The 57671-nt window shown below is 47.8% G+C and carries 54 protein-coding genes, 1 other RNA gene and 2 pseudogenes (2 of these 57 running past the window's edge); 39 read left to right on the top strand and 18 right to left on the bottom strand.

Translation table 11 applies throughout. The features are described 5' to 3' along the window. Both I4W93_RS14800 and I4W93_RS14795 read right to left on the bottom strand, forming a co-directional pair. A protein-coding gene (locus tag I4W93_RS14800) for a DUF2310 family Zn-ribbon-containing protein (RefSeq protein ID WP_205312338.1) crosses the window boundary here: on the bottom strand, positions 1-21 show its 5' portion. The gene continues 756 nt to the left of window position 1, outside the view; 21 of the gene's 777 nt are visible here — the first part of the coding sequence; it begins with the start codon at positions 19-21; its stop codon lies beyond the left edge, outside the window. A gap of 2 nt (positions 22-23) precedes the next feature. Beyond that, positions 24-314, bottom strand: a complete 291-nt coding sequence (locus I4W93_RS14795) for a hypothetical protein (RefSeq protein ID WP_205312337.1) — start codon at positions 312-314, stop codon at positions 24-26. A gap of 176 nt (positions 315-490) precedes the next feature. Here I4W93_RS14795 and I4W93_RS14790 point away from each other — a divergent pair, with 176 nt between their 5' ends. Continuing rightward, entirely contained in the window at positions 491-850 is a 360-nt protein-coding gene (locus tag I4W93_RS14790) for a DUF3192 domain-containing protein (RefSeq protein ID WP_205312336.1), read from the top strand. A gap of 98 nt (positions 851-948) precedes the next feature. Here I4W93_RS14790 and I4W93_RS14785 read toward each other — a convergent pair whose 3' ends face one another. After that, entirely contained in the window at positions 949-1176 is a 228-nt protein-coding gene (locus tag I4W93_RS14785; RefSeq protein WP_205312335.1) for a DUF2789 domain-containing protein, read from the bottom strand. A gap of 135 nt (positions 1177-1311) precedes the next feature. Here I4W93_RS14785 and I4W93_RS14780 point away from each other — a divergent pair, with 135 nt between their 5' ends. Together I4W93_RS14780 and I4W93_RS14775 are read left to right on the top strand one after the other, a co-directional pair. After that, positions 1312-1962, top strand: coding sequence for a GNAT family N-acetyltransferase (locus I4W93_RS14780; RefSeq protein ID WP_205312334.1), 651 nt, complete (start codon positions 1312-1314; stop codon positions 1960-1962). Positions 1963-1980: 18 nt separating this feature from the next. Continuing rightward, entirely contained in the window at positions 1981-2298 is a 318-nt protein-coding gene (locus I4W93_RS14775) for an Mpo1-like protein (RefSeq protein ID WP_205312333.1), read from the top strand. Here the strand turns inward: I4W93_RS14775 and I4W93_RS14770 are convergent. Next, entirely contained in the window at positions 2295-2591 is a 297-nt protein-coding gene (locus I4W93_RS14770) for a DUF3301 domain-containing protein (protein WP_205312332.1), read from the bottom strand. The two genes, I4W93_RS14775 and I4W93_RS14770, sit on opposite strands and share 4 nt — an antisense overlap. A gap of 127 nt (positions 2592-2718) precedes the next feature. Here I4W93_RS14770 and I4W93_RS14765 point away from each other — a divergent pair, with 127 nt between their 5' ends. The 10 genes and pseudogenes from I4W93_RS14765 to I4W93_RS14720 all read left to right on the top strand — a co-directional run bounded on the left by I4W93_RS14765 (position 2719) and on the right by I4W93_RS14720 (position 11613). After that, entirely contained in the window at positions 2719-3039 is a 321-nt protein-coding gene (locus I4W93_RS14765; RefSeq protein WP_205312331.1) for a YqcC family protein, read from the top strand. Then, the gene (gene truC, locus I4W93_RS14760; RefSeq protein ID WP_205312330.1) at positions 3036-3848 is read left to right on the top strand and encodes a tRNA pseudouridine(65) synthase TruC; all 813 of its coding nucleotides are present in this window, start codon (positions 3036-3038) and stop codon (positions 3846-3848) included. The genes I4W93_RS14765 and truC overlap by 4 nt, the downstream gene beginning before the upstream one ends. Beyond that, positions 3830-4270: a flavodoxin gene (locus I4W93_RS14755; protein WP_205312329.1), complete on the top strand. Its 441-nt coding sequence runs from the start codon at positions 3830-3832 to the stop codon at positions 4268-4270. The genes truC and I4W93_RS14755 overlap by 19 nt, the downstream gene beginning before the upstream one ends. Positions 4271-4527: 257 nt before the next feature. Beyond that, on the top strand, positions 4528-4992 hold the full coding sequence (locus I4W93_RS14750) for an RHS repeat domain-containing protein (protein ID WP_205312328.1): 465 nt from the start codon (positions 4528-4530) through the stop codon (positions 4990-4992). Positions 4993-5037: 45 nt separating this feature from the next. Continuing rightward, positions 5038-8805, top strand: a complete 3768-nt coding sequence (locus I4W93_RS14745; RefSeq protein ID WP_205312327.1) for an RHS repeat domain-containing protein — start codon at positions 5038-5040, stop codon at positions 8803-8805. 15 nt (positions 8806-8820) lie between these two features. Continuing rightward, a pseudogene (locus tag I4W93_RS14740) lies at positions 8821-9423 on the top strand (polymorphic toxin-type HINT domain-containing protein); the annotation flags it as partial. Positions 9424-9427: 4 nt separating this feature from the next. Further along, complete coding sequence (locus tag I4W93_RS14735; RefSeq protein WP_205312326.1) at positions 9428-9856, top strand: hypothetical protein; 429 nt, start codon at positions 9428-9430, stop codon at positions 9854-9856. Between the two features lie 176 nt (positions 9857-10032). Next, positions 10033-10848 (top strand): RHS repeat domain-containing protein, encoded by an 816-nt coding sequence (locus tag I4W93_RS14730; RefSeq protein WP_205312325.1) that lies wholly within the window; start codon positions 10033-10035, stop codon positions 10846-10848. Between the two features lie 2 nt (positions 10849-10850). Then, positions 10851-11315 (top strand): hypothetical protein, encoded by a 465-nt coding sequence (locus I4W93_RS14725; protein WP_205312324.1) that lies wholly within the window; start codon positions 10851-10853, stop codon positions 11313-11315. Positions 11316-11445: 130 nt separating this feature from the next. After that, positions 11446-11613: an NADPH-dependent FMN reductase family protein gene (locus I4W93_RS14720; protein ID WP_224673471.1), complete on the top strand. Its 168-nt coding sequence runs from the start codon at positions 11446-11448 to the stop codon at positions 11611-11613. Between the two features lie 39 nt (positions 11614-11652). On the opposite strand, the gene I4W93_RS14715 is transcribed toward I4W93_RS14720, so the two are convergent. Both I4W93_RS14715 and cysZ read right to left on the bottom strand, forming a co-directional pair. Continuing rightward, positions 11653-12516 carry an ADP-polyphosphate phosphotransferase gene (locus I4W93_RS14715; protein ID WP_205312323.1) on the bottom strand — a complete coding sequence of 288 codons (864 nt, stop codon included), beginning with the start codon at positions 12514-12516 and terminating at the stop codon, positions 11653-11655. 117 nt (positions 12517-12633) lie between these two features. Next, positions 12634-13395, bottom strand: a complete 762-nt coding sequence (gene cysZ, locus I4W93_RS14710; RefSeq protein WP_205312322.1) for a sulfate transporter CysZ — start codon at positions 13393-13395, stop codon at positions 12634-12636. Positions 13396-13611: 216 nt separating this feature from the next. On the opposite strand from cysZ, the gene I4W93_RS14705 reads away from it, so the two are divergent. Next, a complete protein-coding gene (locus I4W93_RS14705; RefSeq protein WP_205312321.1) occupies positions 13612-13806 on the top strand; it encodes a hypothetical protein in 195 nt (64 codons plus the stop codon). Positions 13807-13866: 60 nt separating this feature from the next. On the opposite strand, the gene dapD is transcribed toward I4W93_RS14705, so the two are convergent. From dapD to map, 3 genes are read right to left on the bottom strand one after another with little or no spacing between them, the layout of a single operon-like run. After that, positions 13867-14691: a 2,3,4,5-tetrahydropyridine-2,6-dicarboxylate N-succinyltransferase gene (gene dapD / locus I4W93_RS14700; RefSeq protein WP_205312320.1), complete on the bottom strand. Its 825-nt coding sequence runs from the start codon at positions 14689-14691 to the stop codon at positions 13867-13869. 8 nt (positions 14692-14699) lie between these two features. Beyond that, positions 14700-17324, bottom strand: a complete 2625-nt coding sequence (gene glnD / locus I4W93_RS14695) for a bifunctional uridylyltransferase/uridylyl-removing protein GlnD (protein WP_205312319.1) — start codon at positions 17322-17324, stop codon at positions 14700-14702. A gap of 21 nt (positions 17325-17345) precedes the next feature. Continuing rightward, a complete protein-coding gene (map, locus tag I4W93_RS14690; protein ID WP_205312318.1) occupies positions 17346-18134 on the bottom strand; it encodes a type I methionyl aminopeptidase in 789 nt (262 codons plus the stop codon). A 310-nt stretch (positions 18135-18444) separates the two neighbouring features. On the opposite strand from map, the gene rpsB reads away from it, so the two are divergent. From rpsB to tilS, 18 genes are all read left to right on the top strand, one after another. Next, on the top strand, positions 18445-19173 hold the full coding sequence (rpsB, locus tag I4W93_RS14685; protein WP_205312317.1) for a 30S ribosomal protein S2: 729 nt from the start codon (positions 18445-18447) through the stop codon (positions 19171-19173). 106 nt (positions 19174-19279) lie between these two features. Continuing rightward, positions 19280-20152, top strand: a complete 873-nt coding sequence (tsf, locus tag I4W93_RS14680; RefSeq protein ID WP_205312316.1) for a translation elongation factor Ts — start codon at positions 19280-19282, stop codon at positions 20150-20152. Positions 20153-20272: 120 nt separating this feature from the next. Next, entirely contained in the window at positions 20273-21013 is a 741-nt protein-coding gene (gene pyrH / locus I4W93_RS14675; protein WP_205312315.1) for a UMP kinase, read from the top strand. A 61-nt stretch (positions 21014-21074) separates the two neighbouring features. After that, complete coding sequence (gene frr / locus I4W93_RS14670) at positions 21075-21632, top strand: ribosome recycling factor (RefSeq protein ID WP_205312314.1); 558 nt, start codon at positions 21075-21077, stop codon at positions 21630-21632. A gap of 134 nt (positions 21633-21766) precedes the next feature. Continuing rightward, on the top strand, positions 21767-22531 hold the full coding sequence (gene uppS / locus I4W93_RS14665; protein WP_205312313.1) for a polyprenyl diphosphate synthase: 765 nt from the start codon (positions 21767-21769) through the stop codon (positions 22529-22531). Between the two features lie 5 nt (positions 22532-22536). Beyond that, on the top strand, positions 22537-23400 hold the full coding sequence (locus I4W93_RS14660) for a phosphatidate cytidylyltransferase (protein WP_205312312.1): 864 nt from the start codon (positions 22537-22539) through the stop codon (positions 23398-23400). Further along, positions 23400-24593 (top strand): 1-deoxy-D-xylulose-5-phosphate reductoisomerase, encoded by a 1194-nt coding sequence (ispC, locus tag I4W93_RS14655; protein ID WP_205312311.1) that lies wholly within the window; start codon positions 23400-23402, stop codon positions 24591-24593. The genes I4W93_RS14660 and ispC overlap by 1 nt, the downstream gene beginning before the upstream one ends. Then, positions 24593-25948, top strand: a complete 1356-nt coding sequence (rseP, locus tag I4W93_RS14650) for a sigma E protease regulator RseP (protein WP_205312310.1) — start codon at positions 24593-24595, stop codon at positions 25946-25948. The genes ispC and rseP overlap by 1 nt, the downstream gene beginning before the upstream one ends. 26 nt (positions 25949-25974) lie before the next feature. Continuing rightward, on the top strand, positions 25975-28464 hold the full coding sequence (bamA, locus tag I4W93_RS14645; RefSeq protein WP_224673470.1) for an outer membrane protein assembly factor BamA: 2490 nt from the start codon (positions 25975-25977) through the stop codon (positions 28462-28464). A 44-nt stretch (positions 28465-28508) separates the two neighbouring features. After that, positions 28509-29027: an OmpH/Skp family outer membrane protein gene (locus tag I4W93_RS14640; RefSeq protein ID WP_205312309.1), complete on the top strand. Its 519-nt coding sequence runs from the start codon at positions 28509-28511 to the stop codon at positions 29025-29027. Further along, complete coding sequence (gene lpxD / locus I4W93_RS14635) at positions 29027-30079, top strand: UDP-3-O-(3-hydroxymyristoyl)glucosamine N-acyltransferase (protein WP_205312308.1); 1053 nt, start codon at positions 29027-29029, stop codon at positions 30077-30079. Before I4W93_RS14640 ends, lpxD begins: the two co-directional genes overlap by 1 nt. Before the next feature lie 14 nt (positions 30080-30093). After that, positions 30094-30546, top strand: coding sequence for a 3-hydroxyacyl-ACP dehydratase FabZ (gene fabZ, locus I4W93_RS14630; RefSeq protein WP_205312307.1), 453 nt, complete (start codon positions 30094-30096; stop codon positions 30544-30546). Further along, a complete protein-coding gene (gene lpxA, locus I4W93_RS14625) occupies positions 30527-31318 on the top strand; it encodes an acyl-ACP--UDP-N-acetylglucosamine O-acyltransferase (protein WP_205312306.1) in 792 nt (263 codons plus the stop codon). The genes fabZ and lpxA overlap by 20 nt, the downstream gene beginning before the upstream one ends. Continuing rightward, a complete protein-coding gene (lpxB, locus tag I4W93_RS14620) occupies positions 31318-32487 on the top strand; it encodes a lipid-A-disaccharide synthase (protein WP_205312305.1) in 1170 nt (389 codons plus the stop codon). Before lpxA ends, lpxB begins: the two co-directional genes overlap by 1 nt. After that, positions 32459-33058, top strand: a complete 600-nt coding sequence (gene rnhB, locus I4W93_RS14615) for a ribonuclease HII (RefSeq protein WP_205312304.1) — start codon at positions 32459-32461, stop codon at positions 33056-33058. Before lpxB ends, rnhB begins: the two co-directional genes overlap by 29 nt. Continuing rightward, on the top strand, positions 33055-36525 hold the full coding sequence (gene dnaE, locus I4W93_RS14610; RefSeq protein WP_205312303.1) for a DNA polymerase III subunit alpha: 3471 nt from the start codon (positions 33055-33057) through the stop codon (positions 36523-36525). The genes rnhB and dnaE overlap by 4 nt, the downstream gene beginning before the upstream one ends. 17 nt (positions 36526-36542) lie before the next feature. Continuing rightward, positions 36543-37499, top strand: coding sequence for an acetyl-CoA carboxylase carboxyl transferase subunit alpha (gene accA / locus I4W93_RS14605; RefSeq protein ID WP_205312302.1), 957 nt, complete (start codon positions 36543-36545; stop codon positions 37497-37499). A 97-nt stretch (positions 37500-37596) separates the two neighbouring features. Further along, entirely contained in the window at positions 37597-38892 is a 1296-nt protein-coding gene (gene tilS, locus I4W93_RS14600) for a tRNA lysidine(34) synthetase TilS (protein WP_205312301.1), read from the top strand. 4 nt (positions 38893-38896) lie between these two features. Here the strand turns inward: tilS and I4W93_RS14595 are convergent, their stop codons facing one another. Beyond that, positions 38897-39796 (bottom strand): GGDEF domain-containing protein, encoded by a 900-nt coding sequence (locus I4W93_RS14595; protein WP_205312300.1) that lies wholly within the window; start codon positions 39794-39796, stop codon positions 38897-38899. A 128-nt stretch (positions 39797-39924) separates the two neighbouring features. Continuing rightward, the gene (locus I4W93_RS14590) at positions 39925-41073 is read right to left on the bottom strand and encodes a patatin-like phospholipase family protein (protein WP_205312299.1); all 1149 of its coding nucleotides are present in this window, start codon (positions 41071-41073) and stop codon (positions 39925-39927) included. Positions 41074-41185: 112 nt separating this feature from the next. Here I4W93_RS14590 and I4W93_RS14585 point away from each other — a divergent pair, with 112 nt between their 5' ends. The 3 genes from I4W93_RS14585 to ffs all read left to right on the top strand — a co-directional run bounded on the left by I4W93_RS14585 (position 41186) and on the right by ffs (position 43987). Next, a complete protein-coding gene (locus tag I4W93_RS14585; RefSeq protein WP_205312298.1) occupies positions 41186-42046 on the top strand; it encodes a DUF3014 domain-containing protein in 861 nt (286 codons plus the stop codon). A 139-nt stretch (positions 42047-42185) separates the two neighbouring features. Continuing rightward, positions 42186-43811: a methyl-accepting chemotaxis protein gene (locus I4W93_RS14580; protein WP_205312297.1), complete on the top strand. Its 1626-nt coding sequence runs from the start codon at positions 42186-42188 to the stop codon at positions 43809-43811. Between the two features lie 79 nt (positions 43812-43890). After that, an RNA gene (ffs, locus tag I4W93_RS14575) (signal recognition particle sRNA small type) lies at positions 43891-43987 on the top strand. 29 nt (positions 43988-44016) lie between these two features. On the opposite strand, the pseudogene I4W93_RS14570 reads toward ffs, so the two are convergent. Then, positions 44017-44142, bottom strand: a pseudogene (locus I4W93_RS14570) (DUF2496 domain-containing protein); the annotation flags it as partial. Further along, on the bottom strand, positions 44139-44399 hold the full coding sequence (locus I4W93_RS14565; RefSeq protein ID WP_205312296.1) for a late competence development ComFB family protein: 261 nt from the start codon (positions 44397-44399) through the stop codon (positions 44139-44141). The gene I4W93_RS14565 and the pseudogene I4W93_RS14570, both read right to left, overlap by 4 nt. 126 nt (positions 44400-44525) lie before the next feature. Here I4W93_RS14565 and I4W93_RS14560 point away from each other — a divergent pair, with 126 nt between their 5' ends. Next, positions 44526-45623 carry a tryptophan 2,3-dioxygenase family protein gene (locus tag I4W93_RS14560; protein WP_205312295.1) on the top strand — a complete coding sequence of 366 codons (1098 nt, stop codon included), beginning with the start codon at positions 44526-44528 and terminating at the stop codon, positions 45621-45623. Here the strand turns inward: I4W93_RS14560 and I4W93_RS14555 are convergent. From I4W93_RS14555 to I4W93_RS14540, 4 genes are read right to left on the bottom strand one after another with little or no spacing between them, the layout of a single operon-like run. After that, positions 45594-46532 carry a histone deacetylase family protein gene (locus I4W93_RS14555; RefSeq protein WP_205312294.1) on the bottom strand — a complete coding sequence of 313 codons (939 nt, stop codon included), beginning with the start codon at positions 46530-46532 and terminating at the stop codon, positions 45594-45596. The two genes, I4W93_RS14560 and I4W93_RS14555, sit on opposite strands and share 30 nt — an antisense overlap. Positions 46533-46546: 14 nt before the next feature. Beyond that, on the bottom strand, positions 46547-47083 hold the full coding sequence (gene priC, locus I4W93_RS14550; RefSeq protein ID WP_205312293.1) for a primosomal replication protein PriC: 537 nt from the start codon (positions 47081-47083) through the stop codon (positions 46547-46549). After that, a complete protein-coding gene (locus I4W93_RS14545) occupies positions 47083-47865 on the bottom strand; it encodes a sulfite exporter TauE/SafE family protein (protein ID WP_224673469.1) in 783 nt (260 codons plus the stop codon). The genes priC and I4W93_RS14545 overlap by 1 nt, the downstream gene beginning before the upstream one ends. Positions 47866-47893: 28 nt before the next feature. Further along, positions 47894-48013: a helicase C-terminal domain-containing protein gene (locus I4W93_RS14540; RefSeq protein ID WP_255604959.1), complete on the bottom strand. Its 120-nt coding sequence runs from the start codon at positions 48011-48013 to the stop codon at positions 47894-47896. Between the two features lie 421 nt (positions 48014-48434). Here I4W93_RS14540 and I4W93_RS14535 point away from each other — a divergent pair, with 421 nt between their 5' ends. Beyond that, positions 48435-51392: a TonB-dependent receptor domain-containing protein gene (locus tag I4W93_RS14535; RefSeq protein WP_205312290.1), complete on the top strand. Its 2958-nt coding sequence runs from the start codon at positions 48435-48437 to the stop codon at positions 51390-51392. A 77-nt stretch (positions 51393-51469) separates the two neighbouring features. On the opposite strand, the gene dinG is transcribed toward I4W93_RS14535, so the two are convergent. Further along, positions 51470-53509: an ATP-dependent DNA helicase DinG gene (gene dinG, locus I4W93_RS14530; RefSeq protein ID WP_205312289.1), complete on the bottom strand. Its 2040-nt coding sequence runs from the start codon at positions 53507-53509 to the stop codon at positions 51470-51472. A 480-nt stretch (positions 53510-53989) separates the two neighbouring features. Between dinG and I4W93_RS14525 the strand changes: the two genes are divergently transcribed. Both I4W93_RS14525 and I4W93_RS14520 read left to right on the top strand, forming a co-directional pair. Continuing rightward, positions 53990-56845 (top strand): TonB-dependent receptor domain-containing protein, encoded by a 2856-nt coding sequence (locus I4W93_RS14525; RefSeq protein ID WP_205312288.1) that lies wholly within the window; start codon positions 53990-53992, stop codon positions 56843-56845. 87 nt (positions 56846-56932) lie between these two features. Beyond that, a protein-coding gene (locus I4W93_RS14520) for a tetratricopeptide repeat-containing sulfotransferase family protein (RefSeq protein WP_205312287.1) crosses the window boundary here: on the top strand, positions 56933-57671 show its start. 857 nt of this gene lie beyond the right edge of the window; only the first 739 of its 1596 coding nucleotides appear in the window; its start codon is at positions 56933-56935; its stop codon lies off the right edge, out of view.

Here is a 57671-nt window from a genome sequence, read left to right as displayed (position 1 = left end):
TTTCAGCTCTGCCAAATACACTTTTAGCGCTCCAGCTTACTTAACAGCAAATCCAGCTTGGCTTCAATGCGCGCCAATGTCTGAGCCAGTTGCTGGTCAGGCTCTGGTAAGCTCGCTTTGGCAGCAGTCGACTCACTCACCGAGCCAATATCAGCAACAAGCGGATTGTTGCGCCATTGCTGATAGGCAGCAAATAATTGCTGTGGCGGTAACCTGCCGGCCAGGCGGGCACGAAATAGTGCCAGGCTTGGGCTTTTACCCTCTTGTTGCAGTACCGCAGCGACTTGCTGCAGCAATTGTACGGCATCTGTCATGGTATTTGCCTGTTTGACTAACTAGTGGTGGAATTTACCATTGTTTTGCGTTCAGGAGTAGCGTTGTTTTCGTAACGCATTGTTTTTATTTGGTTTAATGGCTGGCATGCTCTTTGCTTTTATAGCCGTGATGGTGCGGCATTGGCCGATTAATAAAACAACAAAGGAAAATCAATATGTTAGCGAAAGTATTTGTTGCTGCAGCTTTGGCAGTAAGTTTATCTGGATGTGTAGTGGCTGTTGGTGGCGACCATGATTTTGATGATGACAACAACTGGAAAAAGAGCCAGCGTTATAATCAGGAGCAGATTAACAAGCTTACTTTGCAAATGAGCGCAGACGATATTCGTACCCTGTTAGGTACGCCAGATTTCACTGAAGCTTTCAATAAAGACGGTGAAACGGTGCAGGTGTTGTTCTATCGCACCCATCACCATAAAAGCGATGGTAAAACCACTAAGGAAGAATGCACCGCGCTGGTATTTAAACAAAACCGTTTAACCGGCTGGGGTGAAAAAGCTTATCAGTATTTATAATGTTGACCGGCTCAGTGGCACACGCTACTGAGCCGGTAGTATTTGGATACTGGCCGATTTGTCGAAAAGAAGGGTTTGCATAGCAGACTGCATTTTGTTTAATGCAGTAGGGCATTTAATTCATCAATAATTTCACACCATTCAGCATCTTGTTTTAACGATTCACGCAAAAAACTGGCCTGAGATGGGCTCCAAAACGGCGCGTCTTGAATAGCCACATCGGCAACCAGCTTATGTTGACTTATGAACTGTACAATAGCCTTTTCGTTACTTTCCAAGCCAAGTTGGGCAAACAATGTACCTAGTGTATGTGCTGACGTATCCACAAATTCCTCCCAGTTTATTGCTGCTGAGTTTAAAGCATAGCCAGTTTTGCTGATTTTTGCTGTTATCCGCTGCTTGGCAAGCACAAACCTTACTGATATTGTGGATATAAAAACAACAATAATAAAGGGACAACTATGTTAGCGGAACTTAATACCGTTGAGCTGGAACGGCTCAAAGCTATTTTACTCAGTGCAGATGAATTGAAGCTGGCGGCATCTTTGCTATATCAATCTTACTATGACGATCCATTATTTATGGAGATTTTTCGTGCCGACAAATCAGATTACGAGCAACGCTTAAGGGCAGCAATCCGCGAAGAGCTTAATACCTTTTGGCAGGCGAGGCAGCCAATAATTGGTTTGTTCAACGGTGAGCAGTTGCTAGGCGTGGCTTGTGTAATTGCCCCAGACTCTGGTATCGGTGCCAGCCGGTTATGGCACTGGCGTTTAAAAATGCTGTTAACGGCAGGCTACGTTTCGACAAAGCAACTATTAGACAAAGAGCAGAAAATTCATGCTGCTATGCCAGCAGAGCAATACCATATGCTGGCATTTATTGCGGTATCACCGAAGCATCAGCATCTGGGGTTGGGGCATTATCTTATTCATGCTGTCGATTCTATTGTTGATAAAGATCAGCAATCTGCAGGTATTGGTGTGTTTGTTACATTAGATAAGTACAAAGCATTTTTTGCCGATGATCAGTACCAGCCTGTAACTGAACTGGCATTTAACACTGTCAGTGGCACCTTAATGTTTCGTCAACGGCAGCAGCTTGCCGTGTAAGCTAATAAGGTAATGTCGATGCACAAGTTTACGAGTTTCGCCCAGTTTTACCCGTATTATTTAACTGAGCATCGCCATCCGCTATGCCGCGCTTTGCATTATATTGGCAGTGTTTTGGTACTGGCGGTATTGTCGTTTACGTTGTTTACGCAACAATGGCCATTGTTGTGGCTGCTGCCATGCATTGGTTATGGTTTTGCCTGGTTAGGGCATTTGGTTTTTGAACATAACAGGCCCGCAACCTTTACATACCCGTTATACAGCCTTGCTGCTGACTGGGTCATGTTAAAAGACTTTTTAACCGGCCAACTAAAACGCAAACTTCCAGCCAGTTAAATCTTGTAAGCTGGTAAGTTAAATGCTGCCAAACGCATGCCACTTAGTAGCAATTCTGCCTCTGCACGGCTTTCTCCATCGCCGCTAAAATCGACCTGATAATTAGTAATAAAACGTAGGCGGCCATTTATTCTGCGAACACTGTGGCCGCTGCGGCCGCAATCCAGCAATTGTAGTTGCTGTTGTTGGCAAAGTTGACGAGCCACAGCCATGGCACGTTCATCTTGTTTTCGTTGTAGCCAAAACAAGTAACAAATACTGCTTATCGCCAGCAATAGTAATACTGAACCCATTTGGCTCTCCCGACACGAGTGGTGCTTTTGCGTTATGGCCAGATAATGCTGATTAACACCCACTTTTACAAGGGCTGGCTGCAGCTTTTGCTTATGTTAAACTACATCGCTTGAACTTGAGGTAATAATGTCAAAAGTAGTACAACGGCTGTTAGATGAACTTACCGCAGAGCTAAAACAACAGCAGCTATGGTCGGCATTGCCCGCTGATCCTATTGCAATGCAAAGCAGCTTGCCCTTTTGTTATGACACTATGCCGTTACAACAATGGCTGCAATATATTTTTTTGCCCCGTATGCAAGCGTTGCTGGAGGCACAATTAGCCTTACCCAGCCAGATAAGCGTGCTACCGATGGCTGAGCAGGCTTTTGCTACAAGTGGTGGCCGTTTGGGTAAGTTACTTAATATTATTGCCAGCATTGATAGCGTGCTGTCGGAGCAGGCATGAGTGCTGCTGAACCTTTTTTGCTTACCCAGCCACTGCATATTATTTATCAGGACGAGTTTATAGTCGCCATTGATAAACCCAGTGGTATGTTAGTGCATCGCTCGTTTTTAGATAAGCACGAAACGGTGTTTGTTATGCAAACCTTGAGGGATCAAATTGGCCAACATGTATTCCCGGTGCACCGTTTGGACCGGCCTACCTCAGGCGTATTGTTATTTGCCTTGTCAGCTGATGTTGCGCGTTTGCTTGGCCAGCAGATAACCCAGCAGTTATGGCGTAAACATTACCTGGCGGTAGTGCGCGGTTTTATGCCCCAGGGTGGGGAGCTGGATTATCCGTTGAAAGAGCAATTGGATAATATTGCCGATAAGTTTAGCCGCGATGATAAGGCGCCGCAGCAAGCTATAACCCGCTATCAGCCGTTGCAGCAGGTAGAGCTGCCGATACCGGTAAGCAAATATCCGGCCGCGCGGTACAGCTTAGTGGCATTGCAGCCATTAACTGGCCGCAAACATCAACTACGCCGTCATCTGGCCCATTTACGTCAGCCTATAGTAGGTGATACCAGCCATGGTGATGGAAAACACAATGCATTATTTAAGCAGCATTTTAATTGCAAGCGTTTGTTGTTAGTCGCAAAACAACTGCAATTGCCGCATCCAGTTAGCGGCGAACTTTTAACGCTTACTGCCGGTCTGAACGAGCTTGAACTGTTGTTCAGTCAATTTGGCTGGCCGGTAGATGAAGGGTATTACCAGCAACAATTTGCTGAACATTTTACGGAGAGAACATGGCAAAAATCGCAGTAATAGTCGGCAGCGTTTATGGCGCCGCACAATATGTCGCTGAAGAGGCGCTACCGCTATTAAGTACGCAGGGACACGAGGTAACCTTGTTTGAAGAAGCCAAGCTCGACACTGTGCTGGCATTCAACGCCGATAGCTGGCTCATTATAACCTCCACCACGGGGCAGGGCGATATTCCCGATAATCTGCTGCCGTTTTACCTGGACGTGCAAAACCGCTTTCCACTGTTAACCGGTAAACAGTTCGCCGTTATTGCACTGGGTGACAGCAGTTACGATATGTTCTGTGGTGCCGGCGAGGCGCTGCGCGCACTACTGCTGGAGATTCAGGGCACGGAACTGGCACCCATGCTGCGCATCGATGCCGGTGAAACGCTGGAACCCGAGACGATAGCACTGCCGTGGTTACAGCAGCAGTTTTGCTAGGTGCGAAGTGCAGCAATTAGTGCTGCACCGCCTCAACCTTGGCTGATTACCGCGCCATAAATCTTGTTAAACAGCCAGTAATTACACTCCCAACTGCAAAAAAGCATTAACCTGTGTATTTTTCATACAAATCACAGGTTAATGCACCCGGAAAAATCAATAAATTAACTTTAAACACAAAATAAAAACATTTAATGTTGACTTGAAACATTTTTGCTGACTAAATGCGCCCGCACAACAGTAATAGGTAAATCATTATGCAATTAAGACGATTGCAATTCGTGTATGGATTGGCGGGGCTGGCATTAAGCGGCGCAGTTGGCGCGCAAAATTATGTTACGCAATTTAACTACGATGCCCGTGGGCGCCTGGTAAAAGTGGGTGACGACAGTGGCAAAGAAATTGTTTATGCACTGGATGAGGCGGGCAATCGCACAGCGGTCATTGACAGCACAGTAACCCCGGATGTGACGTCTTTTAACGCGCCAACCTCGGTGGCAAAAGGCGCCCTGGCTACGGTAAGCTGGACTTCTGTTAACACCACGCATTGCACCCTGGCTATCTTCGGTGATACCAGCGGTTATGAGTACCTGCCAAGAAGCGGCTCACAAAGCGTGCGGATTTATCAGCCCACAGGGGTTTCCGTTAAGTGCTATGCGGGCGAGCAATTTGACTCTGCCGGCAAAATAATCGGTATCAGTGGCGGCGGCCCAATCGATTAACTTCATTGTTCTTCATCTAAGACTTTCAACAGGATACTGTCGCTAATGTTAACAACATCGCGCTATATAGCCGGCATGGTTGCCGCTCTCTTTTCAACCTTTAGCACGGCTAACGAAATACCTCATATTAAACCGCAGAATGTGGCGCAGGATATTAACAGCGTGGATTTGCTGTCGGGGAAATATTATCCCGACTTTCCGGCGCTGAGCATTCCGGCAGCGCCAAGGTTAACCCTGAAAACCCTGCAGCAATTTGACAGCAAGATTACCGGCACAGAATACACGGCAGCGCAGTGGGACCAGCTTTCTGGCAGCGCAAGGCAAACGAATTCTTTCTCAGTTATCTATATGGGCAAAACGTCCGAACACTTCACCTGTCAGGATGGTGAATGTGCGACTAGCGATAACTACGGCTCCATGCTGTTAGGTGATATGCATGCCAGCAACAGCAACCTGTCTTACCGGCAGGGGCAGACCGGCATAACGGTAGTATACAATTCTAATTCGTCGTACATGACATGGAATGACCCCTATGCCAGCAAAACGGCAGAGGGCACCTGGTATGCCACGCAGTTCGTTTATCCTGATGGCGAAACACTGGCAATTACCTATGACAAAGCCTTTAACGCCAGTGTTAACGCGTTAATTACCTTTCACCGGCCAACGAAGATAGTGTCGAACCTGGGTTACCAGATGGTGTTAACCTACGCCTCGAATGACCTTGCAACCGGCAGCAATGGCTGGGGTAAACTTAGCAGCGCCACCATAGCAAAAACCAGCGCGCCTTCAACACCGCTGGCCAGGCATACTTTTGGCAATGGCACTGTGACAGACTTGGCCGGGCGCGTATGGCGTTACTCGGGCTTTACCAGCGCGATGGGGGCCGCAGAAACAGCAAAAAGCTATACGCTGCGCTTGCCGTCAGATAACGCTAACATCCTGTCCGTAACCTCTGCGACAAAAAATTATGGCGGAGTAAGCCATAACAATTTTGTGTCGTCGGTTAACAGCCAGGGGCAAGCCTATAGCTATACCTATACCCCTTCTACCGGCACCAGCTTTGACCCCCGTAGCCAGTTTTCACGCGTGGTGGTAACGGGCCCGTCCAACTATAAAAGAACCGTTGACCTTAAAGTAACCGGTGGCGCGAATAAGCGCTCGATGATTACGGCTGACACCGATAGCCTTGGCAATAAAACCCAATATAGTTACATTGGCAATCGTGTTCACACCGTCACCCATCCGCAAGGCAATAAAGAAATCTACACTTATGATGCGCTTGGCAACATTACGACTAAAACCCTAACAGCCAAACCGGGTTCGGGCCAGAATGACATTGTGCAAAGTGCGGTGTATGACATCTATAACTGCACCAAGCTGCAATGTTTCCGCCCCACGTCCATGACGGATGCCAATGGTAAAACAACGGATTACACCTTTGCACCACACGGTGGCATGTTAACCAAGCTAGAGCCGCAGGATGATAAAGGCCGCAGACGCCTTACCACCAACACCTGGGTTAAAATTAACGGCCATGACCGGCTGCAAAGCACGTCTGTATGCGACCAGGCCATTTGCGGCGGCGGTAGCACAGAAGAGCAAGTGACAAACTACACCTACTGGGGAAACACATCGTTACCTGCCACCGTTACCAAAACCAACGCTGCCAACACCCTATCTCAAGTTACCAGCTACACCTACGACAACGCCGGCAGGGTAACCATTGAAAATGGCCCCTTGGCGGGCAGTGACGATGCTATTTATTCCCGTTATGACAGTGCCGGGCGTAAAACCTGGGACATTGGTGCTAAAAACCAGGCCGGCTACCGGGTGGCCAAACGCTACGCCTACCGTGCTCAGGATGCACAGGTGTACCAAACCGACATTGGCACACTCACCTCGCCCACCAGTACCAGCTTAAGTGTGTTTCAGACGGCAACAACCACCTACAACGCTGTGGGCCTGGCTATTACCAGCCAAACCAAAGTAGGCACTTCTATCTATAAAGTGGTGCAAACCAGCTACGATGCCCGCAACCGCGTGCAATGCAGCGTTACCCGGATGAACCCCGACCGGCTAGCCACACCGCCGTCGTCGGCCTGCACCCTGGACAGTGCCGGTGAGTTTGGTGAAGACCGTATCGTAAAACATGAATACGACAACGCTTCCCGCCTGGTTAAAACCCTATCGGGCTACGACACTGATGCGCAAGGTGTGGATATTGAGCTGGGTTACACCAGCAATGGCCAGGTTGACTGGCGTAAAGATGGCAACGGCAATACCACCCAATATGTATACGATGGTTTTGACCGGCTGGAGGAAGTGACCTACCCGGACGGCAGCTACGAGCTATACAGCTATGATGGCAACGGTAACAAGAAAACCTGGCGTAAACGTGACGGCAAAACGCTAACGTACAGCTATAACGGGTTAAACCTGCTAACCCATACCGCCGTGCCGGGCGAGTCGACGTTAAGTTTTGAATACGACGGTTTAGGCCGGCAAAGCAAAACCGTACGTGGCAGCAGCAGCGTGGCTTATGGCTATGACGGCTTAAGCCGGCTGCAAAGCAGCAAAACCGACAGCCGCACCTTGTCTTATCAGTACGATATTGGTAACCGCCGCACCCGGTTAACCTTCCCGGACAATTTCTACATTAGCTATGGTTACGATGCCAGCGGCGCCATGACCAGCATAAAAGAAAACAACAGTGTTACGCTGGTAAGCTACAGCTACAACAGCAAAGGCCAGCTGGGCGCTATCAACCGCGGCAATGGTAAAAACAGCGTATTAGGCTATGACAACATAGGCCGGGTAAATGCCTACAACCATACCGGCCTTAACAACACCTCGTTTGACTACAACCCGGCCAGCCAGATAACCAGCCGGGTAGTCACCAATATTAACTACCAAACTGCGTTACCTCAGGTTGGCGTGGTTAGTTTTACCCCTAACGAGCTAAACCAGTACGACAGCGTAAACTGGCAACCACTAAGTTACGACTTAAACGGCAACACCACCGCGCACGACGGCTGGGCTTACCAATATAACGCCCACAACCGCTTAACCAGTGCCAGTAAAACCGGTACTACCCTAAGCCTGGCCTACGACGCTATAGGCCGGTTGAACAGCAGTACCTTAAACGGCAGTAAAACCACCTTTTTATACGACGGCGACGAGCTGGTAGCCGAATACAACGCCAGCGGCGCTTTGCTTAACCGCTACATTCATGGCGCGGGCACCGACGACCCGCTAGTGTGGTACACCGGCACTGGCACCAGCAATAAGCGCTACCTGTTAGCCGACGAGCGCGGCTCTATTGTCAGTGAAACCAACGCCACAGGCGGTGTAGTAACCACCCACCGCTACGGCCCCTATGGCGAGCCGATAAACCAAAGCGCTTCACGCTTTAGGTACACCGGCCAAATCCTTATCCCCGGCACCGAGCTTTACCACTACAAAGCACGGGTATATCATCCAAAGCTCGGCCGCTTTATGCAAACCGACCCGATAGGCTACGAAGATGGCATGAACTGGTATGCCTATGGTGGGAATGATCCTATTAACCATACTGATCCAACTGGTAAATTTTTAGACACGATACTTGATGTTGGCTTTATCTTGTATGATTTGGGTGATATGGCTGTCAACGGTATTAATGAAACTAATTCTGCTTCTTTAGCCGCAAACGTAGCAGGAGCACTAATACCGGGAGCTACAGGGTTAGGTTTAGCTGCTAGAGTAGGCAAAAAAGCTTGTTGTTTTGTCGCTGGAACTCAAGTCTTGACTGAAGATGGTTACAAAAATATCTAGGATGTAAAATTAGGTGAAAAATTATGGGCTAAAAATGTTGACACTGGTGAGCGAGACTGGAAGTCAGTGGTTAAAATTTTTAATGAACCTGATCGCAGTATATATGAGATTAAGCTGGAAGGCGAAGACGGCTTCATACAAAAAGTCCAAGCAACTGATGATCACCCGTTTTATGTTGTTGGTGCTGGCTGGAAGACAACTATAGAGTTATCTGAAGGAGATTTGATAGAGACCGATGGCAACGGCCCAATGAAGGTCGTGAGTGTTATCGATGAAAAACGTCAGGCGCTTACTTATAATTTTACAGTAGAAGATTTCCATACATACTATGTAACCAAGAAAAATGTATTAGTGCATAATTGTGGTATTAAGATGAAAGATACTCACAATCCTAGTGCAACAAGAGTTGATGGGGACCCTTCACAAGCCGTGGCTGAAGCTGGTTACGATAAAGCTAAGCTACAATGTGCAAAGTGTAAATTGGAAACGAGTATCACAAATCGTAATGCTGAGCAGAAGAAAAAAGGCCCTGATGCTGGACATGCTAAGAAAATAAAATCTGAGCAGAAACAGTTAGACAAAGTAAATAGAAGATTGAAAGAAGTAGAGGGTAGCTAAAATCATGAATATCCTTCCACTAAAAGGAACCGACGAATTACAATTTGGTACTCATAAAAGTGACATTCTAAAATCGCTTGGAAAGCCTGACAGTATTGAAAACTTAGATGCTAAAGACGAGGTAAGTTCTGAGATTTACTACTACGACTCTATGGGCTTAGGCTTGTACTTTGATAAAGATACGGGCTTTAGACTCTGGGGCCTTTCTATATCTGACCATTCTGTTCAGCTCAACGGATTTTTTCCTATTGGCATGTCTGAAACAGATTTGCTGAAAGCTTTCCCTACGATTGTACTTGATGTCAGTGATGGAGAATTCAAGGAATATCTTCTACCTGAGCAGGAAGTAGAATTTTACCTGAAAGGTGATGTAGTGCAGCGAATTATGCTAAGTCCTGACTTGGAAAAATATTGTGTGAAATACTCTTGCTAATAGAAACCTTGATAGAAACCTTGGGGTCGCGTCTTGACTTTTGCCTCTGCTGAGTAGCAAAGCCAAGATTTGATCCCAGGCAGAAATCAATAGGGTCAGGTTCATTGATTTTACGCCATTAGCGTGGACTTCAGAAATCTGACTCACATGGCCGTGTATACGACGGCGACGAGCTGGTGGCGGAATACAACGCCAGCGGCGCTTTGCTAAACCGCTACATTCATGGCGCCGGCAATGACGACCCGTTAGTGTGGTACACCGGCACTGGCACCAGCAATAAGCGTTACCTGTTAGCCGACGAGCGCGGCTCTATTGTCAGTGAAACCAACGCCACAGGCGGTGTAGTAACCACCCACCGCTACGGCCCTTATGGCGAGCCGATAAACCAAAGTGCTTCACGCTTTAGGTACACCGGCCAAATACTGATACCCGGCACCGAGCTTTACCACTACAAAGCACGGGTATATCATCCAAAGCTCGGCCGCTTTATGCAAACCGACCCGATAGGCTACGAAGATGGCATGAACTGGTATGCCTATGGCGGCAATGATCCGGTTAATAAATACGACCCTTCTGGTATGTGCTCGCAAGAAAATTCCGAATCTGAAGTCGCCTGTAAAGTGGAAGACTGGATTACAGAAAAGCTTGAGCCCATTATGGAAAAGCTTATCGAAGGTGCAGGCGCAAAAGTTGTTCCTGAAGGAGAGAGAGATCCTGACGGAGAGTTTGATAGTGAGGCCGAATCAAACAATTTGGTGAAAGAAATCACTGCCATTGTTATTGTCGGGGCTAAAGCGAGAATAGGCAGTAAGGGTAATAAGTTTAGGGGCGGAAAGAAAAATCAAAGAGATGGGGAACTTAGAGGTACGCCAAAGGAATTCAGGCGGTGGTTCCATAAAAATTACAAACAAGAAGGTGACAGAGACTCAAGCCCCGAAGAAATTCGAGAAGCATACGATGCTTGGATTCATCAGGGGAAACCTAAAGGGTAAAAATGGAAATGTCTATCGATCATATGAATTCAGGTGAGAGAGCTATCGACGAATTGTTAATAACACTAAGCTCATCTGAAGATATAAAGCTTAAGCATGCAATTGCTAAGACACTCGCAGATCTTGATGAGCCACGCATCGTCGATCATTTAGTTGCAGAAATAAACAAAGACGTTAATCAAGGCTATATCGGTACTTTCGTATTCGCTTGTGAAACATTCGATTGTTCCAAATACTTGGATTTGTTTCTAAAGTTAGTAGTATTTGGAGAATACGAAGTTTCAATGACCTCGGCTTTGGTTGTCGAAAATATGAGTAGCCTATCTACACCTCAAATTACAGACGGAATTTTATTTTTGCAAAACAACTTGAACGAAGCAAATAATGACAACGAAGAGTTTATTGAAGAGGCATTAGCGTTTTTAGAATCAGAATTAATTGGGCGAGATCCTGAGAGATCTCCCTGAATTTATTAACGATTCAATGGGGTCGCGTCTTGACTTTTGCGACAGTTATCGGTTTGCAGGGATGAAAAGATACGTGCACTGAACCGTATGCGCGGGTTTGGTTACTCTATTGACTCCGAGAGGCTAATGGGTGACCCCATTGATTCCGTTCTGCGGTGCCGGCGAGGCGCTGCGTGCACTACTGCTCGAAATTCAGGCTGCGGAGCTGGCGCCTATGTTACGCATCGATGCCGGTGAAACGCTGGAACCTGAGACGCTTGCCTTGCCGTGGCTTGAGCAACAGTTTTCGGTGCGGTAATAAAGCGCCTTCGGTTTGTTGAAGCTTGTACGGCGGTGGTCAAAGTTGCTCGCGTAGTTTCAGCAATTGCCGGCGCCGCGTCGCGCTGACTTTGGGGTAGTGCATGTCCAGGCTTTGTAAGCTGTCGATGACGATCTGCGAGATAATCAGCCTGGCATTTTTCTTATCATCGGCCGGAATAACAAACCAGGGTGACGCAGCAGTGCTGGTGGCGCTGAGGCAAGCTTCATAGGCGTGCATATAGTCGTCCCAGTGTCCGCGTTCTTTTATGTCAGCGACACTAAACTTCCAGTTTTTCTCCGGCTCGTCGATACGGGCCAAAAGCCGCTCGCGCTGCTGCCGTTTAGACAAGTGCAAAAAGAACTTAACTACCCGGGTACCGTTAAGGTGTAAATGCGCTTCCAGAGCCGTTATTGATTTAAAGCGCTGTTGCCAGATGGTTTGCCCGGCGAGGACATCGTTGGGAAAACCTTGTGCTTTCAGTAGCTCCGGGTGTACCCGCACTACCAGTACTTCCTCGTAGTAAGAACGATTAAATATGCCAATCTGTCCCCGCTCCGGCAGGCGTTTGACCGTGCGCCACAGGAAGTCGTGCTCAAGCTCTGCTGCACTGGGTTGTTTAAAACTAAATACCTGACAGCCCTGTGGATTGACGCCTGACATCACATGCCGGATGGCGCTGTCTTTGCCGGCCGTATCCATGCCCTGAAAAATTATTAATAAAGCATATTTGTTCGACGCGTAATGCAGCCGCTGTAACTCACTGAGGTCGCCGACCTGTTGACGCAACATGTTTTTGTAGGCTTTTTTGTCGTCGTAAACTGGCTCAATGTTAGTTGGACGCTGCGACAGGTCAACATTCTCGCCTGGTAGCACGCGGTAATCATCCGGCTTAATTTTCATGATATTTCCTTTTTGTGCGCAGAGAGCGTACAGGCATGTAAGTACTGACTGTGGTACCAAGCATAGACGCTCGAAGCGACAGGGCCAGGGTTTAGCTTGGCACCCCTTACTGAAAAGCTAACAGTACTTATCTAACTTGTTGTAAGCCTTTGCGCCCGGAGCTTTTAATGCCGGATCGTTTTGTGCAGCCAGTTTGTCGACCCACATCGCGGTGGCGCCGCATACCGCTATCGGCATAACAAAAAGGTTAAACAACGGGATCATGCAGGCAATATTAACTGTGATACCAAAGGCAAAGCTGTTACCCGGTTGAGCTCTTAGCTGCTGGCGCATAGTACGAAAGTCAATTTTGTGGTTATCGTACGGGTAGTCAGCATATTGAATTGCCAGCAACCAGCTCATAAAACAAAACCACAGGATGGGACCTGCCACCGGTAGAAACAAAAACAGCACAAACAGGATAATGGCCCGGGGCAGGGCGTATAGTAGCTTCTGCCATTCACGGCCGAGCATACGCGGTACATCTTTAACAAACCCGGCTATTCCGGTATCTGGCAACACACGTCCGGATAAATACGCTTCTACTTTTTCACTGAGCAAGCCATTAAAGGGCGCGGCAATAAAATTGGCTACCATGGTAAAGCTGTAAGCTAAGCCGATAACTAATGTCATAACACCAAGCGGGATCAGCAGGTATTCCATCCAGTGCAGCCACGCTGGCAGGTAAAGCTGTACCGCAGCAACCATGGCATTGACCTGGGCCAACAGAATATAAAAAGCAAAAGAAAACAGTACCAGATTAATTAATAGCGGCACTAGCACAAAACGTTTCAATCCTTTGGTGTGGATCAAACTAAGGCCACGAAAAAAGTAGTACATTAAAACCTCAGCTAAGATATCAGCAACTGCTATGTCGGCAGTATAAAGTGTTTAGCTTAAACTACGCTGTACTGCAGCTGGATTTTTGGTAACAGAATATAACGCTGTAACAGAGCTGTGGCATACCGGCACTATTTTTATGCTAGAATGCGCGCAGTTTTTTTGCCGCGGCGCGGCTTGACTGGTTTTAAAATCAACTTCAGATAAGGGTGACATATGGCGATGTTAGGTTCGGCGCTGGTATTTGGTTTAACCACACTGTTTTTACTGATGGGGTTAACTTGTCTGTTTTCGGCGCTGTTAGTGCCTGCCGAAGTGGGCCCGGAAAAACGTTTTGAAAAGCGGCTGGAATACGGCATGTTTACTGCGGTTGGGCTGGTTGGTTTTGCCGTATTGTTGATTATTGGCTAAGTCAGCGCGTGTTATAAAAAACGGCAGCCAATGGCTGCCGTTTTTGTTTGTCGGGTTATATTACTCAATACTACGCAGCAAGGCATTAATACCCACTTTAGCGCGGGTTTGCGCATCGACTTTCTTAACGATAATAGCCGCGTATAAACTGTGGCTGCCATCTTTGCTTGGGATTGTGCCAGGCACAACTACAGCGCCTGCAGGTACGCGGCCATAGCTTATTTCACCGGTTTCGCGGTCATAAATGCGCGTGCTTTGGCTAATGTATACGCCCATCGACAACACTGCACCTTCTTCTACAATCACACCTTCAACGACTTCTGAACGGGCGCCGATAAAACAGTTGTCTTCAATGATAGTCGGGTTAGCTTGTAGCGGCTCGAGTACACCACCAATGCCAACGCCGCCAGATAAGTGCACGTTTTTACCGATTTGTGCACAGCTACCGACAGTGGCCCAGGTGTCTACCATACTGCCTTCGCCGACATAGGCGCCGATGTTAACGTAAGACGGCATTAACACCACGTTTTTGGCAATGTAGCTACCACGGCGCACAGCAGCTGGCGGCACTACGCGCACGCCATCAGCACGGAACTGCGCATCGCTGTAACCGGCGTATTTCATCGGCACTTTGTCAAAGAAACGATTCTCTGCGCCATCCATCACCTGGTTGTCATTAATGCGAAATGATAGCAACACGGCTTTTTTCAACCATTGATGTACTACCCATTCGCCGGCAATTTTTTCCGCTACCCTGGCGCTGCCGTTGTCTAACATGCTGATGGCGGTTGCTACAGCCTGTTTCACGTCGGCCGATACTGTGCTTGGTGTAATGTCGGCGCGTTGCTCAAATGCTTGCTCGATAATGCTTTTTAACTCTGACATTGTGTCTGTTAACCCTCTGTTTGCTGTGAAAGTTGCTCGATCAGCGCGCGTTTTAGTGTGCTCTGTTGCTCACTACTAAGAGCCTGATCGTCGCTATTTGAAATCATAAAAAAGTCTTCTGCCCGCTCGCCAATCGTGGTGATTTTTGCTGCGTGAATATTCACGTCGCAGCGCTGAAATACTTCACCGATATTGGCCAGTAGCCCAGGTGTATCTAACGCCGCTAGTTCTACCATAGTGCGTTTGCTGGTATTACCCGGCAAAAAAACGACTTTGGGCGGTACGTTAAACTGGCGCATCTGGCGCGATAACTTAGTTTTTTGCCGCGATAAATCCGGCTTATTCAAGATAAACAGCTCCAACGCCCGTTTTATGCTTTGCTGGCGCGATGGCGAGTTTACCGGTTCACCGTTCTGCTCCAGTACAACAAAGGTATCCATGGCATAACCGTCTTTGTTGGTCATGATCTGGGCGTCGAAAATATTCACCTTTTTGCTGTCTAGTGCGGCAACCAAACGGGCGAATAACTTTGGCTGATCTTTAGTGTAAATAAATACCTGAGTACCGCCGCGTATTGGCGCTTTACTGATTAACACCAGTGGTTCATCAGCTTCCTTATGGCGCAGAATATGCTCACAATGCCAGACTATTTGCCGGGCGCTGTAACGGGCAAAGTAGTCGGCTTTTATTCGGCTCCATAAGTGCAAAATCTCGCTTTCGCTAAAGGTTTGTTTTAGCAGCAGAGGCATGGCTTCGCTTTGGTTTTCGCGAATAAGGTCGCGCAAGTCCATCGGCTTTTCCAGGCCGCGGCGGAAAGCTTTTTGCGTGGCTAAAAACAGCTCACGCAGCAGTGAGCCTTTCCAGTCGTTCCACAAGTTGTCGTTGGTGGCGCGGATATCGGCCAACGTTAAGCAATACAGATAATTTAAGCGGGTTTCGTCGCGTACTTTTTCGGCAAACTCGGCTACCACAGCCGGGTCGTGAATATCACGGCGCTGGGCGGTAACCGACATCAGTAGGTGATGCTCTACCAGCCAGGCAATGAGTTTGCTGTCAAAATCGCTGAGCTTATGCAGCTTGGCAAACTCGCGCACATCCATGGCGCCTAACTCTGAGTGATCGCCACCGCGGCCCTTGGCGATATCATGGAAAATACCCGCCAAATACAGCAGCTCCGGCTTTTCCATTTTTTTCACGACATCGCTACACAGCGGAAATTCGCTTTCGTGCTCGCTAAGGGTGTATTTGTACAGGTTTTTTAATAGGCGGTGGGTATGTTCATCCACAGTGTAAGCGTGAAACAAATCAAACTGCATTTGACCAACAATGTTACGCCACTGCGGTAAGTAAGCGGCCAACACACCATAGCGGTGCATTAATGTAATCGCTTTATCCATGCCACGCGGGTGGCGCACTATGGCTAAAAACAGCTGTCGGCAGGCTTCATAGTCTTGTAAATCACCCATTAAACGCCGGCGTACCTGGCGAATAAGTCGCATGGTTGAGGAGTGCACACCGGTAATATTGGAGTTGTTGGCAATATGCCAAAATAGCCGCAGTAGATTATCGCGCCGGGCAAATACTGCGTTATCACGGGCAGTAATTAAATGACCCTGTAGCTCAAAGTAGTCATCAAGAATCAGCGTTTTAACTTTTTCTTTATGGTTGAGTATGCTGCCGTCAAAGTGCTGTAGCAGCATTTCGTTTAACTCAGCGACGCGTTGCACGGTGCGGAAAAACCGCTTCATCATGCGTTCAACTGAAGCTTTGCCGTCGGCGCCGAAACCCAAGCGCTCAGCCACCGCTGGTTGGTAATCAAACAGTATGCGATTTTCGTTGCGGCCAGCCTCTATATGCAGCGCAAAGCGCATTTGCCACAAGTACGCCTCACATTCCATCAGCTCTTGATATTCATCTTCTGTCAGGTACTGATAGGCAACCAGCTCGCGCATGGTGCGGGTTTGAAAATGCTTTTTTGCTACCCAGCCAATAGTTTGAATGTCGCGCAGCCCGCCCGGGTTAGCTTTTAAATTCGGTTCAAGGTTGTAGGCGGTGCCGTGGTACTGGGCGTGGCGTTGCTGTTGTTCATGGCGCTTGGCCTGAAAAAATGCCTGGCTGGTCCAGAAGCTGTCTTTACCAACCTCAAGCTGCAGCTGCTCAAACAATGGTTTGTTACCCGTTAGCAGACGCATTTCCAGCAAGTTAGTGGCGATAGTGATATCGTCTTTACCCAGTTTAATGGATTCTTTTACTGTACGAACGCTATGGCCGACCTCTAAGCGTAAATCCCACAGCACCGTAATAAACTGGCCAATAGCATCTTGTTGCGTGGCAGATAAGCGGCCTTCGGTAAGAATAAGCAAATCGATATCGGAGCTGGGGTGTAATTCGCCGCGACCATAACCACCGACGGCTATCAGGCTTAAATCTTTACATTTATGTAGCTCAAACTTATGCCACAGCTGCACCAGCACGTCATCAACCACCCGTGCGCGAGCCTTGACCAATGCGTTAACCGGATGCTGCGAGAAGCTACGGCTAAGCCAATCGTGAAAATCAGTAAAATGCTTTTTATAGCTATCCAGGCTGTAACTGTCCGGAAGCGCTTTGCTATAGGTTACCGCCTGGCTCATTAAGTTACTCCTGTAAGGCGTTTATTCTGCCGTTAAGATCCGTTCGATGGTGTCGTCACTGCGCAGGGTTAAAATTTCGCAGCCGGTGTCAGTGACCAACAAGGTGTGCTCAAACTGGGCAGACAAGCTACGGTCTTTAGTTACCACTGTCCAACCATCTGCAAGCAGTTTGCTGTGGCGTGCACCGGCGTTTATCATCGGCTCAATGGTTAAGCACATGCCGGTTTTTAATACGTCGCCGGTACCGGGCTTGCCGTAATGTAATACCTGTGGGTCTTCATGAAACACCGCGCCGATACCGTGCCCGCAGTACTCACGTACCACAGAGTAGCTATGTTTTTCAGCATGTAATTGAATGACATTACCAATGTCACCTAATCGCACACCGTTTTTCACTTTTTTCAATGCCAGGTACATACATTCTTGCGTAACGCGAATTAAGCGTTCGGCCAATATACTGGGCTTGCCTACTACAAACATTTTCGAGGTGTCGCCATGATAACCGTCTTTAATCACGGTAATGTCGATATTAATAATATCGCCTTCTTTGAGTTTTTTGTCGGCTGGAATGCCATGGCATATCACTTGATTGACCGAAGTGCAGATGGATTTGGGAAAGCCATGGTAATTTAGCGGTGCCGGGATAGCCTGTTGTTCATTAACAATATAGTTGTGGCAGATAGTGTTAAGTTCGTCTGTGGTCACGCCGGCTTTAACATAAGGTTCAATCATTTCCAGCACGTCAGCGGCAAGACGACCTGCTACACGCATTTTTTCAATTTCGGCCGGGGTTTTAATGGTTGCTGTCATGCCTGTTCTCTCTGTGGTAGCGCCGCGTTTTCTGATGCGCCGTACTGCTGTAAATTTACACATTTAATTGTGTTTGTAAGGTGCCTATGGTATAAAGCGCGCCGCAAATTAGCAAATCGCTTTAGCTCATATTGCAGAACCTTTTGTTCTTATATAGAGATAATGTGTTGCTAATAGGCGGAATTTAAACAAAACACACATGTATCGACACATATTCCGGGGTGCTTTGCTCTGCACTGAACAACAGTCAGACCAAGGTCGGCATATGGGATACATGGAGGCTTAACCCCTTATACAGGAAAATTAAATCATGGCAAAAGTTTCTATGCGCGACATGCTCCAGGCGGGCGTGCACTTCGGTCACCAAACCCGTTACTGGAATCCAAAAATGAAACCATTCATTTTCGGTGCGCGTAACAAGGTACATATCATCAACCTGGAACAGACTGTTCCTATGATGAACGATGCATTGGCATTCATTCAACAAGTAGCAGCGAAAAAGGGCAAAATCCTGTTCGTTGGTACTAAGCGTGCTGCCTCTGAAGCGATCAAAGAAGCGGCAAGCAAGGTTGACCAGTTTTATGTAAACCACCGCTGGTTAGGCGGTATGTTAACTAACTGGAAAACTGTGCGTCAGTCTATCAAGCGTTTAAAAGATTTGGAATCGCAAAGCCAGGACGGTACTTTCGACAAGCTGACCAAAAAAGAAGCTTTAGACCGTACTCGTGAAATGGACAAGCTGGAAAAGAGCTTAGGCGGCATTAAAGACATGGGCGGCTTGCCAGACGTGCTGTTCGTGATCGACGCTGACCATGAACACATTGCGATCAAAGAAGCTAACAACCTGGGTATCCCAGTTGTATCTATCGTTGATACCAACTCTGATCCAAAAGGCGTTGACTATGTAGTTCCAGGTAACGATGACGCGATCCGCGCTATCCAGTTATATCTGGCTGCTGTAGGTCAGGCTATCCTGGAAGGTCGTGACAAAAACATCGAAGTACAGGCAGAAGCCGAAGCTTTCGTTGAAGCAGAGTAATTTCTCTGTCATTAGCGCAGGCTAAGCTTGCGCTAACTCAGTGCAAAATTGCGACAGGGGCCAAGGCCCCTGTTTGTCCAACCAGAATTAATACGAGGAAGCTCCCATGGCTGTAACTGCCGCTTTAGTTAAAGAACTTCGCGAGCGCACTGGCGCTGGCATGATGGATTGTAAAAAAGCATTGGAAGAAACTGCAGGCGATATTGAAGCCGCAATTGATGCCATGCGTAAAAGTGGTTTGGCCAAAGCTGCCAAGAAAGCAGGCCGTATCGCCGCTGAAGGTACTATTATCACTCGCGTAGCCAATGGCTTAGGCTTGGCTATCGAATTTAACTGTGAAACAGACTTCGTTGCTCGTGATGTTAGCTTCTTAGCCTTCGCTAACGCGGTTGCTGATTTAGCCCATGCAAACAAGCTGTTCACGGCAGAAGCTATTTTAGCCGCTGATTTAAACGGTACTTCAGTTGAAGATACCCGCGCTACTTTGGTTGCAAAAATTGGTGAAAACATCAACGTACGCCGTGCTGCAGTAGTTGAAGGTGCGGTTATCGGCCAATACGTGCACTCTGGCCGCATTGGTGTTTTAGCTGTTCTGGACGGTGCTAACGAAGACGTTGCCAAAGATGTTGCTATGCACATCGCTGCAAACAACCCTGGCTTCTTAACACCAGACGACGTTCCAGCTGATGTGGTTGAGCGTGAGCGCGTGATTCAAATTGATATCGCCGTTAACTCTGGTAAGCCACAAGAAATCGCTGAGAAGATGGTTGCCGGCCGTATGAGCAAGTTCACTGGTGAAGTGAGTTTAACTGGCCAGCCATTCGTGAAAGACCCATCAGTTTCTGTTGGTGACTTCCTGAAGCAGCACAGTGCAAAGGCGGTTTCTTTCATTCGCTTAGAAGTAGGTGAAGGTATCGAGAAGAAAGAAGAAGACTTCGCAGCTGAAGTTGCTGCGCAAATCGCGGCAGCGAAGAAGTAATTTATTCTTCTGCCTGACGGCAAAACCCGCTAGAATAACCGCGGCTTCAGGTCTTAACGACTTGGCCGCGGTTTTTTTTACCCGCAATACTCCTAATTAATCACGCACTATGGGGATGTCATGAGCACGAATCCAAAACCTACCTACCGCAGGATCTTATTAAAACTCAGTGGCGAAGCGCTAATGGGCGATGAAGGCTTTGGCATTGACCCAAAAGTGCTGGACAGAATGGCGCAAGAAATCAAAGAATTGGTTGAGCTGGGTGTGCAAGTAGGTATCGTTATCGGCGGTGGTAATATCTTTCGCGGTGAAGGCTTAGCCAAAGCCGGCATGAACCGTGTAGTGGGTGACCATATGGGTATGTTAGCCACAGTAATGAACGGCTTGGCGATGCGTGATGCACTGCACCGTGCCTATGTTAATGCCCGTATGATGAGTGCTATTCCATTAAACGGTGTGTGTGATAACTACAGCTGGGCCGAAGCGATTAGCTTGTTGAAATCCGGTCGGGTGGTTATTTTCTCTGCCGGTACCGGTAACCCATTTTTTACCACTGATTCTGCAGCCTGCTTACGCGGCATTGAAATTGAAGCTGATGCCGTTTTAAAAGGCACCAAGGTAGATGGTGTATTTTCAGCGGATCCGGTAAAAGACCCTACTGCCACGTTATATCACCAATTAACCTATAACGAAGTGTTAGATAAAGAATTAAAGGTGATGGATTTAGCGGCGTTTACGCTGGCACGAGACCACAACTTACAAATTCGCGTGTTTAATATGAACACAGCTGGTGCATTGAAACGGGTGATTATGGGCGAACAGGAAGGCACAGTCATCGACCACGCGGAAAATTTACAGTAAACTAGCCCGCTTAAGTACAGTTTCATGCAACAGTAGTAACGAATAAACAAGGATACCGATCGTGATTGACGACATTATTAAAGACAGCAAAGTGCGGATGGAAAAAAGCGTAGATGCGTTAAGAAATCAGTTAACCAAAGTTCGAACCGGCCGGGCGCATCCCAGTTTATTAGACGGCATTATGGTGTCTTATTATGGCGCCGATACACCACTGCGCCAGGTAGCTAACGTTTCTATTGACGATGCCCGTACCTTAGCCATCACCGTATTTGATAAAAGCCTTACTGCGGCCGTTGAAAAAGCCATTATGGCATCAGATTTGGGTTTAAACCCGATGTCGGCAGGTACCGTTATTCGTGTACCCTTGCCAGCACTTACCGAAGAGCGGCGTAAAAGCCTGGTGAAATTGGTTCGCGGTGAAGCTGAAAATGGCCGTGTTGCGGTGCGCAACATCCGCCGCGATGCCAATGCAGACTTAAAAACATTGCAAAAAGATAAAGAAATTAGTGAAGATGATGAGCGTCGTGCTACCGACGAGATCCAAAAAATTACCGATGTTTTCGTGAAAAAAATTGATGAAGTCCTGGCCGAAAAAGAAAAGGAATTAATGGAAGTATAATTTACGCTTCTGTTTACCAATCAGCGTCGTGACGCTTGGGCATTACGGCGCTTTTTTCTACATGATGGTTTATTTTTTGCCGCAGCCCGAGCAGCAAGCTCGTTGCAACTCAGCTTAAGGACAGGTCTTACGTTATGACTGCACAGGAGCAGCTCAAACCGCAGAATCTGCCACAACATGTGGCAATTATCATGGATGGCAATGGCCGCTGGGCACAGCGCCAGGGTAAGCCACGGGTTTGGGGTCATAAAAAAGGTGTCGAGGCTGTGCGGCGTAGTGTCAGTTTTTGTCGTGAGTTGGGCATTAAGTCTTTAACATTGTTTGCGTTTAGCAGTGAAAACTGGCGCCGGCCGGAAGATGAAGTTTCTACGTTAATGCAGTTGTTTTTGATGGTATTGCAAAGCGAAGTAAAAGCCTTGCATAAACATAATGTGCGGTTAAAAATTGTCGGCGATTTAACCGCATTTAGCGATAAACTCAGACTGAAAATTGCTGAAGCTGAGCAACTAACCGCGCAAAACGACGCTATGACGTTGAATATAGCTGCCAACTACGGCGGGCGCTGGGATATTGTTAATGCCGCCAAAGTTATCGCGCAACAAGTGCAGCAAGGCGTGGTAGTGCCTGATGACATTAACGAGCAGTTTTTTGCTCGCTTTACGCAAATGTATGACCAGCCAGAGCTGGATTTATTAATTCGTACTGGTGGTGACGTACGCATCAGTAATTTTTTATTATGGCAGGCGGCATACGCTGAGCTTTGGTTTACCGACACCTTATGGCCAGACTTTGATCAACAGGTGTTTTCAGAAGCGGTTGCAACCTTTGTCAACCGTGAGCGTCGTTTTGGTTGTACCGGTGAGCAAATCCGGCAACTGGCGGCCTTGGGTAAAGGATAACGAGATTGTTTAAACAACGGGTAATTACTGCGCTAATTTTAGCGCCACTGGCTTTAATGGCCGTATTTTATCTTTCACTGGCTGGTTTTGCGGTTTTTATTTCCGCTGCATTTTTGCTGGGTGCCTGGGAGTGGAGTGGTTTTTGCGGCTTGCCCGGTAAAGCAATGCGTACTGTCTATGTCGGCTTAACAGGTATTATTTTTGCCGTATTGTACTGGCAGTTACCAGTGCAAGCTGTCTGGCCGATTGAAGATAATGTGTTGCTGAGTAGTTTATTGCTCGCTGGCGTAAGCTGGTGGTTGCTGGCTATTGTGCTGGTGTTAACTTACCCGCGTAGTAAGAGGCTTTGGGCCAACAGCGACTGGGCCAAGGCGTTAATGGGTTGGGCAACCTTAATCCCGGCTTGGGCGGCAGTATTGTTTATCCGATCTACTGATTATACCGCGTCCAACTTCACCGGCGCCTGGCTGATTTTCGCGCTGCTGGGTTTAGTATGGGCAGCCGACATAGGCGGTTATATTGTTGGCAAGCCCTTTGGCAAACACAAATTGCTACCCAACGTTAGCCCCGGAAAAACTGTCGAAGGCATGTTGGGCGGGCTAGCGTTAGTGGGTATTGTAGTAACGGTGGTGGCAGCATTGCAGGATTGGCCATCACAGACCGTGGTTTGGTATATCGCCGCATTTCTACTCACAGTGTTATCGGTATTTGGTGACTTAACTGAGAGTATGTTCAAACGCGCGGCAGGTATTAAAGACAGCGGGATATTTTTGCCCGGGCATGGCGGCATTTTAGACCGCATTGATAGTTTAACGGCCACTGCGCCGTTGTTTGCTATCATCGTTGCACTTTTTAGCGGCTTTTATTGATGCGTCAGGTTGTTATCCTGGGATCAACGGGGTCTATTGGCGTAAGTACGTTATCGGTGCTGGCTGCGCACCCCTTGCACTATCAAGTGTTGGCTTTAACTGCTGCAACGCAAAGTGACAAGCTGTTGCAACAATGTTTAGCGGTTCAACCGCGTTATGCGGCGATGTTGGATACCAAGGCTGCAGCACAACTAGCTGTTGCGTTGAAGCAAGCGGGCAGTCGTACCGAAGTTCTTGCTGGTATTGATGGTCTTTGTCAGTTGGCGGCGCATCCGGATGCGGATATTGTCATGGCAGCAATTGTCGGTTCCGCTGGTTTACTGCCTACTCTGGCTGCAGTAGAGCAAGGCAAAACGGTGTTGTTAGCCAATAAAGAAGCGCTGGTGATGAGCGGCGAGCTGTTTATCAATAAAGTAAAGCAGCATGGTGCAACGTTATTACCAATTGATAGTGAGCACAATGCGATATTTCAGTGTTTGCCTGCTCCGTTGCAGCAACATACCCATGATCAGCAGCTCAGTGATTATGGTATCAGCAAGTTGCTACTAACTGGCAGCGGCGGTCCTTTCTTGTGTACACCCTTGTCGGCGTTTGATGCCATTACGCCAGAACAGGCGGTTGCACACCCGAACTGGAGTATGGGGCATAAAATATCTGTAGATAGTGCCACCATGATGAACAAAGGTTTGGAGTTTATCGAAGCGCGCTGGTTGTTTAACTGCCTGGCAGACGATATTGAGGTGGTTATCCACCCGCAAAGTATTATCCATTCAATGGTGCAATATACGGATGGCTCAGTATTAGCACAGCTTGGTCAGCCAGACATGCGGACGCCGATTGCCCATGCGCTGGCATTTCCGCAGCGAATGGCCAGCCCGGTAGCACCACTTAATTTTAAGCAATTGCGCGATTTTAGTTTTACCGAACCAGAGCCGCAGCGCTACCCCAACTTATATCTGGCCATGCAGGCTTGTAAGCATGGCCAAGGTGCCACTACCGCACTTAATGCCGCTAACGAAATTGCTGTTAGTGCGTTTTTGCGTCAGCAAATCCGTTTTACCGATATAGCCAAAATAAATGCCCTTAGCCTTGATCATTTTGCCAGCTTTCGTGTCAGTGCGCTGGATGATATATTGGCGCTCGATTTAGAAGCGCGCAGTTACGCGCAGATACAGCTAAGGAAACTAGCCTAATGTCGGCTGTAATTTGGAATTTACTCTCGTTTATCGTTGCACTTGGGGTGTTGATCACCGTGCACGAATTTGGCCACTTTTGGGTGGCGCGTAAAAACGGCGTATTGGTAAAACGTTTTTCAATAGGCTTTGGTAAAGCGTTAGTAAGTTGGCGTGATAAGCAAGGCACTGAGTTTGTCATTGCCGCTATTCCATTGGGCGGTTATGTGCGCATGCTGGATGAGCGAGTGGATCCGGTGCTGCCGCAATTTAAAGATTTAGCCTTCAACCATAAAACGGTTTGGCAGCGTATGGCAATTATTGCTGCCGGCCCAGTGGCAAATTTTATTTTCGCGGTGTTTGCCTTGTGGTTAATGTATTTACTCGGTGTACAAACTATGCGGCCGGTTATCGCTGATGTTACGCCTGGGTCTATCGCAGCTGTGGCGGGTATGCCTGCTCAGCAACAGATTATTTCTGTTAACCAGCACCAGGCAACAGACGCCAGCAGCGTAAACCTGTTGTTGGTGGAACAAATTGGTAGTAGCAGCATTACGCTGGGCCTGCAGGATATGCAAACTCAGCGTCAAACCACAATTGTGCTTAATACCGCAGATTGGCAATTTGACCCGGAAGCGCAGACAGTGTTTGATAGCCTGGGGCTTAATTTAGCACGACCAAAAGCCTTAACAGAAGTCGCACACATCGCCGCTGGTTCAGCAGCAGAACAAGCGGGATTGCTGGTACACGATAAAATTTTACGTATTGATGGCACAGCTATCTCTAGTTGGACGCAGTTGCAGGATGTGATCAGTAATGCGGCAGAGCAGCCGCTACTATTTGATATAGAGCGCGATGGACGACAAGTTACTTTGAGCGCTACACCAAAGCTTATCGTCAACGATGATGGCTTTTCTCAGGGCGTGCTTGGTGTAACACCAAAAGTTAGTGATTGGCCCCCTGGTGTGCTTTACACGCAAAAATATGGCGCAGTTGATGCTGTCGCTGCCGGTATTAGCCATACCTGGCAGTTTACCCGCTTAAGCTTTTCCATGATTGCAAAGCTGGTTATGGGTGATGTGTCAGTTAAGCATCTGAGCGGACCAATTGCTATTGCTCAGGGAGCGGGTACTACAGCCAGTATGGGTTTGGTGGCTTTTTTATCGTTTTTGGCCCTGATAAGTGTTAACTTAGGCGTGATAAATTTATTGCCACTTCCGGTGCTGGATGGTGGCCACTTAATGTATATGTTGGTGGAACTAATACGTGGCAAACCTGTCTCTGAAAAGACGCAGGAAGTAGGGTTCCGGTTCGGAGCGCTGGTTCTGCTGATGTTGATGGGAATTGCGCTGCTCAACGATATTTCTCGTTTGTAAATAACTAATCATAAGTAGTTCAAATAATGACAATTAAACGATTAGTAGCTGCGATGCTGCTTGCTTCGGCAAGCAACTCGGTGCTCGCTGAAGAATCATTTACGGTTCAGGATATTCAGGTCGAAGGCCTGCAACGTGTGGCACTGGGTGCAGCGTTGAACAATTTGCCATTTAACGTTGGCGATACCGTGACGGACTACACCTTGTCACGCAGTATTCGCACCTTGTACGGCGCCGGTCATTTTGATGACATTAAGGTGCTGCGCAACGGCAACACGGTAATTTATCGTTTGCGCGAGCGGCCAACTATCAATGCGATAGAGTTTGATGGCAATAAAGACGTGAAAGAGGAACAGTTAAACCAGAGTTTGGCCGATAACAGCATTGAAGTGGGCGAGCCGCTGGATAAAACTATTCTTAAAAGTATTGAAAATGGCTTAACCGAGTTTTACCACGGCGTGGGTAAGTACCAGGCTGAGGTTGAGATTGAAGTGACGTATTTACCTCGTAATCGTGTCAATCTGAAACTTAAGTTTGAAGAAGGTGATGCAGCGTCGATCCGCCAAATTAATATAGTCGGTAACAAGCTTTTTTCTGATGAAGAGCTGCTTAAGGATATTGAGTCACAACAAGATTTGCCCTGGTGGCGCTTTATGTCGTCTGACCGGTATCAAAAACAGACGCTACAGGGCGATATCGAAAAAATTACCAGCTATTACCTCGACCGTGGCTATTTGCGGTTTGATATAAAATCATCACAGGTTTCTGTCAGTCCGGATAAAGAATCAGTGTACGTCACCTTAAACGTATCAGAGGGTGAAAAGTACACTATTAGTGGCGTGAAATTTGTCGGCGATCTGATAGATCAGGATGAGTTTATCCGCCAGATCCTGCCATTAAAAGATGGCGAGTTGTACAATGGCGCGCTGGTAACCTATACCGAAGAAAGTATTGCTAAGTTATTGGCCCGTTTTGGCTATGCCAATTCCAAAGTCCGCACTATTCCTCAAATAAATGACGACACCAAAGAAGTTGAATTAACCATCAGTGTCGACCCGGGTAAGCGGGTTTATGTCCGGCGTATTAATGTTGCCGGTAATGCCAACACTAAAGATGAAGTGTTTCGCCGTGAGTTTCGACAGATGGAAGGCGCCTGGTTATCAAATGACTCGCTGGAATTGTCAAAACAACGTATCCAGCGTTTGCCCTATATCGAGTCTGTTGAGTTTGAAACCACGCCAGTGGCAGGTGTCGATGATCAGGTAGATATCGGCTTCAATGTAAAAGAGCAGCCATCAGGTAGCTTTAACGCCGGTATTTCTTATGGTAATTACATGGGCCTGTCATTCCAAATTGGTGTGCAACAGGAAAACTTCTTTGGTAGCGGTAACAGTGCTGGTATTAGTTTAAATACTAACAAATATCAAAAATCAGTCAGCATGACCTATACCGACCCATACTATACGCTCGATGGTATTAGTTTGGGTGGACAGGTATTTTACTCTGATGTCGACTACAGCAGTGCGTCTTCAAACTTAGAAGCCTACAATCAACAGCGTTATGGTTTTGGTGCCAATATTGGTTATCCGATAAACGAGTACAACCGGCTTAATTTTGGCGCTAACTATGTCGTGAACAAGATCAACTCGATAAATGAATATGATCAGTTGCGTCATTTCCGGGCGGTGCTGGTAGATGCTGCTAACCCCGATGGTGGCTATAACTTCACCAACTATGAGTTATCGGCCAGTTGGATGAGAAGCACGTTAAACCGAGGTCTGTTCCCAACTGCGGGCCATTATTTTGGTGCCACGGTTAAAGCGACCACACCAAACTCTGATTTGTCTTATTACAAATTGATGTTTGAAGCGCGTAACTATATTCCGCTTAGTAATGACCATGCCTGGTCTTTCCTGTCCAGGTTGGAGCTTGGTTATGGTAATGGCTATGGCGATAAAAATGGCTATGACTACACCTTGCCATTTACCGAAAACTTTTATGCTGGTGGCGACAATATGCGCGGCTTTGAAAGCCGCATAATTGGCCCACATGCAATATTCCGTTATGCGCAGTCTGTGCCTGGGCTGCCTGATCCAAATTCGGGTACGGGCAATTTTCCAACTAACCCGAATAATGACAACTACCAGGTATCATTGCGCTCTATTGGCGGTAATGCCATGGCCATCGCTACGCTCGAGTTGATTACGCCGACGCCGTTTTTAAGCGACGAGTATCGCAACTCAGTGCGTACAAGTTTGTTTGTTGATGCCGGTAACGTTTGGGATACCGAATTTGACCTTGACCGCTATGCTTCGCTAACGCAAATTGTGTCTGCGCAGCGACAGCCCGGTTTAGTGGATTATTCAGATCCCGGTTTGATTCGAGCCACAGCTGGTGTATCGTTACAGTGGATTTCTCCGATGGGCCCACTGACATTTAGTTTGGCTAAAATCATCAAAAAGTATGAAGGTGATTTACAGGAAAACTTTAGCTTCAATATTGGTACCACTTTTTAGAAAATTGGTAAAACTATTACGTTTAGAACTATAGGAAAGAGAAGATGTTTAATAACAAGGTTGTAAAGTCTGCTGTATTGGTTATCGCCGGTGTATTACTAGCGGGTACTGTTGCTGCAAAGGAAATGAAAATCGCGTTTGTCGATGTACAGGCTGTAGCAGCAAAAATTCCACAATCTACTGCAATGCAAGAAACTATTAAGAACGAGTTCGCTCAGCGTATTGAAGCCGTTGGCAAGCTTGAAAAAGATATTACCTTCAACATCGAAAAACTGCGTCGCGATGGTCCAACAATGAGCGAAGCACAGCAAGAAGAATTAAAAACATCGGTAAATACACAACGCCAACAGTATGAGCAACTTGCTCGCCCGCTGGATGAAGAAATCCGCAACCGCCAGGCTGAAGAGCGCAACAAAGTTCTGGCGCTAATCAAAGCTGCTATCGACGTGGTGGCTGAGCGTGAAAAGTTTGACATGGTTTTGAACTCAGGCGCAGCAGTGTATGCAAAGCCAGAGTATGATATATCTGAAGCTGTGGTTGCACAGGTTAGTAAAGCAAAATAATGTCTGGATACACGTTAGCACATTTAGCTGAGCACTTAGGTGCTCAGCTAATCGGCGATGCTGCTTGCGGCATCGTTTCTATTGCTACGCTGGAACATGCCGGCGCAGGCCAAATTAGTTTTTTGTCTAACAGCAAATACCGCAAATACTTGTCGCAAACCACAGCCTCTGCCGTGCTGATTGGCGCTGATGATGCAGCTTTTGTCGCGCCGGGCGTTAACGCGTTAATTGTAAAAGACCCCTATGTTGCTTTTGCGCGTGTCGCGCAATTACTCGATACGACTCCCGCTTCTGCCATTGGCATTCATCCTACGGCTGTCATAGACGCCAGTGTACAACTTGGCACTAATGTGTCAGTGGGACCCAATGCGGTGATCAGCGCTGGTGTGGTGTTGGGCAACAATGTGCAAATTGGTGCGGGATGCTTTATCGGTGAGCAAGCTATTATTGGCCAGAATACCAGACTGTGGGCTAATGTTACTATTTATCACCGGGTAGAACTGGGCAATAACTGTATTGTTCACAGCGCCGCAGTAGTGGGCTCAGACGGTTTCGGCTTTGCTAATGAGCGCGGTAACTGGCTAAAGATCCCTCAAACGGGCACTGTTATTGTTGGCAACAATTGTGAAATTGGTGCAGCAACCACGATTGATCGTGGTGCTATTGAAAACACAGTCATCGGCGAAAATGTCATTATCGATAACCTGTGTCAAATCGCGCACAACGTGCAAATTGGTGACCATACCGCAATGGCTGCCTGCAGTGTCGTAGCGGGTAGCACTAAAATTGGACGTTACTGTATTATTGGTGGCGCAGTGTGTATTAATGGCCATATTGATATTTGTGATGGTGCGCAAATAACTGGTATGGCGATGGTGATGAAGCCTATCACCGAAAAAGGCGTATACTCATCAGGTATTCCTGCGACAGCAAACAATGAGTGGCGCAAAAATACGGCTAAACTCAGACAAATCGACCAACTTTACCAGCGTGTAAAGCAGCTGGAAGCTAAGCTGGCAACAGTAAACCTTTCATCTGACGCTGACCAATAGACAGAGGACAAGCCTTGGCTAACCAACTTAATATCCTGCAAGTGCAGGAAATTATGGCATTATTGCCACATCGTTACCCATTTTTGCTGATTGACCGGGTGTTGGATTTCACACCAGGTGAAAGCCTGACGGCGTTGAAGAATGTTACTATTAACGAACCCATTTTTACCGGCCATTTCCCTGGAATGCCTATTTTCCCTGGTGTACTGATTTTAGAAGCTCTGGCGCAGGCAACTGGTATTCTTGGCTTTAAAACAGTAACTGAGCGCTCTGAAAATGAGCTGTATCTGTTTGCTGCCATCGACGACGCCCGCTTTAAAAAACCGGTAGTACCGGGTGATACCATGATATTAGAAGTTAAGTTTTTAAAAGAGCGCCGCAACATGTGGAAGTTTTACGGCGAAGCAAAAGTGGAAGGCCAGATTGTCTGCTCGGCTGAGCTGATGTGTGCCAGAAGAGAACTATAACGTGATCCATCCAACTGCGGTAATCGAATCCAGTGCCAAAATTGGCAACAATGTTAAAGTAGGCCCGTTTTGTTATATCGGCCATGATGTCGTACTCGGCGACGATTGTATTCTTGAATCACATGTGGCGATAAAAGGCCCCAGTACTATTGGTAAGGCTAACCACTTTTTTCAGTTTGCCAGTATAGGCGAGGCCTGCCAGGACAAAAAATACCAAGGTGAAGCCACCCAACTGATCGTCGGCGATCACAACGTATTTCGTGAGGGCTGTTCTGTGCACCGGGGCACGGTGCAGGATCAGGGTAAAACCATAATTGGTAGCCACAACCTGTTTATGAACACCACACATGTTGCCCATGATGTCGTTATTGGCAACCACACTATTTTTGCCAGCGGCGCTCAAGCTGCAGGCCATGTTCACGTTGGTGACTGGGCCATTTTAGGCGGTATGACCGGTGTGCATCAATTTGTGCATATTGGTGCTCATGCCTTCTGTGGTGGCGGCTCTATCGTATTAAAAGACGTGCCACCGTACCTCATGGTGCACGGTGCGCCTTGCGTACCGGCGGGTATTAATAGCGAAGGCTTGAAACGTCGTGGTTTTAGCAGCGAGGCATTGCTGGAAATACGTCGTGCTTACAAGGAAGTGTATCGAAAAGGTCTGACCGTCGCCGAAGCCTTAGCTGCACTGCAAGATAAATCCAATGAGGTACCCGAGCTTAAACTGTTTACCGACTTTATCGCTAACGCCAGCCGGGGCATAGTGCGCTGATGCTGGCAAACACGCCGTTAAAAATTGCCATTATCGCCGGAGAACACTCCGGCGATATTTTAGGTGCCGACTTAATCGTCGCGTTAAAAGCTATGCATCCTGATGCAGTGTTCTATGGTATTGGCGGGCCGCGCATGCAGGCACTGGGCTTTAATGCTTTGTTTGATATGGAAGAGCTTTCGGTGATGGGCATCGTTGAAGTGCTCGGCCGTTTGCCGAGGCTGTTAAAAGTAAAGCGGGAGATTGTTGCCGCTTTGCTGGCGGATAAGCCCGATGTGTTTGTCGGCATAGATGCGCCAGATTTTAACCTGCCGGTAGAGTTAAATTTAAAGCAGGCCGGGATTAAGACGGTACATTATGTTAGCCCGTCGGTGTGGGCCTGGCGGCATAAGCGGATATTTAAAATCCAGGCAGCTACTAACATGGTATTATCGCTACTGCCGTTTGAAAAAGCCTTTTACGATAAATATCAGGTACCGTGCACCTTTGTTGGCCATACCATGGCCGATACCATGCCTTTGGATGTAGACAAAGCCGCTGCGAAAACAGCGTTGGGGTTAGACCCTTTACGGCCGGTGCTGGCGATTATGCCCGGTAGCCGTACCAATGAGATTAAACTGTTAGCCACAGATTTTTTGCTGGCTGCGACGCTGCTGCAACAGCAGTTACCACAGTTACAGTTTGTCACGAATATGGTTACCCCGGCCAAGGCTGCACAGTTCAATGCCATTAGACAGCAAGTGGCGCCACAGCTACAAATAACGCAATTTACCGGCCAGGCCCGCCAGGTATTACTGGCAGCCGATGCCACCTTTATCACGTCAGGCACGGCGACCTTAGAGGCGATGCTGGCGAAATGTTTAATGGTGGTGGCGTATCGTGCCAACTGGCTAACGTATCAGATAGGCCGGCGCTTAGTGAAGCTGGCACATTTTAGCCTGCCAAACTTACTTGCCGGGCGCGCGATGGTGCCAGAGTTGCTGCAGCATCAGGTTACCCCGAAAGCTTTAGTCGACGCGATGTTGCCACAACTTACTACTGAAACAAACGCACTGCTAACAGAGTACCAGGGTATTCATCAATCCATTAAATGCGATGCCAGTGTTAAAGCGGCACAGGCGATATTACAGGTAATTAAACATGATGCTGTACCAACGGCCGAGCGTTGAGCTGATTTGCGGGGTTGATGAAGTCGGCCGCGGGCCGCTAATTGGAGCCGTAGTTACTGCAGCGGTGATATTGGACCCGGCAAAACCAATTAGTGGTTTAACTGACTCAAAAAAACTCAGTGAGAAGCGCCGACTAGAACTAGCCGAACAAATAAAAGCACAGGCATTGTGCTGGGCACTGGGTCGGGCTGAACCCGAAGAAATTGATCATCTAAATATTTTACACGCCACTATGCTGGCAATGCGTCGTGCCGTTGCGGCCCTTAGCATTAAACCGCAGTGGGTATTAGTTGATGGCAACCGTACTACAGATTTTGGTCTGCCCACCAGTGCCGTCGTCAAAGGTGATTTACTGGTGCCAGAGATTAGTGCGGCTTCTATTTTGGCTAAAGTTGCGCGAGATGCCGAAATGCAAGCCCTGCATCAGGCTTTCCCGCAATTTGGCTTCGCCGCCCATAAAGGATACCCCACTGCTGCACATTTGGCTGCTATAGCGCAGTATGGTGTGTTAGCTCAGCACCGGCGCAGCTTTAAGCCGGTAAGGCTGGCGTTGGAGCAACGGGGCTTATGAGTCATCCTGGTTTTATTCATCTTCGGGTGCACAGTGACTTTTCCATGGTGGATGGTGTTGCCAAAGTAAAGCCGATTGTTAAAGCCGCGCAAAAGCTCAATATGCCGGCGCTGGCATTAACTGACCAAATGAATTTTTGTGGCCTGGTGCGGTTTTACAGCACCGCACATGACAGTGGCATTAAGCCGATTGTCGGCGTTGATTGTTTCGTACAGCATCCGTTATTTGCCAGCGAAAGCAGTCGTATGTTGTTATTGGCGGCTGACAATACCGGCTATCAGAATTTAAGTCAGCTAATTTCCAAAGCGTATCTGCGTGGTCATGTTGATGGCAAACCACAAATTGAACATGACTGGCTATCTGAGTATGCACAGGGCGTTATTATACTGTCTGGTGGTAAGGATGGCTTGTTAGGCAAAGCACTGCTAAAAGAAAACCAGCAGAGCATTAATGAGTTAGTCTCGTTTTATCAGCACCACTTCGCCAACCGATTTTATCTTGAGCTACAGCGCACCGGCAGGCCGGATGAAGAACTGTATATTCAAAAGGCCGTTACGCTGGCCGAGCAATATGATATGCCCGTTGTGGCCACTAACGAAGTGGTGTTTTTGCAGCCAGAGGATTTTCCGGCGCACGAAATTCGGGTAGCCATTCATGATGGCTTTACGCTGGATGACAAACGCCGGCCAAAAAACTATACCGACCAACAATATCTGAAATCCGAGCAAGAAATGCAGCAGCTATTTGCTGACTTGCCAGAAGCGCTGGAAAACTCAGTTGAAATTGCTAAACGTTGTAATGTTACGATTCGTTTAGGCGAATATTTTTTACCCGCGTTTCCTACCGGCGGTATGACTGATGCTGACTTTCTGGTACTGAAATCACGCGAAGGCCTGGAAGAGCGGCTAAGGCAATTGTTTCCAGACGAGGCGTTACGACAAGAAAAACGTCTTGGGTATGACGAACGCTTACAGATTGAGCTAGACGTCATAAACCAGATGGGCTTCCCTGGGTACTTCCTGGTAGTTATGGAGTTTATTCAGTGGTCGAAGGACAACGATATCCCGGTTGGACCAGGACGCGGCTCAGGTGCCGGCTCGCTGGTGGCCTATGCGCTTAAAATTACCGATCTGGATCCGTTGGAGTTTGATCTGCTGTTCGAGCGGTTTCTAAACCCTGAGCGGGTATCCATGCCCGATTTCGATGTCGATTTTTGTATGGATCGGCGCGATGAAGTTATCGATCATGTCGCCGACATGTATGGCCGTGAAGCCGTGTCACAAATTATCACCTTCGGCACCATGGCGGCCAAAGCGGTAATTCGTGATGTTGGCCGCGTACTTGGCCACCCTTATGGTTTTGTTGACCGTATTTCCAAGCTGATCCCTCCTACGCCGGGTATGACGTTAGAGCAGGCGTTTAAAGAAGAACCGCGCTTACCAGAGCTGTATGCACAGGATCAGGAAGTTAAAGATCTGATTGATATGGCGCGTCAGCTTGAAGGTGTTACCCGCAACGCTGGCAAACACGCTGGTGGTGTAGTGATCGCGCCAACCAAAATTACCGATTTTTCGCCATTGTACTGTGATGATGAAGGCAATAATCCGGTCACGCAGTTTGATAAAAACGACGTTGAATACGCCGGTTTGGTTAAATTTGACTTCTTAGGCCTGCGCACGCTGACTATTTTGCAGTGGGCAGTGAACATGGCTAATACCCGGCTGGCAAAAGAGGGTCGCCAGCCCATCGATATTAACAGTATTCCACTGGTTGATAGAAAGAGCTTCGACTTACTGCAAAAAGCCGATACCACCGCGGTATTCCAGCTCGAATCCCGCGGTATGAAAGACTTAATCCGCCGTCTGCAGCCGGACTGCTTCGAAGATATGATAGCCTTGGTAGCATTATTCCGACCCGGCCCGTTGCAGTCGGGCATGGTTGATAACTTTATCGACCGTAAACGCGGCCGCGAAGCTATATCGTACCCCGATGCCACCTGGCAGCATGATTCGTTGAAGCCGATATTAGAGCCTACTTACGGCATTATTCTGTATCAGGAACAGGTAATGCAGATAGCCCAGGTCTTGTCGGGTTACTCGCTCGGTGGCGCAGACTTACTGCGCCGTGCTATGGGTAAGAAAAAGCCCGAAGAAATGGCTAAGCAGCGCGACACCTTTCAAGAGGGCGCGGCTAAAAATGGTATTGATCCAGATCTGGCGATTAAGATTTTCGATTTGGTAGAAAAATTCGCCGGTTACGGCTTTAACAAATCGCATTCTGCCGCTTACGCGCTGGTGTCATATCAGACGCTATGGATGAAAGCGCATTATCCGGCTGAATTTATGGCTGCGGTAATGTCGGCTGATATGGACAACACCGACAAAATTGTCACCTTGGTGGACGAGTGCGAGCGCATGAAGCTTAAGCTTATTCCACCAGACGTGAATGCCGGCGTGTATAAGTTTACCGTTAACGAGCAAGGCCATATTGTCTATGGTATCGGTGCCATCAAAGGCGTAGGCGAGGGCCCGATTGAGGCGATACTGGAAGCGCGGAGTAAACATGGCAGCTTTAGTGATTTATTCGATTTTTGTGCCAAAGTCGATTTAAAGAAACTTAACCGACGCGTAATAGAAAAGCTGATTTTAGCCGGCGCCATGGACCGGCTTGGCCCGCACCGAGCGGCGCTGTCTGCTACCTTAGAAGAAGCGATGAAGGCGGCCGAGCAGCACGCTAAAGCCCAGGCGGTGGGGCAGGATGATTTGTTTGGTTTACTTAGCCCAGAGCCCGAGAATGCTGCTGCGGCGTTTAAACAGGTTGAGCCTTGGGCTGATGAAGTTTGGCTGGAGGGCGAACGTGAAACTTTGGGTTTATACCTAACCGGCCACCCAATTAACCGCTATCTGGATGAAATTCCACGTTATGTTAATTGCCGCTTGGTGGAGTTGCAGCCGACCCGAAAAGACCAAAGTGTCACCGTTGCCGGCCTGGTAGTGTCGGTGCGGGTGATGATCAATAAAAAAGGCCGGCGTTGGGCCATTGTCACGCTGGATGATAAATCGGCGCGGCTTGATGTACGGTTTTTTCCGGATCTGCTGGAAAGTTTCGAACAACAACTGCAAACAGACCGTATTTTGGTGATAACGGGACAGGTCAGCTTTGATGATTTTAACGGTGGCCTTACAATGACCGGCCGCGATGTCAGCGAAATTACTGCGGTGCGGGAAAAATCGCTTAGATCGTTGAATATCACTGTACAATCGCTGCAAATAGACCACAATTACCTGCAAAGATTGCAGCAGGTACTGGGTGAGTTTAAAGCAGGAACCGTGCCGGTAAAACTACGCTATCAACGCCAGGAAGGCGAAGTGATGCTGCAGTTGGGAACCCAATGGTGGGTAACGCCAGCCGACGCTTTGTTGCACCAGTTAAAGCAATTGGCGACAATAGAACTGGAATTTAATTAATTAGGTAGTGACAGTCAATGATGCTGAATTATTTAGAGTTTGAGCAGCCGATTGCTGAACTTGAAGCAAAAATAGACGAATTACGTAACGTCAGCCGCAATGGCGATTACGATTTGGGCCTGGAAGAAGAGATCAATAAACTAAAAGAAAAAAGCCTGGGTCTGACCAAAAAGATTTTCGCTGAGCTTGGTGCTTGGCAGGTTGCGCAGTTGGCGCGTCATCCACTGCGGCCGTATACGCTGGATTATATTCAGCATATGTTTACTGATTTCGACGACATGGCGGGCGATCGTACCTTTGCCAACGATCAGGCTATAGTTGGCGGTACAGCGCGGCTGGGTGATACGCCAGTGATGATTATCGGCCATCAGAAAGGCCGTGATACGCGCGAAAAAATTAAACGTAACTTTGGTATGCCGCGACCGGAAGGCTACCGCAAAGCACTGCGCCTGATGGAAATGGCCGAACGTTTTAACATGCCTATTGTTACCTTTATTGATACGCCGGGAGCCTACCCAGGCATTGGCGCGGAAGAGCGCGGCCAATCTGAAGCCATAGCACGTAATTTAAAAGTAATGGCCGGTCTTAAAGTACCAGTAATTTGTACCGTGATAGGTGAAGGTGGTTCAGGTGGCGCCCTGGCTATTGGCGTAGGCGACAAAGTGAATATGTTGCAATACAGTACCTACTCGGTAATTTCACCGGAGGGTTGCGCATCTATTCTGTGGAAAAGCGCAGAAAAGGCCCCCTTAGCGGCTGAGGCTATGGGTATTACTGCCGAGCGGATTAAAGAACTGAAGCTAATAGATGAAGTGATCCCTGAGCCATTAGGCGGCGCACATCGCTCTGCTGAGCAGATGGCGCAAACGCTGAAGCAAGCGTTACTGCGCGATTTAACCAAACTGCAAAAAATGAGTAGTAAAGAGTTGCTCGACGTGCGCTACAAACGCTTAATGTCTTACGGCTATTGTTAGCAGTTACGCCGGTGTACCAAGCCAGTGCCACTGCACTGGCTTTTTATTTTGTGTTAGTCTGCATACCTCTTACCAACCCTGATAATTTGCTTATGCTATGGCTGAATTGAGCCCACAATACCTGCTTGATACCTTAGCTCCGCTGGCAGATAACCAATTGGTGTTAGCGTTCAGTGGCGGGCTGGATTCTATGGTGCTACTGCACCTGTTGTCTCTGGCACAAAAACAGCACAGCTTTAGCCTGAAGGCGGTGTATATCAACCATGGTATTAGTGCGCACGCCAATCATTGGGCTGACTTTTGTAAGGCGCAATGTGATGCGCTGGGCGTGGCATTTGCCCAGCAAGCAGTGGTTATTACTGGCCAAAGTAATCTGGAGCAGAAGGCGCGCATAGCCCGCTATCAAGCGCTGGCGCAGTACGTTAGCACCGATAAGCACATGCTTCTCAGCGCGCACCATGCAGATGATCAAATAGAAAGCCTGCTGCTGGCGTTAAAGCGAGGTGCTGGCGGCGCCGGTTTAAGTGGCATCGCCGCTAAGCGACCATTTGCAGCTGGTATGCTGTGCCGGCCTTTATTGGTGTTTAGTCGCAGTGAGTTAGAACACTACGCTGTTGCGAATAAGCTAAGCTGGGTGAATGATGACAGCAACAGCGATTGCCGTTTTGAACGTAACTTTATCCGCCAGCACCTTACGCCCGTGATTAAGGCGCGCTGGCCGCAGTTTCAGCAAACGGCTACGCGCAGTATGCAGCACATAGCGCAACTGCAGCAATTAGCCGAGCATTATACGCGCCAGGCGTTAGCGCAATGTGTAAGTGATGCCGGACTCCTGTTACAGCCACTGGCGGAGTTACTGCCGTTGCAACAGGACTTAGTCTTACGTCAGTGGCTGGCAGATTTTGGGCTTAACCCTGAGACACAGTGGCTAACTACCTTGAAACAACAAGTAATAGCCGCACGTCCTGATGCTGAGCCGTTGTTAGTTTTGGCAGACTACCAACTGCGTCGTTTTGCTAACACCCTGTATGTATTGAAACCAATTGACGTGCAGACACCAACACAAACACTTACCTGGCAAGGCGAGCCTGAACTGGCGCTACCCGATGACTGTGGTTGTTTGTATATTAGTGCCACCAAGCAAGCCGATGCAATTGCTCTGTCGGCAACGCGCGGCCAGTGGGTATTTGGCCAGTTAAGCCGGCGTTTTAAACCTGCCGGTGCAGCGATGAGTAAACCTTTAAAGCAATGGTTTAAGCTGTGGCAGGTGCCTCCGTGGCAGCGGCTACGGGTACCGTTGTTGTTGGTCAATGGCGAGCTGGTTGCTGTGGCAGGCTATGCCAGTAGCACAGCACCGGAGCTGGCCACGGCATGGCTTCACTGGCAGCGTTAACAACCTAAGCTACTCGTACTGTGCTTTTTCCGGCTTCTTTTGCCGCATACAACGCACCGTCAGCGGCGCTGAACAAGTGTTTACGGTCTTGTTCGGTTGTTAATAGGGCCAAGCCAGCACTCGCAGTTACCTCATGTTGTTGGCAGAGGTAATGCTGGTTAATTGCGCGCACAGTGCGCCGGGCTATTAGTTCGGCGCTATCGGTATCCTGACCGGACAAAATAACAGCAAATTCGTCGCCACCAAAACGAAACAGGCTGTCAGTGGCACGCAAGGTATCGCGCAAACAATCTGCCACGGCCAGCAAAATGTCGTCACCGGCACTGTGGCCTGACACATCGTTAACCTGTTTAAAGTTATCCAAATCAATTAAAACAAGCGCACAAGGCTCGTTATTACGCCTGGCAAGTTGCACTGCTTTTTCGAAACTGTCGTCAAAAAAGCGTCGGTTACCCAACCCGGTTAGTGTGTCCTTTAGCGCCATCTGTTGTAACCGGCTTACCACCAAGGCGTTGCGTAACGCAAACAACCATTCGCTTTCCAGCAGTAGCAACTCGCGCTGGATCATGGGGGTAAACGCATGGTCACTGTGGTAAATAAGTTCGGCCAGACATTGCTGATTAAGTACTAATACACTTCGATGCTCATAATCGGCAAGTCTGGATCCGCTGGCGCTGAAATCGCCTACGGCTGTTTTCAAGGTTAATGATGACAGCGGCAAAACTTTGCCGCTAGCCATTGAGACAATATTTAGCTGTTGCTGAATATCTAATGTTGTCTGCAGCTGGCTTACCAGGCTTTGCTCAAGGCACTCTGGCAGGTCTTGCCAGTGTTGCAGTTTAGTCATTGCTGCATAGCTAGGTGCACTACTTAGCGCGACTTCGTGTACTAATAAGTATTCCATATTGCCACCCACAGAAGCTTTTTGTTAATAAAGCAAATAATGGGCCATTTTTAAATATATTTTAATTATCAATAGTTTAAAGTTTTATTGTCTTGCACTAGTCAAGGGTTTGACGAGCATCACGTTAGCTAAGACGGGTTAGCAGCCAGAAATTGCAGTATAGCGTCCATCTGTGCCATGGCGTCGTCGTAGCCAAGTTCAATCAGGCGGCGGGTATAGCGCTGTTCAAACAGTAAATAACTGGCCAGGCTGGAGTCGGAATGCTGACGAATGCCGGTTAGTCTTAACATGGTGCGCACAGCCATAGGCAGTGAAAGAAAATGTTCACTGGCGATTTGGCCAAAGTTCTGGCTGGGGTTAATGATCAGGCTCTGCACCGGTTTTAAATCTGTTTTTATGCCATATTGTTGCATCGTACTAATAGTATTGTTCACCCGTTGCATACGCTCCAAGTCGGAATTCAAGCTATCAGTAAATACCGTATCGAGCAAATGACCCGCAATTGTAGCCAGATCTGGGTGGTGTAACATGCGTTGGTTTTGCTCGTTTTTACGCGGATCAGCCAAACCGATGATTAAAATTTTATCGGCCCCCAGGTGAATTGGCGCGCTAAGCGGTGCTAGCTGATTAACGGAACCATCGCCAAAATATTGCTGATGGATACGTACCGACGGGAACACTAGCGGAATGGCTGCGGAGGCCATTAAATGATGCACCCCCAACAGGGTGCGCTGGCCGCAACGTTTAGCGCGGCGCCACTCCTGCGCATTATCTGATTGAAAAAAGGTGATTGAATCACCGTTATTGTAGCAGGAGGCGGTAACGGACACGCTGGATAAATAGCCACCGAGAATGTTGCGGTCAATACGTTTTAAATCTAATACTTTGCTCAGCATTTGCTTTAGTGGCTTATTATCAAACAAGCTGACAGCATGCTTGTTGGCATAATCGGCTTGAAAAGCGCTGAACATACCACGCAACAATTGGCGGAAAACTCTAGGGTAGTCAGAGTAATATACCTGGTCGGTATGGAAGTGCCGCCAGATCCATTCCAATTTTTTTACCCCTAAATGAAAACAGGAGGCATAACAGGCCATCGCTACACCGTTCATCGCGCCGGCTGAGGTGCCGCTGATTATTTGAAACGGCAATTTGCTACTACGCGGATACTGTTGCGCTATCGCTTTTAACACGCCAACCTGATAGGCGGCGCGTGCACCCCCTCCGGTTAATAACAGTGCCGTTTTTGCACCGGCTTTAGCATCTGCTTCAGGCATAGGAAGTTGAACTTTTTCCAGACATCAGGCTCATTGCTTAGTATATTGGCGAAATAAATTCAGAATGCAACGCTTAATATCGTTGTCGGGCAAGAACAGGAGTACAGCTGTAATGAGTGAACAAAAATCAAACAATAACCAGCAGTTATATTATGCCGGTATCGCGGTTGTAGGGCTGGTTGTCCTGATTGCCTTATGGTTTCTGCTGGGTAAAGCACCGCAGCAAGAGCCGGTAAAACCGACAGCGCCGGTCATAGTGGCAGAACCGGTAGAGACGCATGTAGCAGCATTGCCAGCAGAAACAGCGTTGGCAACCGAGCCGCCAGAGTTGCAAACCACTGCAACGCCAAGCGAGGAAATAGCCGAGCTAGTAGTAGCGGAGCCTGCGTTACCGGTATTGGATGAATCTGATCCTGAGGTGAAGCAGCGATTACTGGCACTGGACTGGCGCGCTGGGTTGGCCGGGCTCTTTGTTACCGAAGATATGCTGCGTAATTTTGCTGTACAGATTGATAATATTGCTCAGGGCCAGCTTGCGGCGGCTCACCCGTTACTGCAACCGTTAGAGCAAACTTTTCGTGCGGCTGACGCCGACGATATGCAGCTTGATAGCCGCAGTTTTTCCCGGTATCAGCCATATATTCAGTTGCTGGAGAGCGTGCCACCACAGCAGTTAGTACAGTTGTTTAACCGCTATGAGCCACTATTACAGCAATCTTATGCCGAGCAGGGATATCCTGATCAGCTGTTTAAAAACACCTTGATCGCTGCTATCGATTTATTGTTAGCGACACCGGAAGTCGACTATCCACTGGCGTTAGCCCGCCCGTCAGTGGTTTATATTTTTGCTGATCCGGCTATTGAGCAATTACCGGCAGCGCAAAAGCAAATGATCCGCTTAGGACCGGATAACCAAAGAAAAGTCAAAGCGTTGCTTCAACGATATCGAGCAGCGTTACTCGCCACACCCTAACTTGGCGCTAGGCGAGTTTGCGCTTAAGGCTGTCGGCAACACAGTCTGTTTATTGTGTTGATAAAAATGGCTGGTTGAATAATAAATATCATTCTATGCTGAGTGTTAGCTGTTAACATTTCGCGAGGCTCACCAGTTTATGTTGAATAACTATTCGGTTAAAAGTCGTCTTACTGTGCTGGCGGCGGTTCCATTGATCATTTTGCTGTTAGTTACCTGGGTTGCGTTGCAGGAAATGCAGTTGTTGAATCGTGGTATCAACAGCTTATATCTGGATCGGGTGCAGCCGCTGCAGCAAATTAAGCAGGTGTCAGATGCTTATGCTGTGACTGCGGTAGATACGCTGCACAAATACCGGGCGCAAATAATAGATAGTAGTGCCGCCAGCGCAAATATTAGCCAGGCGTTAAATACCGCAGAAAAGGCCTGGCAATCCTATAAGCTAACCGAGCTAACTGCAGAAGAAAGTAATCTGGTAGCTGAGGCTGACCGCAGAATGCTGCCGTTTTTAGCTGCAATAGCGCAATATCAAGCGCGGATCTCGGCGAACAGCTTGCGTGCCGATAATGCTGATGCATTTAATCAGGCGTTGTATCAAGTGGCCGATCCGCTGAGCAGTGCCCTGGATAAACTGATTATCTTACAGCTACAAGAGGCGGACAAATTTCGTCAACTGGCAGAACAAGAGTATGCAAGTTTCCAGCTAATGTTTGGCGTTATATTAACGGCAGTGTTTATCGCTCTTGCCTTGTTGAGCCTGTTTATATATCGCTCTATCCAGCACCCATTGCGCTTACTGCAAGGCAGCATTGTCGCCGTTGGCAGTGATTTAGATTTACGTATTAGGGCACAGGTGTGTGGTAAAGATGAAATTGCCGCTACGTCGCAGGCGCTAAATACCACCTTGGAGCGGTTACAACTATTTTTTAACGAGTTGGGCCAGGCTATTTCGCAATTGGCTGCGGCGTCAGAGCAGATGAGTTGCATCAGTGAGCAGGTTAGTAGCACCGCAATGGAGCAAGAGCAGAAATCAAATTTAATTGCTACAGCGGTTACTCAGATGTCGGCAGCCATTCAAGAGGTTGCTAATAGTGCCTTGCGTACGTCGGAGCAAGCAAATGAAGCTGACGGCTACTCTAAAGATGGCTTTGAACGGATTATGCAAAATATGCGCTCAATTGAGCAACTGTCGAACACGCTAACCGATGCCGGCGGGGTGATTGGGCAGTTAAATACCGAGTCGGAGAAAATCACTCAGGTACTGGCAGTAATTCGTACCATTGCCGAGCAAACTAATCTGTTGGCATTAAATGCGGCTATCGAAGCGGCAAGAGCAGGAGACGCCGGTCGCGGTTTTGCCGTAGTTGCAGATGAAGTAAGGCAATTGGCCACCAACACGCAAAAGGCCACCGAGTCTATTAAAGGCATGATTGATAATTTGCAAACATCTTCTAAGCAAGCCGTTAGTTCAATGGATGATTCAAAGCGATTTGCCGATACCAGTGTTGAAAATGCTAATGGCGCCGCCACAGTAATTGAGCAAATTAAAAACGCTGTAGGCGCTATTGTCGATATGAATGTGCAGATCTCTACTGCTACCGAGCAGCAGACAATAGTAGCCGAAGACATCAGTAAAAATATTAGCGAGTTTACAGTCAGTATCAGTGAAGTGACACACAGCGCTCGGCAAAGCGCACAAGCCAGTGACATGCTGGCGCAATTGGCAGCAAAATTGCAGTCGCAAGCCGCCGTTTTTAAGGTTTAACGATACGCAGGCTTGCAACAGAGCCTGCTTTTACGGATAATGCGCGCCTGTTGAGAGATCAGCAGTGCAATGGTAACCCCATTGGTCCTCTCGCAATACTAGTAGGCGAACCTGGTCAGGTCCGGAAGGAAGCAGCCACAGTTTATGACGTATGTGCCGGGATGTGGCTGGTGGGGTTGCCACCCAAATTCTGCTTGTTGTTAAAATCTTGCTGCACTATTGCCAGCGCCTTTAATACAGTATCGACATCCAGCTGTTGTTGCTCCAGTAGCATAATTAAATCTACCGCCAGCTTGATATGCTCAGGCGCTTGCTCAAGTGTTTCTGTCAACTGTTACTGTCCAAAAATTGTTGTGCCCGCGCTACGGCTTCTTGTACTTTCATTTGCATTTCAAAGCGTTCACTCTGCGGCAAATAAAATGCCATGTCCACTTCGTAGCGAATGTAACGAGGGGGCAGCAGATTTAACGAGATACAGCATAGGTCGGCCAGATATTCAGCGTCTTTTTCACTGTCTAACCCTAACTCAACAATATGATCCAACGTTAGTTTCTCATAATAGTTATGAATATCGTCGTCTAATTTCATATGTGCCTCAAGTGATAAAACATCAGTACAAAGCATAATCAGCTTTACGCAAAAACACCACCGAAAGATTGAGTTGGTTGTCGCGGCTGTTACAATGCGTCAATCCGCAATGACAGAAGAATAAAAATGCAAAAAAATACCACGCCTTGCTACTACGGTGACTACCTCCAGTTAGATAAAGTGCTAACAGCGCAAGCGCCTGAAAGCGCAAAGTATGCTGCTGAAGCACATGATGAAACCCTGTTTATAATTGTGCATCAGGTATACGAGCTGTGGTTTAAACAAATTTTGCACGAGTTAAAAGCCGTTATGGCGGTATTTGCAGCTGAAGAAGTAAAAGATGAGCAGTTAACCGGTATAGTGCATAAGCTCAAGCGGGTGATCACCATCCAGCAACTGCTTAACCAGCAGATCGGTGTGATGGAAACCATGACACCGCAAGACTTTATGTCATTCCGAGATTATCTGGTGCCGGCGTCGGGCTTTCAGAGTATCCAATTCAAAATGCTGGAAATTGGCCTGGGCCTGAAAAGCGATTTCCGTATCGATTTTGACAAGAATTCCTTTTACAGCCGACTGAATGAGCAAGACCGAAATTTCTTACAACAACTTGAACACCAACCGAGTTTATTTGAGCGTATTGAAAAATGGCTTGAGCGCATGCCATTTCTCGAACTGGAAAATTTTAGTTTCTGGCAAATGTACCAGCAAGCTACCGACGCCATGCTGGCCGAAGATAAAAGCACGGTGCAATCTATTGTGCAAATTGCTGAACACGAGCGCGAACTGCAATTGGCCGAAATTGAACGCACCGCAGAGAAATTCGCTGCTTTACTGGATAAAGATAAATACCAGCAATTACAACAGAGTGGGGCCTTCCGTTTAAGCCAGCGTGCTATGCTAGCTGCGTTGTTTATTAGCCTTTATCAAGAAGAACCGGTGTTTAATTTGCCGTTTCAGCTGCTAACCTGCTTAACCGAGATAGATGAGCTGCTAACCATCTGGCGTTACAAGCATGCCATGATGGTGCAACGTATGCTGGGAAGTAAAATAGGCACTGGCGGATCATCTGGCCATGATTACTTAAAGCGTACTACCGAAAAAAACCGTATCTTTACTGACCTATTTAGTATGGCAACGTTTTTACTGCCGAAAACTGATTTACCGGTATTACCACCGCAGGTAAAACGGCGTTTAGGTTTCTATTTTGCCGGCGAGGTGTGAGCCACAAACGCTAAACGCAGCTTTAAATAGCTGCAAATGCAGTTGTACTAACGCCGTAATATTACGCTGGTAGCCGCCACCTATTACGGCGGCGACGGGTATTTTGCGATCGTTACAGCTTTGTAGCACCAGCAAGTCACGCTGATATAGCGCTGCGGTAGAGATATTCATTAACCCCAGCTCGTCATGCTGATGCACATCAACGCCGGCATCGTACAGCACCAAATCGGGCTGATGCCAATTAATCAAACTGTGCACGCTTTGCAGCACAGCCTCAATGTAATGCGCGTCGCTGCAGTCTTTGGCCAGGCCAATGTCCCAATCTGAAGATTGTTTGCGATAGGGAAAATTTTTCTCACAATGCAGCGAGCAGGTAACAATACCTGGCTCATCGGCTAGCATCAGCGCACTGCCATCGCCCTGATGCACATCAAGGTCGATGATAAGAATTTTACTCAGTCCCTGCTGCAGCAGAGTTTTGGCAGCGACCACTAAATCATTAAATAAACAAAAACCTGAGCCTTCGGCATAAAATGCATGGTGATAACCACCACTTAAATGCAGCGCTATACCATGCTTGAGCGCCGCTTCTGCAGTTTGCAGCGTACCGCCAACTGAGCACAGTGAACGCTGAAACAGCGCTGCCGACCAGGGAAAGCCGATACGGCGCATAGCTTTGGCATCGATACTGCCATCGCACAGCGTCTGGATATAGTGTTGGCAGTGGCTTTGCGCTAACAGATCAATACTTATAGGGGCAGACTGGGTAAATGCGTTTAGCGGCACACCAATATCTATCAGGCGTTGATACAAGGTGTGGTATTTGCTGATCGGGTAGCGATGCTGTGCTGGTAGCTCGAGCGTGCTGTAGCAAGGGTGATAAAACATAGCAGGCAGCGTAGTTAACATAACAGGTCACCAGGTTAATTGCGCTGTTCCAGCTGCTGTATTTGCTGTTCAATATCAAACAGGGCTTTACGACAGCGGCCAAGACGAGCGTGCAGGGCCAAAGTGCGCGATACCGCTTCGGCAGAGTTCTCGCGGTTGGCCAGGCTTATCATATCTTGCAGGCGACGTTCAAATTGCTGGACTTCACTTAGCTGCTGATACAGCTGTTGGCTGCTGCTGGTTATTTGTTGCACTGCGGCTTTTGTCCGGGCCTTGGCGCTGGGCTTGCGCCGTGTATCCACATTGCGAAACGCTTGCGTCAGGGCGCTGGTTTGCTCACTTAAACGCTGAACCAGGCGTTGTTTTGCTGGCAGACTTAACCGTTCATCCCGCAAATGCTGCAAGTTGCGTTGGGCTTCGCCAATGTAGTCACTCAAATCGGCAGAGCGACAGCTAAACAGCGCACTGTCAAACCAGTTCTGTGGTTTGCCGCTAACCTGCTGCAAGTCGATGCTTTCAGCTTGTTTTCTCAGTTGCTGTAGTTGATGGCTTAGTGTACCGAGTAAATCCATTAGCTACTCCAGGCTTGCCAGGCCAGTCGCACGGCAATAGCAATTACTACACAAATAAACACTGGCCGGATAAAACGGCTACCAAATTTAATGGCAGAATGCGCGCCAAGCCAGGCTCCAAGCATCAAACATAAGCCCATGGCAATACCCAAAGCAAAATTGACATGCCCTAAGGCAATGAATGCCACCAGTGAAAAACCGTTGCTGATAAAGTTCATGGTACGCGCCACACCACAGGTGAGTAGCAAATTAATGCGATACAGTGCCATGGTAGATACCATCCAAAACGCGCCTGCACCCGGGCCGGCAATGCCGTCGTAAAACCCCAGAACCAGGCCCTGGCTGCGTTGTTGCCAATGCAATTTGGCATCCACCTGGGGCAATTGCAGACGGTCATCTGGTTGCATGCGGTTGAATAGGGTGTAAATTGCTGCCAGCAAAATAAGCAGTGGCAGGATTTTTTCCAGAGCTTCTTTGCTAATTAAATCTACCACCAGAGTGCCAAGTACTGCCCCTATGGCGGTGTAAAGAACACTGCGCCGCCAGAACTGCGGGTTGAACAGCTTTTTGCGGTAATAGGTTAGTGATGCGGTAAAAGAACCGAAAGTGGCAGCCAGTTTGTTGGTGCCAAGTACCACGTGAGGTGGCAAGCCGGCTGTTAACAAAGCCGGTACGGTTAGCAGGCCGCCGCCGCCGGCAATAGCATCAATAAAGCCTGCCGTGAACGCGACCGCGCATAAGATCATTAACACTGAAGGGTCTACAGCTAATTCAGCAAACAAAGGGGGGTTCCTGTTATTAATCAATGTATTAATCAATCTGGCGACGAAGCGGCGGCAAAGCATTTAGCATGGTGCTGCCATAAGCTTTGCTGACCAAACGCCGGTCAAGAATAACAATGCGGCCTTCGTCTTGCACCTCGCGCAGCAGTCTACCACAGGCAGGGCATGATTTTCGTGCTGTTACTGCATCACACTTTGTAGCGTTAGATTGTCACTTTGACTCTGTTACAGCTATGCGCCATCAGCACAGATGTCTAGACGGTACAGTATGACGTTATCGCTCAACAACATTTGAAAAGTGCAGCTTGGATAATTGTGGTTAATTTGAGCGATTTTTAAGTGTATTTTCGGCGATAATCTGGGAACGTGAATTAGCTCTCAGTCCAGTAAAAACGGGGGTAGCAATAAGTTCAAAATATATTTTCACAACCCGGGCTTGGCATGTTGCTTTATGCAAAATTATTGCACTAATATCCAGCTGCGCTTGGCTCAGTATATGAGCGTTTTAAAAGGGCAATTCAAAACTATAAAATTATAAGGATTGCTAACCTGCAATCCAGGGAGTGAGCATGCTTAATAGTAATCAAGTTTCAAAGGCAGTTCGATTGGCACTAGCCATAGGTGCGGTGTCTGTAACCTCTGTTAGTACTGTGGCTCATGCCCAGGATGAGGGGACAACTGTAGAAAAAGTTGAAAGAATAGAAGTAACCGGTTCACGTATTAAACGTACTGATATGGAAACGGCTCAGCCAATTTTGCTGGTAACTGCAGAAGATATTGCCCGTTCAGGTTTGGTTAGCGTGGGTGATATACTTAAGGAAATAGCTACCAACGGCGCGTCCTTGGGATTGCAAACGAATAATGGTAATACTAATGGCGTGGTGCGGGTTGACTTACGCAACTGCGGTGCTAACCGTACCCTAGTGTTAGTAAATGGCCAGCGTTGGGTGGCAAATTTAGGTGGCTCGGTAGATATTTCGACCATTCCAATGGCCGCTATCAAGCAGATTGAAGTGTTAAAAGATGGCGCTTCATCTATTTACGGGACAGACGCTATTTGTGGCGTGGTCAACATTCTGACCGACGATGAATTTGAAGGTGTGCAGGTTAGTGCATACAACGGCGAGTATTCTGAAGGTGATGGCAAGCGTGAGTCATACACTGTAACTATTGGCACTACATCGTCTAAGGGCTCTACATTGCTTAGCGCCAACTACACTAAACAAGGTGAAGTGATGGGTGGCGACCGTGAAATATCTTCAGTACCCATCTTTGGTTTGCCGGCTCGTGTCTCTGCGTCTGGCGGTCGGGCAAGTCCAACTACACCAAATGGCCAGTTCCGTGGTACCAAAGACGGAGTGGCTGGTTCTTACACATTAAAAGATGGTGCAGCAGGCTGTTTACCGAATCAGGACTGTACTAGTTTAGCTGACTTCAAGTTATACGATGCCAATACAGATGGTTACAACTTTGCACCAGTCAACTATCTAATTCAACCAGGTGAAACGCGTTCGCTATATGTCTTGGGCAACTATGAGTTATTAGACAACGTTAAACTACGTGTTGATGGTTTGTATAACAACCGTTCATCAGCAGCCCAGTTAGCTGCGCAGCCATTGGGCGGTTTAGCTATTTCAGCTGACAACGTATACAACCCGTTTGGTACTGACATTGTAGGTGCGTCTTTCCGTCCAATCGTGGCACCGCGGGTATATGGTGCTGATAATACCACCTGGCGTTTTGGTGCTAGCCTGATGGGCGATTTTGAATTGGCGAGCCGCACCTTCGATTGGGATGTCGGCTATGTGTATTCTGACAACAGTTTAACGCAATTGAAAACGGGTTTCTTTAACTCTACCCGCATGGCTACGGCACTGGGGCCATCTTTTATTGATGCTGCTGGTGTTGCTCGTTGCGGTACTGCTGCGGCACCAATTACTACCAATAATTGTACGCCATTTAACATTTTTGGCGGTGAAAATGGCGTTACACCTGAGATGCTGGCTTATGTGGGCGTAGAGCCGCGAAATCTTGAATTTTCAAAAATGACCAATTACTCAGCAAATATCGGCACGGAATTGTTTGAACTACCTGCTGGTGCTGTCGCTGCTGTAGTAGGTACTGAAATTCGCCGTGAATCTGGTTTTACAAATCCAGACCCGCTAACTGTGGCCGGCCAAGTGCTGGGTGACAATGCGGCAACGCCGACTGAGGGTGGTTTTGACGTAAAAGAATATTATGCCGAAGTATTAATTCCGCTATTAAGTGATATGCCTATGGCTGAAATGCTGGAACTGTCGGCTTCAACTCGATACTCAGAATATTCCAACTTCGGTACAACCAATAACCCTAGTTTCAAAGTTTCATATCGTCCGATAAAAGAGTTGTTAGTCCGAGCAAGCTACGGAGAGGGTTTCCGTGCGCCATCTATTCAAGAACTTTATCAGGGGCAAAATGATTCTCGACCAGCAGCAACTGACCCATGTAGCTCAAACTCTGTGCCTTATCTACAGAATGCTGACGTGCGAAGCCGCTGTGCGGCCGCAGGTGTGCCAGCTGGTTTTGTACAAAAAGACCCACAATTCCGCGCTAAAGTGGGTGGTAATCCAGATGTGCAGCCTGAAGAAGCTAAGACCAAAGTGTTTGGCTTGGTATACAGTCCACACTTCGTTGAAAACTTAGGTATTAGCGTTGACTGGTATAATATTGAATTGGATAACGCAATTGGTGCTCGCAGCGCAGGTTATATCGCAAATGCATGTTATGTTACCGGCATTCAGAGTTACTGTGACCTGATTAGTCGTGACTTTACTGGCACACTAAATGGCAACTCAGGCGAAATTTCTAATGTATTGTCGTTAAATCAGAACTTTGTCGGTGGTTTAGAGCGAGAGGGAGTTGATATCAACGTCGACTATCGTTTTAATACAGAGTTCGGCGCGTTCCGTGTGAATTGGGATAGCGCCATCATGTTGTATGAAGGCGATGTAGGCCAACCTAACAACGGTGATTTGAATGCTGATGGTGATATTTCATCAGGCAATCAGGTAGGGATTTATGCGGCAGGAGCATCAGGTGGTGGTGCTCGTAATAAGCTGAAGTCCAATTTGTCGTTATCTTGGTCTATGGACGCTTGGACCGCATCAATTACTGCCCAGTATTTATCTTCGATGACCGAAGATTGTCGCGGCATTATCACAGCTGCGACCGGGTTAGGGCAGCCCGAATTGCGTAATTTGTGTTCCCACCCAGATGCCCGGCGAACTTTGTATGCTTTCAAACCCGGTACAACGGAAGTTGTTGCAACCCCGGATCAAGCTTATGCTACAAACGAGTTGAGTTCAGTGGTTTATTTCGACGTACAGATGGGCTGGACAGCGCCGTGGGATACTCAGTTTACAGTGGGTATTCGCAATTTGTTTGATAAAGAGCCGCCGCTGGCATTTTCTGCCTTCGCTAATACATATGATCCTACGTACCGCTTACCTGGCCGATTTGGTTACGTAAGCTTGACGCATAAGTTCTAAGTTAGCTGCATTAGCTACAGCATAAAGGCCCGATACCCGGGCCTTTTTTTATCGCGGTTAGTCGGTAAGTGGTTGTATTATCTATCAATCTGGCGGCGAAATGGCGGTAATGCATTTAGCATAGCGCTGCCATAGGCTTTGCTGACCAAACGCCGGTCAAGAATAACAATACGGCCTTCGTCTTGCTCCTGGCGCAGTAGTCTACCGCAGGCTTGTACCAGTTTCTTTGAGGTTGCTGGTATGGTTAATTGTAAAAACGGATTGCCGCCTTTTTTGCTGATGGCCTCGGCCAGGGCCTCTTCCAACGGTGACGTTGGTACGGCAAACGGTAGTTTGGTGATCACCAGATTAGTTAATAGCTTGCCCGGTAAGTCCAGCCCCTCTGAAAAACTCTGGGTACCAAACAAAATACTGCGTCGTTGATGCCGGCAATTCTCACCATGCAGTTGCAGTAGCGCCTGGCGTGATGCTTCGCCTTGCACCAGTAACGAAAAGCCCTTTTTTCTAAGAGCTTCAGCTACTTGCTGCATTTGCCAGTATGAGGCAAATAACACCAGGCTGGCTTGCTGCTCAGGTAGATAACCAGGTAAAATATTACCCAGTTCTTCGGTGTAAGCCGCGTCTGTAGGCTCGGTGTTCATTTTTGGTATTAGGATCTGGCCTTTTTCGGCATAGGCAAAAGGTGATGCCACCTGCAATGTTTGTACACCGTCAAATTGGGTTAAACCCAAATCATATTTAATGTATTGGAATGAATTCAACGCAGTTAATGTGGCAGAACATAGGATCACAGCGAAGGCATCGTTAAACAATAATTGTTCGAGTTTACTTGCTACCCCCAGTGGGCAGGCGTGAGCAATAACATGCTGGCTTTGGTTTTGTAGCTCAACCCAGCGGGCTTGCTGCACACTTTTATCCTGGGGCAGGGCATAAAGTTGCCATAACGCCTGTTGTTGCTCAACTTTTTGCTGCAGGTAACCCAGTTCCTGCAGCAAACTCATGCTTTGCTTAAGTGGGAGTTGTAGCTCAGTAATATTTTCTTGTAGCTGCTGTTGTACCTTTTCTAATTGCGATAACGCTTTTTGGCTAACCTGGGCCAGCTGCTCGGCTTGTTGCTGCAGTAGTTTCGGCAGGGCTGCATCGTGAAAGCGAAATTCGGTTTTATCACTAAACCAACGTAGCCTAAATTCTTCAACGCAGCGTTCTATCGGCTTGAGCAAGCTACTTAATTCATTACAACTATCATCAAAACGCAGTAGTTCTTTCATAACGGTTGCTGGTAGTAAGCTCACCAGCTGTTGAATGGTTTTTCCTGCTTTGTCCAGCCATTGCTGGTTGTGGGTTAACTGAGCTTGCGCGGCAAAAAACTCCCGTGCGCTGTCGGGTAAATGATGTGCTTCATCAATAATGTAAATAGTTTCATCCGGTGGCGGCAATATGCTGCTGCCGCTGGATAGATCTGCCAGCAGCAGAGCATGGTTTGCCACCAGTACATCCGCGGAGCCAATTTCAGCGCGAGCCAGATGAAAAGGACAATGCGCATGGCGCCGGTCGTTTTTATGGCAATGCAGCGGGTCGGCCACTATGCGTTGCCATAGTGGCTCAGCCAGGGGTTCGCTTAAGGTATCTTTGTCGCCCAGCCACTGGCGTTGCTGCCACTTATCCAGTAACGCTTGCCAGTTCACCTTAGCAGATTCTGCGGTAGCAAATAACTCCGGATGTTTTTGCTGCTGTCGCAGGCGCTCGATACAAGCGTAACGCTGCCGGCCTTTAACCAGATTAAACTCGAATAATAGTTTGCTGTGTTGTTGAAAAAAGGGCAGGTCTTTATTAACCAATTGCTCCTGCAATGCCACTGTCGCTGTAGCAATTACCACCTTTTTCTTTTGTGCCAGTGCGTAAGGAATAACCGCTAACATATAGGCCAATGATTTTCCGGTGCCAGTACCGGCTTCAATCAAACCAATGCGCTCATGACGGTGATAGCAGCCAGCGACAATCTTAGCAATTTCGGCTACCAATTGGTTTTGCCCTTGCCTTGGCTGATAGCCTGGCAGGCTAAGTTTTATGCGTTGATGAATGTCGCGAACCTGGCTTTTAATTATATCTGTTAACATTTTATGCATGTATTTTTATACAGTGTAGCAAGAGTATACCTGCAAACGGCTGTTGGCAAAGCCTTCGTTATCTTTTATTGCCACGGGAATTAGTTCACTTGCCAATGTAAAAATTAAATTATCAATACGTAATTATGTAACGTTAAGTGTACACCTTAATTGGTAACACTTTGTGCTGTTTTATGCTTGCAGTTGCGCGCAATGCCATAAGGTATTGATAATGTTATATATATATTTATTTGCGCGGTTGATTATTATGTGGAATTTATTGCTGTACTGAAAGATAAGCATTTCAACCATGCTGCGACAACGCTAAATACAAATTGTTCCCTGAAAGCTGTTGACCCTGCGGAAATATTACGTTTATTATCGAGGGGCGACAAATCGGAGGTTTTCCGAGATGAACGGAGTGCCAAGCGCCGTTAAAGGTTGGTAACTGTTAAAAATAGAATCACTAGTCAGTGATCCAGGGAGAAATACATGTATACGAATAATAAATTAAGCAAAGCTGTGCGCTTAGCCATTGCTTTTGGCGCTGCTTCAGCCACTGCTTTTACCGCATCGGTAAACGCGGCTGAAGAAGACGAAACGGCCAAAGTCGAACGTATTGAAGTTACTGGTTCTCGTATTAAACGTACCGACCTTGAAACATCAAGCCCAATCCAAATCACGTCTGCTGAAGAAATCAAGCTGTCTGGTTTTACCCGCATTGAAGACTTAATGAACAGCCTGCCACAGGTTGAAGCTGCAGAGACCTCTTTCTTAGCTAACGGTTCTGCTGGTACTGCAACGCTTGACTTACGTGGTATGGGCGCTAACCGTACCCTGGTGCTGGTAAATGGTCGTCGTTTACAGCCAGGTGGTATTTATACTCAAGCTGCTGACGTTAACCAAATTCCAGCGGCGTTGGTAAAACGCGTTGAAGTGTTAACTGGTGGTGGTTCAGCAACTTACGGCGCTGACGCTGTTGCAGGTGTTGTTAACTTTGTAATGAACGACGATTTCGAAGGTTTCGAGTTGACTGTTGGTGGTTCAGGCTATCAGCACAACAACGATAACAAGTATATGCAAGAGCGCATGGACGCTCGTGGCTTTGACTACCCTACAGGTAACACCGGTATTGATGGTAAAGCTATCAACATCGATTTAACCATGGGTGGCGAATTTGCTGGCGGTAAAGGCCATGCAACTGCTTATGCGACCTGGCGTCAAGTTGATGAATTGCGTCAAGGTGCTCGTGACTACTCTTCTTGTGCATTAAACGCAGCAGGTACTGCTTGTGGTGGTTCTGGTACTACGCCTAACCCGAACTTTTACTTCTACCCGGTAACTGACGGTGAAACAGACTTCTCGCAAGAAGTATTCTGGACACTAGGTACTGACAGCAGCTTTATTCCAAGCGTAGGCAACGTGTATAACTTTGCTCCAGTTAACCACTTTATGCGTCCGGATGAGCGTTATACGTTCGGTGCTTTTGTTGATTATGAAATCAACGAGCATGCCCGTCCGTATATGGAACTGGGCTACATGCACGACCGCACAGTAGCGCAAATTGCTGAGTCAGGTATCTTCTTCAGATATTTCAACTTTGATATCAACAACCCACTGTTTAGCGATGCGCAACGTGCGCAGTTCCGTAATGAGTTCGGTGCTGATGTAGAGACCATTGGTGCGTACATTGGTAAACGTAATAAAGAAGGTGGTGGTCGTCAGGATAACCTGGAACACAGCTCTTACCGCATCGTTGCCGGTGTTGAAGGCGATATCAATGACAGCTGGAGCTATGATGCTTCATTCCAGTACGGCTCTACGGCGTCTAACTCAGTGTACAGAAATGACTTCTATGCACCGCGTATCGATTCAGCTGTAGGTGCCATCGGCTCGAACCCTTGTACAGGCGTTTGTCAGCCATATCCAGTGTTCACATATAATGGTATTTCGCCAGAAGTGGCTGCCACTTTAGGTGGTACCGGTATCCTGACTGGTTTGACTTCGCAGACAATTGTTAACGCCTTCGTCACCGGCGAATTAGATTTTACTTTACCATCAGCGTCTATGCCTTTGGCTGCGGTGTTCGGTGTGGAAAACCGTGAAGTTGACTTCGAGCGTTTAGCAGATGAAGTTTTCGCTTTAGGTGATTTAGCTGGTCAGGGCGGCCCAACGCCAAGCTTGATTGGTGGATACAGCTTACGTGAAATTTTTGGTGAATTAAGTGTGCCATTGGTAGATGACGCGCCAGCAATGGAAAGTTTGATCCTGGACTTAGGCGCCCGTTATTCTGATTACAACACTTCAGGCGGCGAAACCACCTATAAAGTAGCGCTTGACTGGACCCCGGTTGCTGACTGGAAAGTTCGTGCCAGCTATAACCGTGCGGTACGTGCACCTAACGTAGCAGAGCTGTTTGCTTCACAAAGCATCGGTCTGTGGCAGGGTGAAGACCCATGTGCCGGCGCAACACCAGAGTATTCTGCTGCACAGTGTGCTAACACTGGCGTACCAGCAGATTTATACGGCACTATCGCGCCAAACCCAGCTGACCAATACAATGGTTTCTTCGGTGGTAACCCTAACCTGAAACCTGAAATTGCAGACACCATCTCTTTTGGTGTAGTGGCTAACCCGTTTGAAGGTTTTAACTTCAGTGTTGATTACTGGGATATTCAGTTAGAAGAAGTTATCGGTACTATCGGTGCAGAATTAACGGTTCGTCAGTGTGCTGAGACTGGTTTAGCGGCATTCTGTAACAACATTACCCGTGCACCTGGTACTGCCAGCTTGTGGCGTGGTGAAGCTGGTTTTGTTGCTGCAACAAATATCAACTTGGCGAGCCGTCACTGGCGTGGTGTTGATGTAAGCTCAAACTACGAAACTGATATTGGTGATGGTAAATTAACTGTTAAGTTAATTGGTACCTACAGCCTGAAGAAAGAGTACGAGCCATTGCCAGGTGTTGCATCAGCAACTTATGACTGTGCTGGTATGTTCAACGCAAACTGTTTTGCTCAGCCAGATTGGCGTCACAGCATGACAGTAAGCTACACCACTGGTGATTTCTGGACTGCATCTGCGAAATGGCGTTTCTTCGGCGCTGTTGACCATGACGGTACTACAGATCAGTTAGTTGGTGATGGCTTGAGCTCTGAGAGCTACCTGGATCTGACCGGTGCATTTGATATCAACGACCATGTGTCATTGTTGGTTGGTGTTAATAACGTACTGGATCGTGAGCCGCCAATCGTTGGTGGTAGCTTAGGTTCGAACGGTAACACTGTTGCGGGCTTCTACGACACTCTGGGTCGTTATATCCACGCTAGCGTAACTATGCGTTTCTAATCGCATAACGCGGGTAAAAACGGCGGCTTAATGCCGCCGTTTTCATTTCTAGAAAAGCAATTTTAAGCAGTATTTTGGAGCCAAACCGTGAATGATGTGCAACTCGTTATCGCCCCACAGTCAGAGGCTACTCAGGCCGCAATAAATTCGATTACTGCACTGCAGCGCCGCGGTGAAACAGTGCAAGCAAAAGCTAAGGCCCAGCAGTTAGCGCAGCAATTTCCACAGTGTATAGCCGCATTGTTCCTTAACTATCAGCTTATGTTGGCAGAGCAAGCCTATGGGGATGCGGGAAGTTATCTGGCGCAAGCACTGGCGCTGCAACCAGAGCATCCGGTGTTATGGCTGAGCAATGCCCAATTGGTACTGGCAAATTATGCCTATGCTGCAGCGGTCGACTATGCCGATAAAGCCGTAACCTTGTACCAAGGCAATAATATGAGTTTCTTGTTTGCTGCGGCAAAAATTATGATGCAAGCCGAGCAACCGGCTCGGGCAATGCCTATTTTCCAGCGCATGCTAGTGATTGAACCGGCGAACTTACAGGTTATGCATCAACTCGCACTGTGTCATTTCTTTCTGAATAAAGTGAGTCAAGCGTCTGAGTTGTTAAATAGTGTGATAGCCAAATCCCCGGCAAATGCCGGTGCCATTCATTTGCGTTCAGCGTTACAAACTTATACCCAGCAGCATAATCATATTGCTGCATTACAGCAGCTAGTGGACTCTGGTGCTGCGTCTCATCCGGCAGTGTACTTTGCATTGGCGAAAGAATTAGAAGATATTCATGAATATGACCAGTCGTTTACGGTGTTAAAAAAAGCGG

The sequence above is a fragment of the Rheinheimera maricola genome, from assembly GCF_016918075.2.
Taxonomy (GTDB): domain Bacteria; phylum Pseudomonadota; class Gammaproteobacteria; order Enterobacterales; family Alteromonadaceae; genus Alishewanella; species Alishewanella maricola_A.
This window is presented reverse-complemented; position numbering and strand designations above follow the sequence as displayed.

Bases quoted from the DNA above. Each gene is read 5' to 3' on its own strand.
- I4W93_RS14780 (WP_205312334.1), top strand. From the start codon at position 1,312: ATGTTAGCGGAACTTAATACCGTTGAGCTGGAACGGCTCAAAGCTATT.
- I4W93_RS14640 (WP_205312309.1), top strand. From the start codon at position 28,509: ATGTTTAATAACAAGGTTGTAAAGTCTGCTGTATTGGTTATCGCCGGT.
- priC (WP_205312293.1), bottom strand. From the start codon at position 47,083: ATGGATTTACTCGGTACACTAAGCCATCAACTACAGCAACTGAGAAAA.
- I4W93_RS14770 (WP_205312332.1), bottom strand. From the start codon at position 2,591: ATGGGTTCAGTATTACTATTGCTGGCGATAAGCAGTATTTGTTACTTG.
- ispC (WP_205312311.1), top strand. From the start codon at position 23,400: ATGCGTCAGGTTGTTATCCTGGGATCAACGGGGTCTATTGGCGTAAGT.
- rpsB (WP_205312317.1), top strand. From the start codon at position 18,445: ATGGCAAAAGTTTCTATGCGCGACATGCTCCAGGCGGGCGTGCACTTC.
- uppS (WP_205312313.1), top strand. From the start codon at position 21,767: ATGACTGCACAGGAGCAGCTCAAACCGCAGAATCTGCCACAACATGTG.
- dinG (WP_205312289.1), bottom strand. From the start codon at position 53,509: ATGTTAACAGATATAATTAAAAGCCAGGTTCGCGACATTCATCAACGC.
- I4W93_RS14775 (WP_205312333.1), top strand. From the start codon at position 1,981: ATGCACAAGTTTACGAGTTTCGCCCAGTTTTACCCGTATTATTTAACT.
- I4W93_RS14765 (WP_205312331.1), top strand. From the start codon at position 2,719: ATGTCAAAAGTAGTACAACGGCTGTTAGATGAACTTACCGCAGAGCTA.
- dnaE (WP_205312303.1), top strand. From the start codon at position 33,055: ATGAGTCATCCTGGTTTTATTCATCTTCGGGTGCACAGTGACTTTTCC.
- lpxB (WP_205312305.1), top strand. From the start codon at position 31,318: ATGCTGGCAAACACGCCGTTAAAAATTGCCATTATCGCCGGAGAACAC.
- bamA (WP_224673470.1), top strand. From the start codon at position 25,975: ATGACAATTAAACGATTAGTAGCTGCGATGCTGCTTGCTTCGGCAAGC.
- I4W93_RS14745 (WP_205312327.1), top strand. From the start codon at position 5,038: ATGTTAACAACATCGCGCTATATAGCCGGCATGGTTGCCGCTCTCTTT.
- glnD (WP_205312319.1), bottom strand. From the start codon at position 17,324: ATGAGCCAGGCGGTAACCTATAGCAAAGCGCTTCCGGACAGTTACAGC.
- lpxD (WP_205312308.1), top strand. From the start codon at position 29,027: ATGTCTGGATACACGTTAGCACATTTAGCTGAGCACTTAGGTGCTCAG.
- I4W93_RS14590 (WP_205312299.1), bottom strand. From the start codon at position 41,073: ATGCCTGAAGCAGATGCTAAAGCCGGTGCAAAAACGGCACTGTTATTA.
- rseP (WP_205312310.1), top strand. From the start codon at position 24,593: ATGTCGGCTGTAATTTGGAATTTACTCTCGTTTATCGTTGCACTTGGG.
- I4W93_RS14565 (WP_205312296.1), bottom strand. From the start codon at position 44,399: ATGAAATTAGACGACGATATTCATAACTATTATGAGAAACTAACGTTG.
- I4W93_RS14755 (WP_205312329.1), top strand. From the start codon at position 3,830: ATGGCAAAAATCGCAGTAATAGTCGGCAGCGTTTATGGCGCCGCACAA.
- I4W93_RS14525 (WP_205312288.1), top strand. From the start codon at position 53,990: ATGTATACGAATAATAAATTAAGCAAAGCTGTGCGCTTAGCCATTGCT.
- I4W93_RS14555 (WP_205312294.1), bottom strand. From the start codon at position 46,532: ATGTTAACTACGCTGCCTGCTATGTTTTATCACCCTTGCTACAGCACG.
- I4W93_RS14705 (WP_205312321.1), top strand. From the start codon at position 13,612: ATGGCGATGTTAGGTTCGGCGCTGGTATTTGGTTTAACCACACTGTTT.
- map (WP_205312318.1), bottom strand. From the start codon at position 18,134: ATGACAGCAACCATTAAAACCCCGGCCGAAATTGAAAAAATGCGTGTA.
- rnhB (WP_205312304.1), top strand. From the start codon at position 32,459: ATGATGCTGTACCAACGGCCGAGCGTTGAGCTGATTTGCGGGGTTGAT.
- I4W93_RS14735 (WP_205312326.1), top strand. From the start codon at position 9,428: ATGAATATCCTTCCACTAAAAGGAACCGACGAATTACAATTTGGTACT.
- I4W93_RS14790 (WP_205312336.1), top strand. From the start codon at position 491: ATGTTAGCGAAAGTATTTGTTGCTGCAGCTTTGGCAGTAAGTTTATCT.
- tsf (WP_205312316.1), top strand. From the start codon at position 19,280: ATGGCTGTAACTGCCGCTTTAGTTAAAGAACTTCGCGAGCGCACTGGC.
- accA (WP_205312302.1), top strand. From the start codon at position 36,543: ATGATGCTGAATTATTTAGAGTTTGAGCAGCCGATTGCTGAACTTGAA.
- I4W93_RS14560 (WP_205312295.1), top strand. From the start codon at position 44,526: ATGCAAAAAAATACCACGCCTTGCTACTACGGTGACTACCTCCAGTTA.
- I4W93_RS14795 (WP_205312337.1), bottom strand. From the start codon at position 314: ATGACAGATGCCGTACAATTGCTGCAGCAAGTCGCTGCGGTACTGCAA.
- dapD (WP_205312320.1), bottom strand. From the start codon at position 14,691: ATGTCAGAGTTAAAAAGCATTATCGAGCAAGCATTTGAGCAACGCGCC.
- cysZ (WP_205312322.1), bottom strand. From the start codon at position 13,395: ATGTACTACTTTTTTCGTGGCCTTAGTTTGATCCACACCAAAGGATTG.
- pyrH (WP_205312315.1), top strand. From the start codon at position 20,273: ATGAGCACGAATCCAAAACCTACCTACCGCAGGATCTTATTAAAACTC.
- tilS (WP_205312301.1), top strand. From the start codon at position 37,597: ATGGCTGAATTGAGCCCACAATACCTGCTTGATACCTTAGCTCCGCTG.
- I4W93_RS14715 (WP_205312323.1), bottom strand. From the start codon at position 12,516: ATGAAAATTAAGCCGGATGATTACCGCGTGCTACCAGGCGAGAATGTT.
- I4W93_RS14725 (WP_205312324.1), top strand. From the start codon at position 10,851: ATGGAAATGTCTATCGATCATATGAATTCAGGTGAGAGAGCTATCGAC.
- truC (WP_205312330.1), top strand. From the start codon at position 3,036: ATGAGTGCTGCTGAACCTTTTTTGCTTACCCAGCCACTGCATATTATT.
- I4W93_RS14580 (WP_205312297.1), top strand. From the start codon at position 42,186: ATGTTGAATAACTATTCGGTTAAAAGTCGTCTTACTGTGCTGGCGGCG.
- I4W93_RS14585 (WP_205312298.1), top strand. From the start codon at position 41,186: ATGAGTGAACAAAAATCAAACAATAACCAGCAGTTATATTATGCCGGT.
- I4W93_RS14535 (WP_205312290.1), top strand. From the start codon at position 48,435: ATGCTTAATAGTAATCAAGTTTCAAAGGCAGTTCGATTGGCACTAGCC.
- I4W93_RS14595 (WP_205312300.1), bottom strand. From the start codon at position 39,796: ATGGAATACTTATTAGTACACGAAGTCGCGCTAAGTAGTGCACCTAGC.
- I4W93_RS14750 (WP_205312328.1), top strand. From the start codon at position 4,528: ATGCAATTAAGACGATTGCAATTCGTGTATGGATTGGCGGGGCTGGCA.